This is a genomic window from Dietzia sp. JS16-p6b (genome assembly GCF_003052165.1).
GTDB lineage: Bacteria > Actinomycetota > Actinomycetes > Mycobacteriales > Mycobacteriaceae > Dietzia.
Genome location: NZ_CP024869.1, coordinates 840,001 through 897,181, shown reverse-complemented (window position 1 = coordinate 897,181; position 57,181 = coordinate 840,001). Strand labels below are relative to the sequence as shown.

At 70.3% G+C, this 57,181-nt stretch carries 50 protein-coding genes, 1 tRNA gene, 2 rRNA genes and 1 riboswitch (2 of these 54 running past the window's edge); of the genes, 24 read left to right on the top strand and 29 right to left on the bottom strand.

All coding sequences use genetic code 11. From position 1 onward, the window contains the following. Positions 1–264: the 5' portion of a 30S ribosomal protein S9 gene (gene rpsI / locus CT688_RS04065; protein WP_370446350.1), read on the bottom strand. Its footprint begins 210 nt before the window's first position; only the first 264 of its 474 coding nucleotides appear in the window; its start codon is at positions 262–264; its stop codon lies beyond the left edge, outside the window. Between the two features lie 65 nt (positions 265–329). Further along, a complete protein-coding gene (gene rplM / locus CT688_RS04060) occupies positions 330–773 on the bottom strand; it encodes a 50S ribosomal protein L13 (protein ID WP_017837232.1) in 444 nt (147 codons plus the stop codon). Positions 774–985: 212 nt separating this feature from the next. Between rplM and CT688_RS04055 the strand changes: the two genes are divergently transcribed. Together CT688_RS04055 and CT688_RS04050 are read left to right on the top strand one after the other, a co-directional pair. Further along, positions 986–1,061: transfer RNA gene (locus tag CT688_RS04055), tRNA-Arg, on the top strand. 274 nt (positions 1,062–1,335) lie between these two features. Next, the gene (locus tag CT688_RS04050) at positions 1,336–1,662 is read left to right on the top strand and encodes a hypothetical protein (protein ID WP_107755856.1); all 327 of its coding nucleotides are present in this window, start codon (positions 1,336–1,338) and stop codon (positions 1,660–1,662) included. A 117-nt stretch (positions 1,663–1,779) separates the two neighbouring features. Here CT688_RS04050 and CT688_RS04045 read toward each other — a convergent pair whose 3' ends face one another. From CT688_RS04045 to CT688_RS04030, 4 genes are all read right to left on the bottom strand, one after another. Then, complete coding sequence (locus tag CT688_RS04045) at positions 1,780–2,319, bottom strand: hypothetical protein (protein WP_107755855.1); 540 nt, start codon at positions 2,317–2,319, stop codon at positions 1,780–1,782. Positions 2,320–2,490: 171 nt separating this feature from the next. Then, a complete protein-coding gene (locus CT688_RS04040) occupies positions 2,491–4,113 on the bottom strand; it encodes a cation acetate symporter (protein ID WP_107755854.1) in 1,623 nt (540 codons plus the stop codon). Further along, positions 4,113–4,403: a DUF485 domain-containing protein gene (locus tag CT688_RS04035; RefSeq protein ID WP_042329896.1), complete on the bottom strand. Its 291-nt coding sequence runs from the start codon at positions 4,401–4,403 to the stop codon at positions 4,113–4,115. Before CT688_RS04035 ends, CT688_RS04040 begins: the two co-directional genes overlap by 1 nt. Positions 4,404–4,755: 352 nt before the next feature. Beyond that, positions 4,756–5,502: an enoyl-CoA hydratase gene (locus CT688_RS04030; protein ID WP_107755853.1), complete on the bottom strand. Its 747-nt coding sequence runs from the start codon at positions 5,500–5,502 to the stop codon at positions 4,756–4,758. A 148-nt stretch (positions 5,503–5,650) separates the two neighbouring features. Between CT688_RS04030 and CT688_RS04025 the strand changes: the two genes are divergently transcribed. Continuing rightward, complete coding sequence (locus CT688_RS04025) at positions 5,651–7,177, top strand: carboxyl transferase domain-containing protein (RefSeq protein ID WP_107755852.1); 1,527 nt, start codon at positions 5,651–5,653, stop codon at positions 7,175–7,177. Positions 7,178–7,239: 62 nt separating this feature from the next. Further along, positions 7,240–9,159: a propionyl-CoA synthetase gene (locus CT688_RS04020; protein ID WP_107755851.1), complete on the top strand. Its 1,920-nt coding sequence runs from the start codon at positions 7,240–7,242 to the stop codon at positions 9,157–9,159. A 104-nt stretch (positions 9,160–9,263) separates the two neighbouring features. Here CT688_RS04020 and CT688_RS04015 read toward each other — a convergent pair whose 3' ends face one another. The 3 genes from CT688_RS04015 to pdxH all read right to left on the bottom strand — a co-directional run bounded on the left by CT688_RS04015 (position 9,264) and on the right by pdxH (position 11,772). After that, positions 9,264–9,620: an FKBP-type peptidyl-prolyl cis-trans isomerase gene (locus CT688_RS04015; protein ID WP_107755850.1), complete on the bottom strand. Its 357-nt coding sequence runs from the start codon at positions 9,618–9,620 to the stop codon at positions 9,264–9,266. A 31-nt stretch (positions 9,621–9,651) separates the two neighbouring features. Further along, positions 9,652–10,941, bottom strand: a complete 1,290-nt coding sequence (locus CT688_RS04010; RefSeq protein ID WP_107755849.1) for a citrate synthase — start codon at positions 10,939–10,941, stop codon at positions 9,652–9,654. 165 nt (positions 10,942–11,106) lie between these two features. After that, positions 11,107–11,772 (bottom strand): pyridoxamine 5'-phosphate oxidase, encoded by a 666-nt coding sequence (gene pdxH / locus CT688_RS04005; protein WP_107755848.1) that lies wholly within the window; start codon positions 11,770–11,772, stop codon positions 11,107–11,109. Positions 11,773–11,860: 88 nt separating this feature from the next. Here pdxH and serC point away from each other — a divergent pair, with 88 nt between their 5' ends. From serC to CT688_RS03990, 3 genes are all read left to right on the top strand, one after another. Continuing rightward, positions 11,861–12,985, top strand: a complete 1,125-nt coding sequence (gene serC / locus CT688_RS04000; protein WP_107755847.1) for a phosphoserine transaminase — start codon at positions 11,861–11,863, stop codon at positions 12,983–12,985. Between the two features lie 142 nt (positions 12,986–13,127). Continuing rightward, positions 13,128–14,012 (top strand): septation protein SepH, encoded by an 885-nt coding sequence (sepH, locus tag CT688_RS03995; protein WP_107755846.1) that lies wholly within the window; start codon positions 13,128–13,130, stop codon positions 14,010–14,012. A gap of 8 nt (positions 14,013–14,020) precedes the next feature. Continuing rightward, positions 14,021–14,917 (top strand): hypothetical protein, encoded by an 897-nt coding sequence (locus tag CT688_RS03990; protein ID WP_107755845.1) that lies wholly within the window; start codon positions 14,021–14,023, stop codon positions 14,915–14,917. Positions 14,918–14,932: 15 nt separating this feature from the next. Here CT688_RS03990 and CT688_RS03985 read toward each other — a convergent pair whose 3' ends face one another. Further along, positions 14,933–15,766 (bottom strand): RNA methyltransferase, encoded by an 834-nt coding sequence (locus CT688_RS03985; protein WP_107755844.1) that lies wholly within the window; start codon positions 15,764–15,766, stop codon positions 14,933–14,935. 12 nt (positions 15,767–15,778) lie between these two features. Further along, positions 15,779–17,245, bottom strand: a complete 1,467-nt coding sequence (locus tag CT688_RS03980; RefSeq protein WP_107755843.1) for an NCS2 family permease — start codon at positions 17,243–17,245, stop codon at positions 15,779–15,781. A 74-nt stretch (positions 17,246–17,319) separates the two neighbouring features. On the opposite strand from CT688_RS03980, the gene CT688_RS03975 reads away from it, so the two are divergent. After that, a complete protein-coding gene (locus CT688_RS03975; RefSeq protein ID WP_031264944.1) occupies positions 17,320–17,589 on the top strand; it encodes a DUF2530 domain-containing protein in 270 nt (89 codons plus the stop codon). A gap of 46 nt (positions 17,590–17,635) precedes the next feature. Here CT688_RS03975 and CT688_RS03970 read toward each other — a convergent pair whose 3' ends face one another. Beyond that, positions 17,636–18,529, bottom strand: a complete 894-nt coding sequence (locus CT688_RS03970) for a DUF3027 domain-containing protein (RefSeq protein WP_197431501.1) — start codon at positions 18,527–18,529, stop codon at positions 17,636–17,638. A gap of 57 nt (positions 18,530–18,586) precedes the next feature. On the opposite strand from CT688_RS03970, the gene CT688_RS03965 reads away from it, so the two are divergent. From CT688_RS03965 to CT688_RS03955, 3 genes are read left to right on the top strand one after another with little or no spacing between them, the layout of a single operon-like run. After that, positions 18,587–19,489 carry a glutaminyl-peptide cyclotransferase gene (locus CT688_RS03965; protein ID WP_107755841.1) on the top strand — a complete coding sequence of 301 codons (903 nt, stop codon included), beginning with the start codon at positions 18,587–18,589 and terminating at the stop codon, positions 19,487–19,489. Continuing rightward, a complete protein-coding gene (locus CT688_RS03960) occupies positions 19,482–20,873 on the top strand; it encodes an MFS transporter (RefSeq protein ID WP_107755840.1) in 1,392 nt (463 codons plus the stop codon). Before CT688_RS03965 ends, CT688_RS03960 begins: the two co-directional genes overlap by 8 nt. Further along, positions 20,870–21,379 carry a DUF2771 family protein gene (locus CT688_RS03955; RefSeq protein ID WP_107755839.1) on the top strand — a complete coding sequence of 170 codons (510 nt, stop codon included), beginning with the start codon at positions 20,870–20,872 and terminating at the stop codon, positions 21,377–21,379. The genes CT688_RS03960 and CT688_RS03955 overlap by 4 nt, the downstream gene beginning before the upstream one ends. Before the next feature lie 9 nt (positions 21,380–21,388). Here the strand turns inward: CT688_RS03955 and CT688_RS17995 are convergent, their stop codons facing one another. Next, positions 21,389–21,790 carry a cold-shock protein gene (locus CT688_RS17995; RefSeq protein ID WP_107757986.1) on the bottom strand — a complete coding sequence of 134 codons (402 nt, stop codon included), beginning with the start codon at positions 21,788–21,790 and terminating at the stop codon, positions 21,389–21,391. A 121-nt stretch (positions 21,791–21,911) separates the two neighbouring features. Here CT688_RS17995 and CT688_RS03945 point away from each other — a divergent pair, with 121 nt between their 5' ends. Together CT688_RS03945 and CT688_RS03940 are read left to right on the top strand one after the other, a co-directional pair. After that, on the top strand, positions 21,912–22,193 hold the full coding sequence (locus CT688_RS03945) for a hypothetical protein (RefSeq protein ID WP_107755838.1): 282 nt from the start codon (positions 21,912–21,914) through the stop codon (positions 22,191–22,193). Between the two features lie 178 nt (positions 22,194–22,371). Then, positions 22,372–22,530: riboswitch (cyclic di-AMP (ydaO/yuaA leader) on the top strand. Between the two features lie 9 nt (positions 22,531–22,539). Then, positions 22,540–23,160: a transglycosylase family protein gene (locus CT688_RS03940; protein ID WP_107755837.1), complete on the top strand. Its 621-nt coding sequence runs from the start codon at positions 22,540–22,542 to the stop codon at positions 23,158–23,160. Between the two features lie 124 nt (positions 23,161–23,284). Here CT688_RS03940 and CT688_RS03935 read toward each other — a convergent pair whose 3' ends face one another. After that, entirely contained in the window at positions 23,285–23,482 is a 198-nt protein-coding gene (locus tag CT688_RS03935; protein WP_107755836.1) for a hypothetical protein, read from the bottom strand. Between the two features lie 102 nt (positions 23,483–23,584). Here CT688_RS03935 and CT688_RS03930 point away from each other — a divergent pair, with 102 nt between their 5' ends. The 6 genes from CT688_RS03930 to nirD all read left to right on the top strand — a co-directional run bounded on the left by CT688_RS03930 (position 23,585) and on the right by nirD (position 31,529). Then, the gene (locus CT688_RS03930; protein ID WP_234414845.1) at positions 23,585–25,786 is read left to right on the top strand and encodes a helicase-associated domain-containing protein; all 2,202 of its coding nucleotides are present in this window, start codon (positions 23,585–23,587) and stop codon (positions 25,784–25,786) included. Next, a complete protein-coding gene (locus CT688_RS17645; RefSeq protein WP_234414844.1) occupies positions 25,783–25,950 on the top strand; it encodes a hypothetical protein in 168 nt (55 codons plus the stop codon). The genes CT688_RS03930 and CT688_RS17645 overlap by 4 nt, the downstream gene beginning before the upstream one ends. Positions 25,951–26,014: 64 nt before the next feature. After that, positions 26,015–27,682: a DNA repair helicase XPB gene (locus CT688_RS03925; protein WP_107755835.1), complete on the top strand. Its 1,668-nt coding sequence runs from the start codon at positions 26,015–26,017 to the stop codon at positions 27,680–27,682. A 59-nt stretch (positions 27,683–27,741) separates the two neighbouring features. Then, the gene (locus CT688_RS03920; protein WP_107755834.1) at positions 27,742–28,428 is read left to right on the top strand and encodes a DUF3239 domain-containing protein; all 687 of its coding nucleotides are present in this window, start codon (positions 27,742–27,744) and stop codon (positions 28,426–28,428) included. 161 nt (positions 28,429–28,589) lie between these two features. Further along, positions 28,590–31,115, top strand: a complete 2,526-nt coding sequence (nirB, locus tag CT688_RS03915; protein ID WP_107755833.1) for a nitrite reductase large subunit NirB — start codon at positions 28,590–28,592, stop codon at positions 31,113–31,115. Positions 31,116–31,148: 33 nt separating this feature from the next. After that, positions 31,149–31,529, top strand: coding sequence for a nitrite reductase small subunit NirD (gene nirD, locus CT688_RS03910; RefSeq protein WP_107755832.1), 381 nt, complete (start codon positions 31,149–31,151; stop codon positions 31,527–31,529). 131 nt (positions 31,530–31,660) lie between these two features. On the opposite strand, the gene CT688_RS03905 is transcribed toward nirD, so the two are convergent. The 4 genes from CT688_RS03905 to CT688_RS03890 form a co-directional block, all read right to left on the bottom strand. Beyond that, complete coding sequence (locus CT688_RS03905) at positions 31,661–32,791, bottom strand: uroporphyrinogen-III synthase (protein ID WP_107755831.1); 1,131 nt, start codon at positions 32,789–32,791, stop codon at positions 31,661–31,663. Between the two features lie 76 nt (positions 32,792–32,867). Next, complete coding sequence (locus CT688_RS03900; protein WP_107755830.1) at positions 32,868–34,301, bottom strand: FAD-dependent oxidoreductase; 1,434 nt, start codon at positions 34,299–34,301, stop codon at positions 32,868–32,870. Next, positions 34,298–36,412, bottom strand: coding sequence for a molybdopterin oxidoreductase family protein (locus CT688_RS03895; protein WP_107755829.1), 2,115 nt, complete (start codon positions 36,410–36,412; stop codon positions 34,298–34,300). Before CT688_RS03895 ends, CT688_RS03900 begins: the two co-directional genes overlap by 4 nt. Before the next feature lie 76 nt (positions 36,413–36,488). Further along, positions 36,489–37,901, bottom strand: coding sequence for an MFS transporter (locus tag CT688_RS03890; RefSeq protein ID WP_107755828.1), 1,413 nt, complete (start codon positions 37,899–37,901; stop codon positions 36,489–36,491). Positions 37,902–38,070: 169 nt separating this feature from the next. On the opposite strand from CT688_RS03890, the gene CT688_RS17925 reads away from it, so the two are divergent. The 4 genes from CT688_RS17925 to CT688_RS03875 all read left to right on the top strand — a co-directional run bounded on the left by CT688_RS17925 (position 38,071) and on the right by CT688_RS03875 (position 40,720). After that, positions 38,071–38,193, top strand: a complete 123-nt coding sequence (locus CT688_RS17925; protein ID WP_255412664.1) for a hypothetical protein — start codon at positions 38,071–38,073, stop codon at positions 38,191–38,193. A 120-nt stretch (positions 38,194–38,313) separates the two neighbouring features. Further along, positions 38,314–38,679, top strand: a complete 366-nt coding sequence (locus CT688_RS03885; RefSeq protein ID WP_156607102.1) for a hypothetical protein — start codon at positions 38,314–38,316, stop codon at positions 38,677–38,679. Positions 38,680–38,723: 44 nt separating this feature from the next. After that, positions 38,724–39,875 (top strand): MalY/PatB family protein, encoded by a 1,152-nt coding sequence (locus tag CT688_RS03880; protein WP_107755826.1) that lies wholly within the window; start codon positions 38,724–38,726, stop codon positions 39,873–39,875. Between the two features lie 206 nt (positions 39,876–40,081). After that, entirely contained in the window at positions 40,082–40,720 is a 639-nt protein-coding gene (locus tag CT688_RS03875) for a heme oxygenase (biliverdin-producing) (protein WP_107755825.1), read from the top strand. A 75-nt stretch (positions 40,721–40,795) separates the two neighbouring features. Here CT688_RS03875 and CT688_RS03870 read toward each other — a convergent pair whose 3' ends face one another. The 8 genes from CT688_RS03870 to CT688_RS03835 all read right to left on the bottom strand — a co-directional run bounded on the left by CT688_RS03870 (position 40,796) and on the right by CT688_RS03835 (position 51,719). After that, on the bottom strand, positions 40,796–42,181 hold the full coding sequence (locus tag CT688_RS03870) for a hypothetical protein (RefSeq protein ID WP_107755824.1): 1,386 nt from the start codon (positions 42,179–42,181) through the stop codon (positions 40,796–40,798). Between the two features lies 1 nt (position 42,182). Next, a complete protein-coding gene (locus CT688_RS03865; protein ID WP_107755823.1) occupies positions 42,183–43,655 on the bottom strand; it encodes an HtaA domain-containing protein in 1,473 nt (490 codons plus the stop codon). After that, a complete protein-coding gene (locus tag CT688_RS03860; RefSeq protein WP_107755822.1) occupies positions 43,645–44,955 on the bottom strand; it encodes a hypothetical protein in 1,311 nt (436 codons plus the stop codon). The genes CT688_RS03865 and CT688_RS03860 overlap by 11 nt, the downstream gene beginning before the upstream one ends. Beyond that, on the bottom strand, positions 44,952–45,821 hold the full coding sequence (locus tag CT688_RS03855) for a heme ABC transporter ATP-binding protein (RefSeq protein ID WP_107755821.1): 870 nt from the start codon (positions 45,819–45,821) through the stop codon (positions 44,952–44,954). The genes CT688_RS03860 and CT688_RS03855 overlap by 4 nt, the downstream gene beginning before the upstream one ends. Continuing rightward, positions 45,818–46,849 (bottom strand): iron ABC transporter permease, encoded by a 1,032-nt coding sequence (locus tag CT688_RS03850; protein ID WP_231750485.1) that lies wholly within the window; start codon positions 46,847–46,849, stop codon positions 45,818–45,820. Before CT688_RS03850 ends, CT688_RS03855 begins: the two co-directional genes overlap by 4 nt. An 83-nt stretch (positions 46,850–46,932) precedes the next feature. Then, positions 46,933–48,030 carry a hemin ABC transporter substrate-binding protein gene (locus CT688_RS03845; protein WP_107755819.1) on the bottom strand — a complete coding sequence of 366 codons (1,098 nt, stop codon included), beginning with the start codon at positions 48,028–48,030 and terminating at the stop codon, positions 46,933–46,935. A gap of 246 nt (positions 48,031–48,276) precedes the next feature. Then, entirely contained in the window at positions 48,277–50,466 is a 2,190-nt protein-coding gene (locus CT688_RS03840) for a 3-hydroxyacyl-CoA dehydrogenase NAD-binding domain-containing protein (RefSeq protein ID WP_107755818.1), read from the bottom strand. Positions 50,467–50,507: 41 nt separating this feature from the next. Further along, entirely contained in the window at positions 50,508–51,719 is a 1,212-nt protein-coding gene (locus CT688_RS03835) for an acetyl-CoA C-acetyltransferase (RefSeq protein ID WP_107755817.1), read from the bottom strand. A gap of 189 nt (positions 51,720–51,908) precedes the next feature. On the opposite strand from CT688_RS03835, the gene malQ reads away from it, so the two are divergent. Beyond that, the gene (gene malQ, locus CT688_RS03830) at positions 51,909–54,176 is read left to right on the top strand and encodes a 4-alpha-glucanotransferase (RefSeq protein WP_231750484.1); all 2,268 of its coding nucleotides are present in this window, start codon (positions 51,909–51,911) and stop codon (positions 54,174–54,176) included. On the opposite strand, the gene CT688_RS03825 is transcribed toward malQ, so the two are convergent. The 3 genes from CT688_RS03825 to CT688_RS03815 form a co-directional block, all read right to left on the bottom strand. Then, entirely contained in the window at positions 54,124–55,338 is a 1,215-nt protein-coding gene (locus CT688_RS03825) for an IS30 family transposase (RefSeq protein ID WP_107757906.1), read from the bottom strand. The genes malQ and CT688_RS03825 overlap by 53 nt on opposite strands. A 501-nt stretch (positions 55,339–55,839) precedes the next feature. Further along, positions 55,840–55,956: ribosomal RNA gene (gene rrf / locus CT688_RS03820) — 5S ribosomal RNA — on the bottom strand. Positions 55,957–56,055: 99 nt separating this feature from the next. Continuing rightward, positions 56,056–57,181 (bottom strand): 23S ribosomal RNA (locus tag CT688_RS03815) (it continues 1,973 nt past the right edge of the window).

The window sequence follows — 57,181 nt, the reverse complement described above, 5'->3', positions numbered from 1 at the left end:
GAACTGCTCCTCGCGCTCGACGAGGACCAGCGGCGACTTGACGAGCTGCTGGTGAACCTTGTTCGGGAAGTAGTCCTCGAGGCTACGACCGTTGAGGGTGAACTGACCGGAACCGGGCATGAGGCGGACGCGGGCGACGGCCTCCTTGCGACGTCCGACCGCCTGTGCCGGACCGGAGGAGACGACCGGGGCCAGCTGGGACTCGGCGTCGGCCACGTAGTCGGTGCCGCCGGCGTAGTCGGCCTCGCTGTAGTCCTCGGCCACCTCGGCGGCGAGCTCCGCCACCGTGTCGTCGGCGAGCTCGGCCTCGGGGGTGATGTTCTCGTCGGTCACTGGGCCACCTGCTTGATCTCGTAGGGCACGGGCTGCTGGGCGGCGTGCGGGTGATCGGGCCCCGCGTACACCTTCAACTTGGAGGCGACGGCACGACCGAGCTTGTTGCTCGGCAGCATGCCCTTGACGGCCTTCTCGACGACGCGATCCGGGCGCGTGTCCATGGCCTTACCGAGGGACTGCGACTTGAGTCCGCCGGGGAACCCGGAGTGGCGGTGATGCATCACGCGCTCGCGCTTGTTGGACGAGATCGCGACCTTGTCGGCGTTGATGATGATGACGAAGTCGCCGGTGTCGGCGTTCGGGGCGAACTGCGGCTTGTGCTTGCCACGGAGGATGTTGGCGACCTGGACGGCGAGTCGACCGAGAACCACATCAGTGGCGTCGATGACGTACCAGGCGCGCGTCACGTCCCCGGGCTTGGGGGTGTACGTGGACACAGGCGATACCTCTGTCTGTCTAGTGGGGCTGCCGGCCGACCGGACGCCCTCCCCCTCGCGCGGCGGCCGGTGGTGACCCGCGGAGGCGGTCCGCCGATCCCCGGACACGGAGACGACACGGACGCCGACGGTCAACCATACCGTCCGGGTGCGGACACTCCAACTCGCCGATCACGGACGGGCGGACATCGGTTAGACTCTCCCCGGTTCCCGCCCTCGTAGCTCAGTGGATAGAGCACGGCTCTCCTAAAGCCGGTGTCGGAGGTTCGATTCCTCTCGAGGGCACCACGGCGCGGGTCGGGTGGCCCCCGGCCCCTCAGCCCCTCAGCCCCTCAGCCCCTTCGGCCCCGTCAGCCCCTTCGGCCCCGTCAGCCCCTTCGGCCCCGTCAGCCCCTTCGGCCCCGCTCAGGCCCGCGACACCCGATGTCGAACCCGGACAGGCGCCCCGTTGACATCGATACATGCACGTATGATGATGTATGCATGCCGAGGCGGCGGACGCCGCCCATGACGGGCGGACACCGCCCCGGACGACCGGCGACGAGGAACAGGAGCCCCACCCATGACCGTGACCGACCACCCCACCGCCGAACCGCACTCCCACACCCACGGACCCGGCTGCGGACACGAGGCGATCGTCCACGAGGATCACGTGGACTACCTGCATGACGGCCACCTGCACCGCGAGCACGACGGCCACTACGACGAGTGCACCACCTGCTCGTGTGACAACTGCGACGACAGCTGCGCGATGTGCACCTGCACGAACTGCACCTGCGAGACCTGCAACCACAACATCTGCTCGTGCGACAACTGCGGCGAGCGGCACGAGTGCGCGAACTGCGTCTGCGACGACTGCAGCTGCGCGACCTGCCGGCACGCGGCCTGACGGTCCCGGACGACACCCGCCCGTCACGGGCCCGTCACGGGCCGGCCCGCAACATATCTGACCGATACGGTCGAGCCCGCTGATGACACATCAGCGGGCTCGACGCTTCTCGGCCTGTCAGCGTCGCAGAGTCGCGGCGAACGCCCCGGTCAACGCCAGGATCGGCAACCCGATGAACAGGTGGACTATCGCGGCGGCCACCCCGTCGAGGAACGGGACCGTCACCAGGAGCGGCAGCGCCACGGCCGCGATGATCAGCAGCCCCACGGTCCACGAGAAAAACTGCTGCGGGTTGGCGGTGCCGACGAGCAGCAGGTACCAGAGGAGCCCGGCCAGGATCGCGGCCACCGCCCCGTAGACGGCGTACATGGTGGGGGTGTTGCCGCCGTTGGCCCACTGGTGGCCGAACCGGCCGAACGCCGCGTCCACCACCCAGGCGATCAGCCACCCGGCGATCGCCGCCACGAGAGCCGTGGCCGCGACGCTGCCCAGGAATTTGCCCACGTCGATAGCCGGACCGCGGGGCGCCCGGCGCTCCTGGTAGCCGGCGTCGTTCGAGTAGGGCTCGTCGTACCCAGCGTCCCCGCCCATCTGCGAGTACGCGCGCGAGTCGGGCTGGCCCATGCGCCGCGTCTGGTCGTCCTGTCCGGGATACATTCTTCTACCGCCTCCGAATCGGTGTGGTGGTCACCGAGGGTAGCCCCTTTGTCCACCGACTTCCCGCCTGCCGGGGTGCGGCCCCGCCCCGAGGCCGGTCGACGAGACCGGCCCGCCCGACCGTGAAGACGGTAGGGCGGGCCGGCGTCGGGTCCGGATGGACGAGTGGGATCAGTGGTTGATCGTCTTCTCCACACCGACACCCGTGAGGGAACGGACCTCCATCTCGACCCGCTTCTCCGGGAACTCGTCCTTCTTGCCGAGGAAGGTGCCGATGATCCCGAGGAGGAACGCCAGCGGGATCGACACGATGCCCGGGTTGGACAGCGGGAACAACGAGAAGTCGACACTGGTGATCATCGACTTCGGGCCGCCCGACACCGCGGGCGAGAGCGCGATCAGCACGAGTGTGCTGATCAGGCCGCCGTACATCGAGAACAGCGCGCCGGTGGTGTTGAACCGCTTCCAGAACAGCGAGTAGAGGATGGTCGGCAGGTTCGCCGAGGCCGCGATGGCGAACGCCAGGGCCACGAGGAAGGCGATGTTCTGCCCCATGGCGCCGATCCCCATGATGATGGACGCGATACCGATCACCACGACGGTGATCCGCGACACCCGCAACTGGGCCTTCTCGGTCGCCTTCCCGTGCTTGATGACGCCGTTGTAGATGTCGTGTGCGAACGACGCGGAGGCCGTGATGGCGAGACCCGCGACCACCGCGAGAATCGTCGCGAAGGCGACCGCCGAGATGATCCCGAGGAAGATCTCCCCGCCGAGCGCGAAGGCCAGCAGCGGGGCCGCCGAGTTCACGCCACCGGGCGCCGCCTCGATCACCTCCGACCCCACCATCGCCGCGGCACCGAAACCGAGGACCAGGGTGAACAGGTAGAACGACCCGATGAGCGCGATCGCCCAGGTGACCGAGCGGCGGGCCTCCTTGGCGGTGGGGACCGTGTAGAAGCGCATCAACACGTGGGGCAGGCCCGCGGTACCGAAGACCAGGGCGATCGACAGGGAGATGAAGTCGAGTTTGCTCGTCTCGGTGGCGCCGTACTGCAGGCCGGGCTGCAGGAGGTCCCTGCCGGAGTTGGCCACGGCCTCACCGAGGAGCGCCGAGAAGTTGCCCCGCACCGCCACCAGGACGAACAGGCACATGATCAACACGCCGCCGACCAGGAGGACGGCCTTGACCATCTGCACGTACGTGGTGCCCTTCATGCCACCGACGAGCACGTAGACGATCATCAGGAGCCCGACGACCGCCACGACGATCGCCTGCCCGGTGGAGTCGTTGATGTTGAGCAGGAGCGCCACCAGACCGCCGGCGCCCGCCATCTGTGCGATGAGATAGAACAGGCACACCGAGAGGGTCGCCAGGGCCGCGGCCATGCGGACGGGCCGCTGCTTGAGACGGAAGCTGAGCACGTCCGCCATCGTGAACCGGCCCGTGTTGCGCATCAGTTCGGCGACCAGCATCAGCGCGACCAGCCACGCCACCAGGAACCCGATGGAGTAGAGGAAACCGTCGTAACCGTTGATGGCGATGGCGCCGGCGATGCCCAGGAACGAGGCGGCCGAGAGGTAGTCACCGGCGATCGCGAACCCGTTCTGCGGCCCCGTGAAGGTGGAGCCACCGGTGTAGAAGTCCTTGGTCGACTTGGTCGACTTGGACGCCCGGAGGACGAGGGTCATGGTCACGACGATGAAGATCCCGAACACGACCATGTTGAGAAGCGTGCTGCCGACCTGCTCACCGGGGGCGAGCTCGCGGATGTTGTACAGCCAGTCGCCCATCAGGCCACCTCACCTTCCAGCTCGTGGCGGATCGCTTCCGCGCGGGGATCGACCACCCGGTTGGCGAACCGGATGTAGAGGAACGTGATGAGGAACGTGGTGACGAACTGCGCCAACCCGATGATCAGCCCCCAGGTGATGTTCCCGAAGACCTTGGTCGCCATGAAGTCGGTCGCATAGACCGCCAGGAGCACGTACAGGAAGTACCAGACGAGGAAGGCGATCGTCATGGGGAAGACGAACGCCCTGAACTTGCTGCGCAACTCCTGGAATTCCGGGCTGGAGTGCATCGCCTCGAAGTCAGCCGGCTCCGGGCTGCGTCGTGACGATCCTCCCACCGGTGGATCAGCTGGCTGGGACACGGAGGTCCTCCGTTTCAATTGTCTCGAGCCGCACCGCTGTAGTGATGGGCCTCACAGATTTGGACGGAAGAAGTGTGACACGGGACACAAGCCTTTGCCGAGTGCGGTGTGTCCCCCGGAGGCTGATTCGCCAAAAGTCCTGGTGGACCCACCCCCGTCGGAGGGGTAGACCACCTAATCCGGGGGGTCGAGGGGTGAGGTCGCTCACCGATGACCCCGGCGCCCTCCGGAAACAGCGGACGTGCGGGCCGGTCGCCGCTCGGGCCCGCTGACACTCAGGTCATCGACCGCGGAACACCGGTGGCCTCTTCTCCGCGCGGGCGGCCCGCGCCTCGGCCATGTCCTCGCTACGCCAGGCGAGTTGTTGCAGCTCGGTGTGTTCGTCGCGGGGCAGGAGCCGGGCGTCGTCGTCATTGATCACGGACTTGATGTGCCGGAGGCTCAGGGGGGCGAACCGCGCGATCTCCGCGGCGAGTTCCATCGCCGTGTCGAGGTCACCGATCTCGTTGGCCAGGCCGATCCGGGCCGCCTCCTCCGCGCCCACCGGACGCGCGGTCATGAGGACCGACCGCGCGTGTCCTCCCCCGACCACGTTGGCGAGCCGCTTGATGGTCCAGTTGTCCAGGGCCAACCCCACCTTCACGACGGGTACCGCGAACACCGCGCCGGGGGCCACGACGCGGAGATCGGCGGCCAGGGCGAGCTGGACCCCGGCGCCGACTGCGGGCCCGTTGACGGCCGCGATGACGGGGACCGGCACCGACTCCACCGCCTCGAGCATCGCGGCGTGGGCGTCGTAGAAGTTCAGGTTGTACACGCCGCCGGACAGGTCGGCGCCGGCGCAGAAGGCCGACCCCGCCCCGGTGATGACGATCGCCCGGACCGGGTCCTCACCCTCCGCCGCGGCTCCCGCGACTTCGATCGCCTCCCGCAGGGCCGTGCAGACCTCCGCGTCGAGGGCGTTGCGGGTGCGGTGACGGTCGATGGTGACGACGGCGACGGGTCCGTCACTGCGTGTGTCGATCATGGCGGCGGGGCCTTCCGGTGCGTCGCGGTCTTCTGTGTCGCGGTCTGGTCGTCGCGGTCTGGTCGTGGCGGACTCGAGGCGGGGGTACTCTCCTGCACCCGTGACCGAGGATACCTGCTGGTGAACGCGCCCACCGTACGATGCGTCCATGGCCAGAACCGGAGCTCTGCAGATCCTCGACATGGTCCTCGACGACGGGTCGTTCCGGTCCTGGGACGGCCCGCCGCTGCGCTCGCCCCAGGTCGACTCGGTCCCGGGGTACGAGGACTCCCTCGAGCGCGCGGCGCGGGTGTCCGGGGTGGACGAGGCCGTCATCTCCGGTGAGGGGACCCTCCTGGGTCGGCGCGTGGTGTTCATCGCCTGCGAGTTCGACTTCCTCGCGGGCTCGATCGGAATCGCGGCGGCGGAGCGGATCGTGTCCGCGATCGAGCGAGCCACCGCCGAGCGCCTGCCGATCCTGGCGTCCCCGACGTCCGGTGGGACCCGCATGCAGGAGGGCACGATCGCCTTCCTGCAGATGGTCAAGATCTCCGCCGCCGTGGCCGGGCACAAGTCGGCGGGGCTCCCCTACCTCGTCTACCTGCGCCACCCGACCACCGGAGGGGTGTTCGCCTCGTGGGGGTCGTTGGGCCACGTCTCCGTGGCCGAACCCGGCGCGTTGATCGGGTTCCTGGGACCCCGGGTGTACGAGGCGCTCTACGAGGCCCCCTTCCCGGAGGGCGTGCAGGTGTCGGAGAACCTCGCCCGCCGCGGCATGATCGACGGCGTACTCCCCCCGGAGGGGGTGCGGGACCTCACGGCGCGGGCCCTGCGCGTCCTCTGCCAGGACCCCCCGTGTCAGGACGAACCGGCGCCACCGCACGGGCCCGTCCCCGAGCCGGAGTCCGACCGCGCCGAGCCGCCCGACGCATGGGACGCCATCGTCCGCTCCCGCCGCCGCGACCGCCCCGGTGCCCGGTCGTTCCTGGAGCGTGTTGCCCCGGACCGGGTCCCGCTCTCGGGCACCGGTCAGGGCGAGGACAGCGGGTCGCTGTTGCTCTCCCTGGCGCGGTTCCGAGGGCAGTCCGCGGTGGTGCTGGCCCAGGACCGTGACGCGGAGAACGAGACGAGCCCGCTCGGCCCGTCCGCACTTCGCTCCGCGCGGCGCGGCATGCGCATCGCCGCCGAGATCGGGGTCCCGTTGGTCCTGCTCATCGACACCCGCGGGGCCGCGTTGTCCCGAGAGGCCGAGGAGGGCGGTCTCGCGGGAGAGATCGCCCGCAGCTTGGCCGACCTGGTCACCCTGCCCACCCCGACGGTCTCGGTGATCCTCGGCCAGGGCACGGGGGGCGCCGCGTTGGCGATGCTCCCCGCGGACCGCGTGCTGTGCGCCCGTCACGGGTGGCTCGCCCCGCTCCCCCCCGAGGGCGCGAGCGCGATCCTCTACCACGAGACCACCCGGGCACCCGAGGTGGCGCGATCCCAGGGGATCACCTCGTCCGACCTCCTCCGGGCGGGGATCGTCGACGTGGTCGTCCCCGAGCGACCCGATGCGGCGGACGAACCGGACGCCTTCTGCGACCGGCTGGCGGACGCCGTCGCCTCGGCTCTCGTCGAGGTCAGGCGACGTCCCCCCGAGCGGAGGTATGCGGAGCGGATGTCGCGGTATCGGGACCTCGGTCTGAGACTAGAGTGAAACGCGTCACAGGCCGTCGGCACTGATTCGGGGGCCGCATCGCCGCACGAGAGGCTCAACCGATGTCGGACTCCACGACCTCGTCGACCTACGCCGAGGCCCACCGGCTCTCGATCACCGATCCCGATGCCTTCTGGCTGGAGGCCGCCGGCGCCATCGACTGGACCACGCCCCCCACGACCGCGGTCGACGGGTCCAGGCCGCCGTTCTACCGCTGGTTCCCCGACGGCCGACTCAACACGTCGTACAACTGCCTCGACCGCCATGTCGAGGAGGGACGAGGGGACCAGGCCGCGTTCATCTACGACTCGGCGGTGACCGGGGCCACCGAGACCATCACGTACTCCCAGTTGCTCGAGCAGGTCCAGGCCTTCGCGGGTGCGCTCGTCGCCGAGGGAGTGGGCCACGGCGACCGGGTCGTGATCTACATGCCCATGGTTCCCCGCGCGGCCGTGGCGATGCTCGCGTGCGCCCGGATCGGCGCCGTGCACTCCGTCGTGTTCGGGGGTTTCGCCGCGCCGGAGCTGGCCATACGCATCGACGACGCCCGGCCGAAGGTGGTGGTGACCTCGCCCGGCGGAATCGAGCCCACCCGCAAGGTCCCCTACTTCCCGATGGTCGCCAAAGCCCTGGGTCTCGCCCGCCACACACCGGGTGCGGTGATCGTCGCCGACCGACCGGACCAGTTCCCGGACGAGTCCTTTCCCGAGACCCCCGGCACCACCTGGAGCGACTGGGATGAGGCGGTCGCGGGGTCGGAGCCGACCGGGCCCGTCCCCGTCGCCGCGACGGACCCGCTGTACATCCTGTACACGTCCGGGACCACGGGCCTGCCCAAGGGCGTCGTGCGGGACAACGGTGGCCACGCCGTCGCGCTGGCGTGGTCGATGTGGAACGTCTACGGGGTCCGCCCCGGCGAGGTCTGGTGGACGGCCTCGGACGTCGGCTGGGTCGTGGGACACTCGTACATCGTCTACGGCCCGCTGCTGGTGGGCGCGACGTCCATCATCTACGAGGGCAAACCGGTCGGCACCCCGGACGCCGGCGCGTTCTGGAGGGTGATCGCCGAGCACGGGGCCACCGCGCTGTTCACCGCGCCCACGGCCGTCCGGGCCATCCGTAAGGAGGACCCGGAGGGCCGGGAGATCGCCCGGTACGACCTGTCCGGTATGCGCACCCTGTTCTGTGCGGGCGAACGGCTGGATCCCGACACCTATCGATGGGCCACGGAGAAGCTGGGCAAGCCCGTGGTGGACAACTGGTGGCAGACCGAGACGGGCTGGCCCATCGCCTCCAACCTGCGCGGTCTCGAGCCTATGCCGATCAAGGCAGGGTCCCCCACCGTGCCCGTACCCGGATACGACCTGCGCGTCCTGGATGCCGGGGGGACTGAACTGCCCGCGGGGGAGGAGGGCAACCTGGCGATCCGGCTGCCGATGGCGCCGGGCACCCTGTCGGGCCTGTGGGAGGACGACGAGAGGTTCATCTCCTCGTACATGTCCGTCTTCGACGGGTACTACTCCACCGGAGACGGCGGCTACATCGACTCCGACGGTTACGTCTACGTCATGGGCCGGACCGACGACGTCATCAACGTCGCCGGCCACCGGTTGTCGACGGGCTCCATGGAGGCCGTGATCGCCACCCACCCCGCGGTGGCCGAGGCCGCCGTCATCGGTGTGAAGGACGAACTCAAGGGCCAACGGCCGGTCGGGTACGTGGTCCTCAAGTCCGGTCAGGTCCGCGATCCCGAGGAGTTGCGGGCGGAGTTGGTGGCGATGGTCCGCGAGGAGATCGGCGCGGTGGCCACCTTCCGCGACTGCACGGTCGTGCAGGGCCTGCCCAAGACCCGGTCGGGCAAGATCCTGCGCAAGACGATGCGACAGATCGCGGACGGACACGAGGACGTCACAGTCCCGTCGACGATCGAGGACCCGGCCGTGCTCGATGCACTCACACCGTTCCTCCGACCGGCGGAATAGGGCGCGCCGGCCGTCACCCGTGGTCGCCGCGGCGGACCCCGCACACGACGACGCCCCGCCCCCCGGAACGGGGGGCGGGGCGTCGGGTTGAGACGGGGGCGGTCTCAGGCGTCGAGCAGATCGATGACGAACACCAGGGTCTTGCCGCCGAGCGGGTGCAGGGCCGCGGAGGTCCCGTAGGCCTTGTCCGGCGGGATGACCAGCTGACGGCGACCCCCGACCTTCATGCCCGGGATCCCTTCCTGCCAGCCCTGGATGAGGCCGTTGAGCGGGAACGTGATGGACTCGCCCCGGTCCCACGAGGAGTCGAACTGCTCGCCGGTCTCGTAGTCGACACCGACGTAGTGGACGGTGACGTTACCGCCGGCCACCGCCTCGGCGCCCTCCCCGACAGTGAGGTCCGCGCTGACGAGGTCAGTGGGGGCGGGGCCGGTCGGCATGTCGATCTCGGGCTTGTCCATGGTGTCTCCTCCTGGAGTCCGTTTCCCGGGCTCAGCGCTGGCTGATCGGGGTGAAGCTCCGCTCGGCCGGGCCGGTGTAGACCTGGCGCGGGCGGTTGATCTTGGTGGACGGATCCTCGCGCATCTCGCGCCAGTGCGCGATCCACCCCGGCATCCGGCCGAGCGCGAACAGCACGGTGAACATCTCGGTGGGGAAGCCCATCGCGCGATAGATGAGGCCGGTGTAGAAGTCCACGTTCGGGTAGAGCTTGCGCTCGACGAAGTAGTCGTCGGCCAACGCGGTCTCCTCGAGCTTGAGCGCGATCTCGAGAAGAGGGTCGTTGCTCTGCGACAGCAGGGCGTGCGCGTGCTTCTTCGCGATCTGGGCGCGCGGGTCATAGCTCTTGTAGACGCGGTGGCCGAAGCCCATCAGCTTGACGCCGTCCACCTTGTTCTTGACACGATCCATGTAGTCGGTGGCGTCGCCGCCCTCCGACTCGATGCGCTCGAGCATCTCGAGCACGGCCTGGTTGGCCCCACCGTGCAGCGGCCCGTACAGGGCGTTGATGCCGCCGGTGATGGAGGCGTACAACGGCGCCTCGGAGGACCCGACCATGCGGACGGTCGAGGTGGAGCAGTTCTGTTCGTGGTCCGCGTGGAGGACGAGCAGCATGTCGAGGGCGTCGGCGATCTCGTCGGTGACCTCGTAGTCCGGCCCGAACGTCATACGGAGGAAGTTTCGGACGTATCCGAGCGAGGGGTCCGGATCGACGGCGTCATGGCCACGTCGGATGCGCTCGATGGCGGCGGCGAGAGTCGGGCCGCGGCCCAACAGCCGGGCGGTGGCCAGGTCCACGGCCTTGGGGTCGTCGATGTCGAGGTCGTCCCCGTGGGTCCCGAAGAGGCTCACACCGGCGGAGAAGACGGGCATCGGGTGGGTGTCCAGCGGGAACGCCTGCAGCAGCGGCATCATCTGGCCAGGCAGCGCGGTCTCCCCGAGCACCTTCTCGGTGAACTCCGCGAGCTGGGCCTCCGTCGGGTCCTCACCGTAGATGAGCAGGTAGGAGACCTCGAGGAACGAGGCGTTGTCGGCGAGCTGGTCGATCGGATACCCGCGGTGACGCAGGATGCCCTCGTTGCCGTCGATGTAGGTGATCGAGGAGGTGCAGGCGGAGGTGTTGACGAACCCGACGTCCAGTGTGGTCATCCCGGTCTTGGCCAGCAGTGAACCCAACTGCACCGCGTCGCTTCCGCAGGTCGCGTCCACCACGTCGAGCGCGAGCTCACCGCCGGGATAGGACAGTGTTGCCTTGCGGTCCGAACCGTTCGAGCCTGCGGTCACGCGATTCCCTCTCCGACGACTGGTCCCGGCGGCATCTCCCGCCACGAATGTGCTGTGCCACACCCTACCGTGACGGTCGCCCGCGCTCCGAAGCGTGCACCGGTCCGCTCCCCCCGGGCCGTGCCCGCCCGGGGGGCCGATACGCGTGCGCGACCCGTCAGCGGGTCAGGGTTGCAGCCGCCGGACCGTCCACCCCCCCTGTTCCCGGAGACATTCCACCCGGTCATGGAACCGGTCCCGACCCCCCTGCCAGAACTCCACACGGTCCGGGCGAAGTCGGTATCCACCCCACCGGTCGGGCATCGGGATCTCCTCGACGTCCGCGAGCCGCTCCTCGGCGACCCGGTAGAGCGCGTTCAACTCCTCGACCCCGCCCACGGGCTGCGACTGCTCCGACGCCCACGCCGCCACCTGGGACCCCCTCGGACGCGTACGCCAGTACGCCAGGCTCTCCGCCCGCTCCAGTGGACTGCAGCGGCCCTCGACGTGGACCTGGCGTTCCACCGTCAACCACGGGAACGTCGCCGAGGCGTACCCGGACCGCGCCAACTGCACACCTTTGCGGGAGCTCATCGTCGTGAAGAACGTCAGGCCCCGGTCGTCCGCGCCCTTGCACAGCACCGTCCGGGTCGACGGCCTGCCGTCGACGCCGACGGTGCCGAGGACCATCGCGTTGGGCTCGCGCACACCCCGGTGGCCGGCCTCCTCGAGCCACGCGGCGAAGAGCGGCAGCCAGCCGTCGTGCAGATCGCCCACGTCCAGGCTGGTGTGCAGACCGTATCCGACGCGCATCGTGTCGAAGTCGGCCGGTTCGATTGCGGGATCGCCCATGTCCCAGACGCTACTCCGAGGCCGACGCGCCCCCGACTAGGATGGTGACGATCGAGAATCCCACCACAAGGAACGGCACCCCACGAGCATGAGCGATCAGTTGCCCACCATCCCCGCCGACCTCGCGCCCGCCGACGGCCGCTTCGGCTGCGGCCCGTCCAAGGTCCGCCCCGAGCAGATCGAGGCCGTCTCCGCCGCCGCCACCTCGGTGATGGGCACCAGCCACCGCCAGGCGCCGGTCAAGAACGTCGTGGGAAGGATCCGTGAGGGCCTGTCCTCCCTGTTCTCCCTCCCCGAGGGATACGAGGTCGTGTTGGGCAACGGCGGCACCACCGCGTTCTGGGACGCCGCGGCGTTCGGCCTGGTCCGCGAGAAGTCCCTCCACCTGACCTACGGTGAGTTCTCCTCGAAGTTCGCCAAGGTCACCGGCGCTGCGCCCTTCCTCGCCGACCCGATAGTGGTCTCGGCCGAGCCGGGGTCGGCGCCCGATCCCACCTCGGACCCGTCCGTGGACCTCATCGGCTGGGCGCACAACGAGACCTCCACGGGTGTGATGGTGCCGGTGACCCGCCCGGCGGGCTCGGAGGACGCCCTCGTCGCGATCGACGCCACCTCCGGGGCCGGCGGGCTTCCCGTCGACATCTCCGACGCCGACGTCTACTACTTCGCGCCGCAGAAGTGCTTCGCCTCCGACGGTGGCATCTGGGTGTCGATCATGAGCCCGGCCGCCCTCGAGCGCGTGTCCGAGATCGCGGCCACCGACCGCTGGTGCCCGGACTTCCTCTCGTTGCCCACCGCGGTGGACAACTCCTCCAAGAACCAGACGTACAACACCCCGGCCGTGGCCACCCTGTTGATGTTCGCCGACCAGATCGAGTGGATGAACACCCAGGGCGGTCTGGACTGGTGCGTGGCGCGCACCCGGGACTCGTCCTCCCGCCTGTACGACTGGGCCGAGGCCAGCGACTACGCCACGCCTTTCGTCACCGAGCCCGCCCACCGTTCGCAGGTCGTCGGCACCATCGACCTCGACGCGTCGATCGACGCCGCACTGGTCGCCAAGACCCTGCGGGCGAACGGCATCCTCGACACCGAGCCGTACCGCAAGCTCGGCCGCAACCAGCTCCGCATCGGCATGTTCCCGGCGATCGACCCCGAGGACGTCACGCGACTGACCCGGTGCATCGACCACGTGGTGGGGCAGCTCGGCTGACCCCCGGCCCACAATTCCGCAGCCCACCCGGCCCGTCACGACGCCGGGTGGGCTGTGCTGACCTACGATGGTGGGAACGCCCGGGGCCCGGGAGCGCGCCGTTCGAGCCGCCCAGGGGACCGCGAGGAGTCGAGGAGGCGGTATGCGGAAGCTGAGGATCATCGGGGTGGACGCCGACTCGGCCGTGGTCGAGTGTGAGCTCCCCGACTCGGGCGAGACCCTGGCCCTCCCCCTCGACGACAGGTTCCGCGCCGCCGCCCGCGGAGAAGCCGTGACCCCCGAGGCGTCCCGGAGCGTTCCCGTCACGGGCACGCTGCGCCCGCGAGAGATCCAGGACCGGATCCGGCACGGCGCCTCCCCCGAGGACGTCGCCGCCGACGCCGGGGTCCCGATGTCCCGGATCGAGGGATTCGCCGTCCCCGTGCTCCTCGAGCGCGCGACCGCGGCCGAACTCGCGCGGGCGTCGCACCCGGTCCTCCCGGACGGACCCGCGCTCGACACCCTCGCCGACAGGGTCGAATCCGCCCTCGATCACCGCGGCGTCGACCCGGACGTCGTCGCGTGGGACGCCTGGCGCGACCGTGCCGGTGGATGGATCGTCCGGGTCTCCTGGCCCGCCGGGCTCTCGGACGACGCCTCGGCGACCTGGTCATTCGTCCCCGATTCCCACGGGGGGTCCGCCCGGGCGTTGGACGACGAGGCCGAGCGCCTCCTCGATCCGTCCCGCGCCACGGCTCTGCGCACCGTCACCTCGCCTCCCCCGCTCCCGCCGGGACCTCCGCCGATCCGTTCCGTGCCGACGCCCGTCCGCCCCGCGCGCGGTGGGTCGGAGGCCGCCCCGGTCGAGAGGTCGACATCCCAGGCCGGACACTCCCCCGGGTCCGCGTCAGCAGACCCCGAAGACCCCGTCGAGGACCACTTCCTGCAGCACCCGCCTGCCGAACCCGAGCGCCGCACCGCCCGTCGGCACCCGACCATGCCCTCGTGGGAGGACGTCCTGCTCGGCGTCCGTGGCAAGGACGACTGAGACCCGCCATGGGCCACCACGTCGCGACCTTCTGGTATGTCGGAACGGACGACCCGTCCGCTCCCATCAGGTCCGGCCACCCCTCTGACCCCGGGTTCGCCCGGCGTCTGCTCTCCCGCCTCCACCCGACCGTCACACTCGCCTCGCTGGGGATGTTCCCCCTCAACCGGTCGGCATCCGCTGGTCCCGGTGAGGTGTACGTCGGGTCGTATCCCGGATTGACCGTTCTGCAGACCCAGCTCGAGCAGCCCGTACTGCCCTCCGCGACCGACGAGACGTGGTTACGCCTCGTGGAGGCTCCCACGGTTCTGTTGTTCTCGCACGACCCCGACCACGGGATCAGCGGGTTCGCCCGGTGGGAGTCGGGTCGGCTGGTGCGCTCGTTCGCCGGGGCGGACGACCGGATCGTCGAGGACGAGGGCATGCCGCTGCCGTTCGAGCGGCCCTACTGGGCGGGTGAGTTCCCGCCGGCCGGCGCCGACGACACGCCGCTCGCGCTCCCGTTCTCGCCGTCGTCGCTACTCCACGCCGCCCACCGTGACTGGCTGGGGTTCGATCTGTCGCCGGGCGGGCTCGACGTCCCCGTGCACGGCTTCGCCACCGACGGGCGCCGCGAGGTCCGCCAACGCAGCGCGCCCACCGGGGCCGCGGTGCACGTGGTGGGCTCTCCCGGCCGCGCCGAACTCCATGCCGCCACCCGTCGCGACTCCCACCCCGCCAGCAGAGATGCCGGTTCGTCCTCCCCGTACGCCGACGACGACTACGAACGGGCGCCGCTCGTCCCCGCGGTGGCGCGGGCCTCCTCTCCCGTCACCGGGGCCGTCCGCAGGATCGCCGGCGTCCTCGGTGACACCGTGCGGCGCGCCGGCGGGGCGATGAACCGTCGTCTGGCGAACCGGCGCTGACGACGCCGCCGGACCCTAGTCGCGCGACCGCTCGTAGAACGCCACGGCCGCAGCCGTGGCCACGTTGAGCGAGTCGGTTCCCGCTGTCATGGGTATCGCCGCCCGGACGTCGCACGCACGCATCGCGTGCTCGGTGAGCCCCGGCCCCTCGGCGCCGAGGACGAAGGCCACCTTGTCGGCGTCGACGGCGCGGGAGAGCGGAACCTCCCCGGAGGGGGTCAGCGCCACGGTGGTGAAACCCCGCGCTCGCAGATCCCCGAGGGAGCGGTGCCAGGTGGTCGGGGTCCCGTGCAGGTGCGCGAACGGCAACCGCAGGACGTGTCCCATGGACACGCGCACCACCCGCCGGTAGAGCGGGTCCCCGGTGGCGGCACCGAACAGCACCCCGTCGACACCGAGCGCCGCGCAGTTGCGGAAGATGGCCCCCAGGTTCTCGGGGTCGTTGACCCCTTCGAGCACCACGAGGGTCCGGGCGCCGTCCACGACCGCGTCGACGTCGAGCGGGGCCGGCCGGTGGGCGGCGGCGAGGATGTCGCGGCTGGACCGGAACCCGATCACCTCGCTGAGCACGTCCTTGGTGGTGCGCAGGTAGACGGCTCCGGCGGCCCGTTCGTCGGCATCCCAGCCCTCCGCGGTCGCCTCGCGGCGCAGTTGCCGCAGTCGGGCGTCGGTCCCCAGCAGGAGGTGCGGCCGGAACCGGGACAGGAGCATCCTCCCCACCACGTAGGTGCCCTCGGCGATCACCAGGCCCCGCCCTCCCGGCAGGTCGGGGCGGCGGTCGGAGTGGTTGAGATCGCGGAGGTCGTCCAGCCGGGGATCGGCGGGATCGGAGACGTCGGCGACGAGCACTGTCCGCGCCGCTCAGGCCAGAAGGTCGGTGATGGGCCCGATCGCGAAGAACACGAGGAACGCCGCCGCGACCACCCACAGCAGCGGGTGGACCGACCGGGCCTTGCCGGTGGCCGTGGCCATCACGACCCAGGCCACGAACCCGATCCCTATCCCGTTGGCGATGGAGTACGTGAACGGCATGGTGACGATGGTGAGGAACGCCGGCAGGGCGATGGAGAATCTCGTGAAGTCGATGTTGATGATCTGCGACATCATGAGCGCGCCGACCACCACGAGCGCGGGGGCGGCCGCCTCGACGGGGACGACCTCGTAGAGCGGTGTGAAGAACATCGCGACGAGGAAGAGGACACCCGTGACGATGTTCGCCAGTCCGGTTCGGGCGCCCTCGGCGATACCCGTCGCCGACTCGAGGAAGACGGTGTTGGAGGAGGACGAGGTGAATCCACCGGCGACGGCCCCGACTCCCTCGACCACGAGCGCGGTCTTCATGTTGGGCAGGTTGCCGTTCTCGTCCATGAGCCCGGCCTCTTTGCCCAGGCCGGTGAAGGTACCCATGGCGTCGAAGAAGTTCGCGAGCAGCAGGGTGAAGACGAACAGGCCGGCGGCAAGGGGGCCGATGCGGACGAATGCGCCGAAGAGGTCCACCTGCCCGATGAGGGAGAGGTTGGGCAGTCCGCCGAGCGTCTCTGGAATGCCCGGGACCGCGAGGTTCCACCCCGTGGGCGAGGGCTCGCCGTCGACGAACGACGGGCCGGCGTCCGCGATCGCCTCGACGATGATGGCCACGACGGTGGTGACCACGATGCCGATGAAGATGCCGCCGCGCACCTGACGGGCCACGAGGATCCCGCACAGCAGCAGCCCGAACGCGAACACGGCCGTGGGCCACGACGCGATCGATCCCTCGATCCCCAGCCCCACCGGCACCGTGGTGCCCGCGGCGTCGGGGAGTCGACGCACGAACCCGGAGTCGACGAACCCGACCATGGCGATGAACAGCCCGATGCCCACGGCGATGGCGGCCTTGAGGTCCGGGGGAATGGCGTCGAAGACCGCCTTGCGGAACCCGCTCACCGCGAGGATGACGATGATGACGCCCTCGATGACGATCAGCCCCATCGCCTCGGCCCAGGTGACCTGCCTGGCGATGGTGACCGCGACCAGGGAGTTGATGCCCAGGCCGGTGGCGAAGGCGAACGGATAGCGGGCGATCGCGCCGAAGGCCACCGTCATCACCCCGGCGGTGAACGCGGTGACCGCGGCGATCTCGATGATCGACAGCTGGTTGCCCTCGACGTCGACACCCGAACCGAGGATCAGCGGGTTGAGCACGATGATGTAGGCCATCGCGAAGAAGCTGACCACCCCGCCGCGCACCTCGCGGGACACGGTCGAACCGCGCTCGCTGATCTTGAAGTACCGGTCGAGGGGGCCCCGTGCTGGGGACCGCGACGGGGCCCCGGTGCTCTGCGACATCTGGAGACCTTCCTGGCGGTGGTGAGGAACCGTCATAGGGTAACCGGCCCTCCGCCTGCGGTAGCGTCGCGGTCATGACCGAGAGGCCGACAGAGCCGCAGGTGCCCCGAATCCCGGGCTACCTCCTGGACCCGCGGCCCGTCGTCCTCATCGGGACCCTCGCGTGGACGATCGCCCTCCTGGCGATGATGCTCATGGACGAGGTGGACATGCGCGCGGTCATCCTCTGCGCGGTCGGTGTGGGTGTGGGTGCGATCGGCACGCTCGTGTACGCGCTCCAGCGGCGTGCGGTCCTGCGCGGCAGCGCGGGGGCACAGGTCGGTCTCGACTTCGACCACACGTGAGCCGGCCCGCCCGAGGGGTCTGCGGGGTCAGGCCTGGTCGGCGGGGTCAGGCCTGGTCGGGAGCGCTCGCCTGACCGGTCTCCCCTACCTGGTCCTGGGCGTCCGCCGCCCCGCGCGCCCGGGCGGCCGAGGCCGCCAGCTGCTGGGGAAGGACCACCACGTCCACGGCTGCGTCGTCATACGCCTCGGCCACAGGGGCCGTGGACTCGGTGGCCACCTGCACCTCGCTGTGGGCGCCGCAGCCGTACTGGAGATGAACAACCTGCCCGTCGGCGGAGTACTCGTTGGCACACACCCCGAACATCGCCCCCAGCGAACCGGAGATCGGGAGCAGGAAACCACAGGACCCGCAGTGGTGCCTGGCCCCGCGGGCGATCTCGGAGTCCGGGCCGCGCGCGGCGGCCCAACGGGCGGCGGCGGCCGACCGGCCCTCCCGACTCAGGTGCCGGGGCCGTCCGAGGCCCACGGGGCCGGCGACCTCGTCGAGCTCGTCGTCTCCGGTGAGGAACTGCCCGGGCACCAGTCGCTCGTCATCCTCCGCAGGGGGCAGGAGATCGCCCGCACCCAGATCTCCCGGCCGGATCCTCTTCTCCCAGGGCACCCATTCCGGGGCCACGACCGACCCTGGCCCGGGGAGGAGGGAGATCTCGTCGACCGTCACCTCACCGCCGGGGACCAGCGCCAGGACACAGGCCCAGTACCACCCCCGGTAGCCGGCGAGGTCGGACGCGAAGCGGTGGGTCGTGGTGAACGGCGCCTCGACGACGCTCCCCAGGTGCTCACCCACCCCGTGGACCGCGAACTCCTCCACGGCCGCACGGGCCACGTCGACGCCCGAGGCCAGTCGCTCGCGCAGGGCCTCGTCGAAGCCCGAGGCCTGATCGGTGCTCACGGGGTCCGCCTCCTGATCCGTGTCTACCTCGGTGTTCACCCGACCCATTATGCGCGCCATCGCCACGACGTCGCGGTTCGGCCCGGAGTACGGCATTCTTGAGTCATGCGCAGCGTCCTCGGCACCCTCGGCCCTCTCGCCGTCACACTGTCCCTCGTCGGTGCCGTCGCGGCGTGCTCCTCGACGGGTTCCGACTTCGCCGGGAGCCCCACGCCCGCCGAGGCCTCACTGGCGTCGTCGAGCATGCCCACCGGGTCGGGTTCGGGCTCGGGCGCCACGGCCGGCGAACACGTGCCGGTGGGCCCGTCCGAGCCGCGTCCCACACGGGGCTCGGTCGAGGTCGTCCGGACCCTCGAGCACGACCCCGCGTTGTTCACGCAGGGCCTGCAGGTGGTGGGTGACGAGATCTACGAGTCGACCGGGCAGTACGGCCACTCCGAGGTGCAGCGCCGCCCTCTCGCCGGTGGCCCGCCCACCGTCTCCGTGAAGATGGCCGACCACGAGTTCGGCGAGGGCCTGGCCGTCACACCGGACACGCTCTGGACCCTGACCTGGACCAACGGGATCGCCCACAATCGTGATCCCCGGACCCTCGAGGTGCGCTCCGAGGCCCCGTACCAGGGTCAGGGCTGGGGTCTGTGTTTCGACGGCGGGCGGCTGATCATGAGCAACGGCTCCGACGAGCTCACGTTCCGCGACCCCGTCACCTTCGAGCCCACGGGCACGGTCGCGGTGACCTCGGGGGGCGCGCCTGTCCGCCAGATCAACGAACTCGAGTGCACGGACGGCTCCGTCCTGGCCAACGTCTGGATGACCGACGAGGTCATCCGCATCGACCCGGCCACCGGCGCGGTCACCGCCATCTACGACGCCTCGGCGCTCGAGCGGCCCCGGCCCGCCAGCCCGGAGGCGGTCCTCAACGGGATCGCCGCGCTCCCCGGTTCGGAGAACGTGCTGCTCACCGGGAAGCTGTGGCCCACGATGTACGAGGTGCGCCTCATTGGGTGACCGCTCCCCCGGTCCGGCCCGCCGTGCCGCGGCCAGAATCGGCCGAGGCGTCCGGCGGGTCTTCCACGCCGACGGGGCGAACAGATCGGGCCTGTCGCAGCTCAGCTACGTCACCGTCGCCAACTTCGCGTGCGACGCCATCCTCGCGGTCGCCCTGGCCAACACGTTGTTCTTCTCCGCCGCCACCGCCGAGTCGCGTAGCAACGTGGCCCTGTACCTGCTGGTGACGGTGGCACCGTTCGCGGTGATCGCCCCGGTGATCGGACCGGCGCTCGACCGGCTTCGCAGCGGGCGGCGCCTCACGGTGTCGCTCACCTTCACCCTGCGGGCGGTGCTCGCGGTGATCCTCGCGCTGAATTTCGACTCGTGGCTGCTGTACCCCCTCGCCCTGGGAATGCTCGTCCTGTCCAAGACCTTCGGCGTGGTCAAGGCTTCCATCACCCCCCACGTCCTGCCGCCGGCGCTCGACCTGGTCCGGACCAACTCCCGACTGACCGTGCTCGGCCACGTGTGTGGGTCACTGATCGCGGGCGCCCTGGCCGGGGCCGTGTCCTGGCTGTGGGGCTCGGACGCGGCGCTCTGGTTGCTCGCCGTGGTGGCGCTCGTGTCGGCATACGTCGCGATGACCATCCCCGCCCGCGCCGAGGCCTCGCTCGACGAGGAGTCCGCGACCCTGCGCATGGACCGCGGCCGTCCGCTCGTCAGCGGACTCAAGGCCGTCCTGACCCGGCCACTGGGTCGTCAGGTCCTGGCCAACCTCTGGGCCGTGTCGATGGTCCGTCTCATGACCGGCTTCCTCACCCTGTTCCTGGCGTTCGTGGCCAAGGCCCAGGAGAACGCCACGGCGGCGGAACAGGCCGGGATGCTCGCGATCGCCGGTGTGGCAGGAGGTCTGGGCACGTTCGCGGGCAACGCCGTGGGCGCCCGCCTCCCGCTGGGCCGCCCGGGCCGGATCACCACGACGGCGGCGGGGGCCGCGTTGTCGGCCGCGGTGGTGGCGGCGGTCCTCGGCTCCATCTGGGCGGCGGCCCCCCTCGCGCTCGTGGCCGCGGTGAGCAGCGCGCTCGGCAAGGTGGCGCTCGACGCCTCGATCCAGACGGACATCCCGGATTCCGCGCGGTCGTCGGCGTTCGGCCGGTCCGAGACGGCTCTGCAGCTGGCATGGGTCGCGGGCGGCGCGCTGGGGGTCCTCCTGCCGCCGGACTTCACCGTGGGCTTCGGCGTGATCGCGGTCGTCGGCGCCCTGCTGTTCGCGCAGTCCCTCCTGACCGCGCGCGGATCCACGCTCGTGCCCGGGCTCGGCGGCAACCGACCCCGGTTCCCCGGAGAACCACGTGACCCCCGTTCGTTCGGCGCACGCCTGCTGGGCAGAATGGAGGAGTGAGCTCCCGCAGCGATGCCCCCGCCTCCGGCCCCCGCGTTCGTCCAGTCACCTGGGCGATCCTGGCGTGGGTGGTCGTCATGATCGCCGCGATCGTGGGGGCGTGGCAGGGCTCGGCCTCACGCCACGGGTCGGTGCCGTCGATCACCGTCGCGACCGACCGCGATCACGTCGAGGTCCCTCCGTTCGCGGCCACGGACCTCGACGGCACCACCTATGCCAATCCGGTGGGCCGGTTCGTCATCTCGGGTGAGCACACGCTCACGGTTCGGCTCCCGGTCGAGCTGCGCCGCGCCACGCTCGACGTCTACGAGGTCCGCGCGGACGGGTTCCGCGAGTACACCGTCGAGCCCGACGGGCCCGGCGAACTGCTCGTCCCGGTCACCCTTCCCGACGAGGGACGGATCGAGGGGCTGGCGCTCCGGGCGGTCGCGCTGGTCTACGCCGCGGACGGCTCGGAGACGATCCTCAGCGGCGAGTGGTCGGTCGGGTTCGACTACGCGGACTGATCCTGCCGGTCACGCGTCCAGTTCGCGGGCGACCCCGCGGAGAACCGATGCCACCCGGCTCGACACCTTGTGGTCGGGACGGTGGCCGCGCCGCAACTCGGGCTGGACGGTCGACTCGAGCACCTTGATCATGTCCTCGACCATCCCGTGCAGCTCATCCGGGGAGTGCCGTGGGCCACCCCGGGGCGCACGGTCCTGCGCGACGGTGGGCTCCTCGTGGACGACCACCCGGAGCGCCTGGGGGCCGCGCCGACCGGAGACCATGTCGAACTCCACCCGCTGGCGGGGCCGGAGCGTGTCCACGCCGGCAGGAAGGGCGTCGGACCGGACGTAGACGTCCTCCCCGCCCTCATGGGACAGGAAACCGAATCCCTTCTCCGCGTCGTACCACTTGACCCTGCCACTGGGCACCGCGAACCACCTCTCCACACGATCGCGCACAGGTGCGACCGACCATCACCACGTCGCCGTCGAGCCTACCCTCGCCGAGGTGGCGGTTCGGTGCCCCCATCGGGCCGGTAGCCTGCCCGGTGTGACCTCAGATGCCCGACCCCCGGCCGACGACCCTGACCCCTGGACCCCTCACGCGGCCCAGCCCACCCCGTCCCGCCCCAGACGTCGCGGGCTGTTCGTCGCCGCCCTGGCCGTCTTCGCAGTCGGAGTCGTCTTCACGATCCTCGCCGCACTCACCCCGTTCGTGCTGGACCGGGACGCCCCCACGTTCCTCTACGTCGGCGCGATGGTGTTCACCCCGGTCGGGTTCCTCCTGGGGCTGCTGTACGCCATCCTCGGCTCCCGGCCGCCCAGGGCGTGACGGAACCCACACGTCCGCGAATCTCCAGGTAACGAGCGGATAACACTGATAGCCGCCCTTCTGCGTGACCTGGTTTTATCTCAGAATGGTGACGATCCGGCATCAACCCGCTACTGTTCGAGTCAGACTCGTCAGCGAGTTGGCATCGGACGCACCACCGAACCCCGCCCTGCGGCCGTTGCGACAGTGACCGTAACCGGGCGGGGACGGGGGACCCGATCAGGGCCCTTGCCGGGCCGGCGACCACAGGTCGCCTTGGGGTCAAGCCGCCATCCGCGGCCGGGCGCACTCGTCCGAACCCGACAGCTCACCCCGTAGGCACCGAGTGAAAAGGACTGACGCGTATATGACCTCGAACACCGGACGCCACCGCGCTGCCACCCCCGCCTCCGCACCCAGGACGGCGGTGAAGGTGGTCCTCGCGGGCACCGCGTTCTCCGCCGCCGGGCTCGCCCTCGCCCCGGCCGCCAACGCGGCCCCGGACTCCGACTGGGATCGTCTCGCCCAGTGTGAGGCCGGCGGCAACTGGGGGATCAACACCGGCAACGGCTACCACGGCGGACTGCAGTTCTCGCCGAGCACCTGGGCGGCCTATGGCGGCACCCAGTACGCTCCGACCGCCAACCAGGCGACCCGCGAGCAGCAGATCGCCGTCGCCGAGAGGACCCTCGCGGGTCAGGGTTGGGGAGCGTGGCCCGCCTGCTCGGCCAAGCTGGGCCTGAACTCCGCGCCGACCCCGCGTGACCTGTCCAACCCGGCGCCCGCCGCGGCCCCGGCTGCACCCGCCGCTCCGGTGGCGGTCACGGCCGCCGATCACGTCGCGACGCTCACCGCGTTCGCCGAGGGCCGCGGACTCGCCCTGCCGATCACGGACGGCTACCAGGCCAACAAGGACCTCATCGACGCCGCCTACGCCGAGAACCAGACCGCCGTGGACGACTTCTTCGCCACCTACCTGGCGAACTGATCCGGGTCGGACCGGCCACGAGAACGGCCCGCCACCCCCTCTCAGGGGGTGGCGGGCCGTTCTGTCGTCCACACCGACGCCGTCACGCCGACTGACGCGCCGACGCCGGGCACCGGTGGGTGGGTCAGCGGGACGGCAGGGACCTGTTGACCACCGTCTCCGGATGGACGTAGTTCAGGCGCTCCTGCGGCAACGGGAAGATCTCCTGCCCGAAGGGGGACAACCCCCCCGCCACGAGCGCAGCCAGTTCGGTCACCGGGTGCTCGCCGAACGAGGCGTCGGGCCATCCCGGGTTGTCGTAGGTCAGTTTCTTGGCAGCCACGTGGACATCATCTCACCTCGAGCCCGATCCGTCAGCACCTGGGTCGGACCCCACCGCCACCGGTTCCCGCCGACGGCCGCATCTCACTAGGCTGGTGCGGATATGTCGACCTCCCGCACCACGCCCCGGCACCCCACCAGTGGGGAACCCGATTTCCCCACCTGGCTGGCCGGACTGCCCGACGAGACGCTCGTGCGGCTGTGCGAGAGACGCGCGGACGTGGCCACCCCTCCCCCGGCGTCACTGGGAGTTCTCGCCTCACGGCTGCGGTTGCCCGCGTCGACCGCCCGCGCGCTCGGCACGCTCACCTGGCCGGAACTACTCGTACTGTCCACGGCCGCCGCGCTCGGTGCCGACTCCGGCCCGGTGCCGATCGGTGCGGTCTCGGAGCGTCTCGGTGTCGACCAGGGCGACGCGGCATTCCGCGCGGCCGTGGACACCCTCCGTGATCTCGCGCTGTTCTGGGGCGAGATCACCCACGCCCGGATCGTGCCCGTCACCGGCGCGGCGGTCGACGCCGCGCCGGTGACGGCCCCTCGTCCCGGGGAGCCTGTCGGGACCCGGCTCGACGCCGCGTGGAGTGGCCTGTCCGACCGGGCGCTGGGTGTCCTCACGGCGGTCGCCCGCGGCCGCTCGCCCGCGGGTTCCCTCGGGCCCGCCGCGTCGGAGACGGTCCGTGCAGCGGCGGCGGAGCTCGTCGAGGCCGGCCTCGCCTCGGTCACCGCCACCGGCGACGGCGAGGTGGTCGTGCCCCGCGCACACGCCCTGGACCGGGCCAGGCACGGAGCCCGGTCGAGCGGCTCGTCTCTCCTCGACCTCCCCTGGTGGTCGGCATCGGGCACGGGGAGCCGAAGGCCCGCGGGCACCGGGGCGACGGCCGGGACGTCGTCCGGCGACAGCATCGACGCGTCCGGGGGCGTGGCCGCCCTCGACCTCCTCCACCGCTGCGACGCGGTCATCGCGACGCTGTCCCTCCACCCCGCCGCCACCCTCAAGGCCGGCGGGGTGGGGGTCCGGGAACTGCGCCGGATCGCCCGGTCCGCCGGGGTGGGAGAAGCGGAACTCCCCCTGCTGCTCGAGGTCCTCGCCGCCGCGGGTCTGATCGCCGTCGGCGACACCGACGTCGGCGAGACCGGGTTCGACTCGGTGTGGGCACCGACCGAGGCCGCGGACGTGTGGGCCGCACGCGACCGGGCGCGGCGCTGGGCGGATCTCGTCCTGGCCTGGTGGTCGATGCCCCGCGCGCCGTGGCGGGTCGGTTCCGAGATCGAGGGCGGCGGCACGGTGCCCGCCCTCGGCGATCCGGTGGGCCCGCCCGCGGCCGGCGAGCGCGACCGGGTTCTGCGCGCACTGTCCGGGCTCGAGCCCGGGGCCGCGCCGGGCGACGAGCTGGTGCCGGAGGTGGTGCGCTGGTTCTCACCCATGTGGTTCTCACGGGCAGGGTCACGGCCGTGCTCAGAGATCGTCGCGGAGGCGAGGCGGCTCGGGCTCGTGGTGGGGACGACCGCCACCAGCGCGGCCAGGCTCCTGGTCTCCGGTCCCCCCGCCGCGACCCCCTCGGTCGACGACCTCGAGCCGGTCCTGAGCGCGGCGCTCCCCGAGCCCGTCTCGGAGGTGATCGTCCAGGCCGACCTCACCATCCTCGCCCCCGGGCCGCTCGTGCCGGAGCTCGCGGCGGACTTCGAGCTGCTCGCCGATGTCGAGTCCGCGGGGGCCGCCACCACCTACCGGGTCACCGAGACGTCGCTGCGTCGGGCTCTGGACTCGGGACGGACCGCCGCCGGGATCAGGGAACTGCTGGCGCGGACCTCCGTCACCCCGGTCCCACAGTCCCTGGACTACCTCATCGAGGACGTGGCGCGCAGACACGGCCGGCTCCGGGCGGGGGCCGCGTTGTCGTTCCTGCGCTGCGACGACCCGTCGCTGGTGGCGCAGGTCCTGGGCTCGCCGGTGGTGGAGAGGTGCGCGGTGCGATCGGTCGCCCCGACCGTCCTCATCTCCCAGGCCCGCCCGCTGGACCTCGTCGAGGCGCTCCGGGAACACGGATTCGCCCCCGTCGTCGAGGACACCTCCGGGGCGGTCGTCGCCCTCACCCGCCCGATGGCCCGCGTCCGTGCCGCCGCCCCCGGTCGGGCCCGCCGCGTCCCGACCCGTCTGGCCACCCCCTCGGAGCTCCGTACGGCGATCGCGGCGATGCGCTCGGCCGACCGAGTCCGCGCGGCCCGTGGCCCCTCGGGGGCGGGTACACCGGTGAGGCCGCCATCGCCCGCCTGCACGAGGCCGCGGGGTCGGGCACCGCGGTGACGGTCTCGGTGGTAGACGCGCAGGGCCGTTCGACGTCGCGGCTCGTCGTCCCCGTCTCCGTCGCAGGGGGACGGATCGAGGGAATCGAGCCCGACTCCGCCGAGGCCGTGAGCCTGCCGCTGCACCGCGTGATCTCCGTCGCGGACGTCGACCCGACACGCTGAGGCGAAATTCGGGACACTGGAGGGTCGGGCCCGACCGGACCCGCGACACGCGAGGAGAACCGAAGTGAGTGGTGGACCGCTGATCGTCCAGTCGGACAAGACCGTGCTGCTGGAGATCGACCACGACCAGGCAGGCGACGCCCGACAGGCCCTGGCACCGTTCGCCGAACTCGAGCGCGCGCCCGAGCACGTGCACACCTACCGGATCACGCCGCTCGCCCTGTGGAACGCGCGGGCCGCCGGGCACGACGCCGAGCAGGTCGTCGACGTACTGGTCACCTATTCCCGTTTCCCCGTCCCTCAGCCGTTGCTTGTCGACATCGCGGACACGATGGCCCGCTACGGCCGCCTCCAACTGGTCAAGAGCCCGGTCCACGGTCTGACGTTGATCTCGCTGGACGCCGCCGTGCTCGCCGAGGTCAGACGGCACAAGAAGATCGCCCCGATGCTCGGCGCCCAGATCGACGCGGACACCGTGATCGTCCACCCCTCCGAGCGCGGCCGCCTCAAGCAGGAGTTGCTCAAGGTGGGATGGCCGGCCGAGGACCTGGCCGGGTACGTCGACGGCGAGGCGCACGAGATCGCGCTGTCCACCGAGTCCGAGCCCTGGGAGCTGCGCGACTACCAGCAGATGGCGGCGGACTCCTTCTGGGCCGGCGGGTCCGGTGTCGTCGTGCTGCCCTGTGGCGCCGGCAAGACCATGGTCGGTGCCGCGGCGATGGCCCGCGCCAAGGCCACGACGCTCATCCTCGTGACCAACACCGTCGCCGGGCGGCAGTGGAAACGCGAACTGCTCGCCCGCACCACGCTCACGGAGGACGAGATCGGCGAGTACTCGGGTGAGCGCAAGGAGATCCGCCCGGTCACCATCGCCACCTACCAGGTCGTCACCCGCAAGACCAAGGGCGTGCACCGCGCACTCGAATTGTTCGATTCCCGTGACTGGGGGCTGATGATCTACGACGAGGTGCACCTGCTCCCAGCACCGGTCTTCCGGATGACCGCGGACCTGCAGTCGCGTCGCCGACTCGGGCTCACCGCCACCCTGGTGCGCGAGGACGGACGGGAAGGGGACGTGTTCTCCCTCATCGGCCCCAAGCGATACGACGCCCCCTGGAAGGACATCGAGGCACAGGGATGGATCGCCCCGGCCGACTGTGTGGAGGTGCGCGTGACGCTCACCGAGAACGAACGCATGATGTACGCCACCGCCGAGGCGGAGGACAAGTACAAGCTGTGCTCGACCGCGCGGACCAAGACCGCGGTGGTCAAGAGCATCCTCGCCCGGCACGCGGGCGCGCCGACCCTGGTGATCGGCGCCTACCTCGACCAGCTGGAGCAGCTCGGGGGCGAGCTCGACGCACCGGTCATCCAGGGCTCCACGCCCACCAAGGAGCGGGAGGCACTGTTCGACGCCTTCCGTTCCGGGGAGATCTCCACCCTCGTGGTGTCCAAGGTCGCGAACTTCTCCATCGACCTGCCCGAGGCGAGCGTGGCGGTCCAGGTCTCCGGGACCTTCGGCTCCCGTCAGGAGGAGGCGCAGCGGCTCGGACGACTCCTCCGTCCCAAGCAGGACGGCGGGCAGGCCCACTTCTACTCGGTGGTCTCCCGGGACACCCTCGACGCCGAGTACGCGGCCCACCGCCAGCGTTTCCTCGCCGAGCAGGGGTACGCGTACCGGATCGTCGACGCCGACGACCTGCTCGGACCGGACCTGCCCGAGGTCGGTTGAGGGCACGCGGACCACCCTGGTCGCCGCGCCCGCCCCGCGACGCCTGGGATACTGGACCCATGGCCTCAGACCGCACCTCCCGCACGCCGCACGAGCAGTACCGCCTCGCCGACTTCCCCGTCGACGACGCCTGGGTCCGCAGGAACAACGAGAGCCTGGCCGAGGTGCGTCGCCTCCAGTGGTCGGCGGGCGTCCTCGGCGTCGTCGTCCTCGCCGCGGGGGCCGGGATGCTCCTGTACTCCGAGCTGGCCGCATGGGGGTGGATCGTCGCCACCGTGGCCGGGGTCTTCGCGATCGGGTGCCTGGCGATGATCTGGTACATCCCCCGCAAGATGGGGTCGATGGCGCACACCTACGCCACCTCGGAACTGGTCCCGGCGATCGTCGCGGAGGTCCGACCGCGCGGAGTGACGCTGCTGGCCCTGGTCGACCGCGCCGTCGACCGATCCGCCGGCACGCTGCCCGCCCTGGCGGTCCGCAGTTGCGAGAAGATCCCCGGTCACGAGGCCCGTGTGGGCGAGCGGGTCCCCTGCGTCGCGGTGGTGGGTAACCGCAGCGCCCGCGGCGCCGACAACCTGTACCAGTTCATCTCCCCCATGCCCGTCGCGTGGGCCACCCCGGATACCGCCGTCCTCCGGCGACTGACGAGGGAGATCCCCGCCGGTGAGTGGGAGTCCCTGCGCCAGAAGCTCGATCGGGTCGACGAGGTGTCCCAGACCCCCACCAACCTCCTCCCGTTGGACTGACCCGGCCCCCTCTGCGGGGCCCTCCTCCCGCCACCCCACGGGGTCCTCACCCGGCGTCCCTCGACCTGTGAGCAAGTCGTCACGGCGCCGTGATCCGCCGCCATTGAACGGCAACACGCGGTTCCTAGCCTGGTCGGCACAGGCTAGAAGGAGGTCCCCCCATGACCGAGCACATCGTCGTCGTCGGGCACGGAATGGTCGCCCATCGGTTCGTCTCCACCCTCGCATCCCGGTGGGCCACCGCCGATCTCACCGTGACGGTGATCGGCGAGGAGTCGGACCCGGCGTACGACCGCGTGGGCCTGTCCTCCTACGTCGGTGAGTGGGACCGCGAGTCGCTGCACCTCGAGGACGCGCAGCACGCGGCCGACCCCCGGGTGACCGTGCGATCAGGCCAGCTGGTCACCTCGATCGACCGCGAGGTCCGCGAGGTCGAACTGACGTCGGGTGAGCGGATCGCCTACGACACACTGGTCCTCGCGACGGGGTCGCGGGCGTTCGTCCCGCCCGTACCCGGCCACGACCTGCCGGGGTGCCACGTCTACCGCACCCTCGACGATCTCGACGGGATCCGCGCGGCCGCCGAACGCGCCGGGGCCGGCTCCCACGGGGTGGTGATCGGCGGCGGTCTGCTCGGGCTCGAGGCCGCCAACGCGGTGAGCCTGCTCGGGCTCACGCCACACGTGGTGGAGCGCAACGACCGGCTCATGCCGCTGCAGGTCGACGCCGGGGGCGGGCATGTTCTGGCCTCGCTCATCCGTGACCTCGGGATCGAGATCCACCTCTCGATCACCGGAACGGAGATCACCGAGACGGCAGACGGCGTATCCGTCCGGCTGACCGACGACGAGGGCGTCACCACGGTCGTCGACGCGGCGTTCGTGGTGTTCTCGGCGGGTGTTCGACCGCGGGACGAGCTCGCGAGGCTGTCCGGACTGGACACCGCCGAGAGGGGCGGCATCCTCACCGACCTCGGGTGCCGGACCTCCGACCCGAACATCTACGCGATCGGCGAGTGCGCCGCCATCGACGGCACCTGCTACGGGCTCGTCGGCCCCGGGTACACCTCCGCCGAGGTCGCCGCGTCCACGATCCTCAGCGGAGAGGGCGAGTTCACCGGGGCCGACCTGTCCACCAAACTCAAGCTCCTCGGCGTGGACATGGCGAGTTTCGGCGATGCGCACGGCGTCACGCCCGGTTGCCTCGAGGTGGTGGTCAACGACCCCGTCGCGGGGACCTACTCCAAGCTGGTGATGAGTGACGACGCCACGACCCTCCTGGGAGGGGTGTTCGTCGGTGATTCCGGGCCGTATTCGCTGCTCAAGCCACTCGTCGGCCGCGCCCTGCCCTCCGACGACCCGATCTCACTCATCTCACGGACCACCGACGCCGGGCCCGGGGTCGGCGTGGAGGCGCTCCCCGACGAGGCACAGATCTGCTCGTGCAACGCCGTCACCAAGGGCGACGTGCGCGAGGCGATCTGCGGCGGCGCCTGCGACGTGGCCGACCTCAAGTCCTGCACCCGGGCCGGCACCTCGTGCGGATCGTGCATCCCCCTGCTCAAGCAGGTCCTCGAGGCGGAGGGGGTCGAGCAGTCGACGGCGCTGTGCGAACACTTCGAGCAGTCCCGCTCCGAACTCTTCGAGATCGTCACGGTCACCGGCATCCGGACCTTCTCCGGTCTCATCGAGCGCTTCGGCCACGGGACCGGCTGTGACATCTGCAAGCCCACAGTCGCCTCGATCCTCGCCTCCACGAGCTCCGACCACGTCCTCGACGGCGAGCAGGCCGCCCTGCAGGACACCAACGACCACTTCCTCGCCAACATCCAGAAGAACGGCACGTACTCGGTGGTTCCCCGTATGCCGGGAGGTGAGGTGTCCGCGGAGCAGCTCATCGTGATCGGGGAGATCGCCCGCGACCACGACCTGTACGTCAAGGTCACCGGAGGTCAGCGCATCGACATGTTCGGGGCGCGCGTCGAGGAACTGCCGGTGATCTGGAAGCGGCTCGTGGACGCCGGGATGGAGTCGGGGCACGCGTACGGCAAGTCGTTGCGCACCGTCAAGAGCTGCGTCGGCACCTCGTGGTGCCGGTACGGACAGCAGGACTCCGTCGGGATGGCGGTGACGATGGAGAACCGCTACCGCGGGCTGCGCGCCCCCCACAAGATCAAGATGGCGGTCTCGGGCTGCGCCCGCGAGTGCGCGGAGGCCCGCGGCAAGGACGTCGGAGTGATCGCCACGGAGACCGGCTGGAACCTCTACGTCGGCGGCAACGGGGGCGCGACGCCCCGGCACGCGCAACTCCTCGTGGGGGACCTGACCGACGAGGAGTTGATCCGCTACATCGACCGGACGGTGATGTTCTACGTCCGGACCGCCGAGCGCTTGCAGCGGATGGCGCCCTGGCTCGAGTCGATGGACGGTGGGATCGACCATCTCCGCGAGGTGGTGTGCAACGACTCGCTCGGCCTGGCGGCGGAACTCGAGGGCCGCATGGAAGCGCATGTGGCGGGCTACGTGGACGAGTGGTCCGCCGTCCTCGACGACCCGGACAAGCTCGCGCGCTTCGTGTCCTTCGTCAACGCCCCCGAGTCCCCGGACCCCACCGTCGAGTTCGAGGAGCAGGACGGCCGCAAGGTCCCCGTTCTTCTCGGCTCCCCCGCGATGCCCGCACGGGCCTGACCACCCAGCAGCACATTCAGAAAGGACACCATCATGACCGCCACCCTCTCCCCGACCGAGATCGTGGTCTGCTCCCTCGATCGGCTCATCCCGGGTCGGGGCGTCGCCGCCCTGCTGCCCGACGGCCGACAGATCGCCGTCTACCTCCTGGACGACGGGAGCGTCCACGCCCTGTGCAACATCGACCCGATCGCCCGGGCCGCCGTGATGAGCCGCGGTCTCGTCGGCGACCGTGGGGGCGTTCCGGTGGCCATCTCCCCCATCGGCAAGCAGGCGTACGCCCTGGACGACGGACGGGGGATCGACGACGAGGCGTACGGGCTGTCCGTCTTCCCCGCCAGGGTCGTCGACGGCACGGTTCTGGTCTCGACGCAGCCCGCGATCCGGCACCAGACCAGTCGGACCGCCGCCTAGCCGAGTACACCTGGTGCGCCCCTGATCGGGCCGTACCGCCACTCAGGCGCCACCGCGTGGTTCACGTGGTGGCGCCTGTTCGCGCGTGTGGCCCGTCCTGTCCCCCGGTGGTTCTGGACCGAGCGCCGACTCTAGACCGAGAGCCGGTATCCGCGTTTGACCACGGTGGTCACGAGGCCGGGGACCCCGAGCGCTCTGCGCAGGCGTCCCATCGCCGTCTCCACGGCGTGGGGGTCGGCGCCGTCGCCGGGGAGTACGGCGAGGAGGTCCTCCCGGCTCAGGCACTTGCCCGGCCGGTCCGCCATCGCCTGCAACAGCGCCAGCGGCGCCGGCGAGAGCTCGATGGGGCGACCGTCCATGAGGACCCCGGCCGCACACACGGTGAGCTCGTGCCCTGCCGCCGTCACGGTCCGCGACCGCGCGACCAACTCGTCGGTGACGTGCCGCATGAGCGCGCCGAGGCGCATCCGGTCCGGCATCGACACGGGCACACCCAGCTCGACGAGAGGTTCGGCGGTCACCGGCCCCACGCAGAGGGCGGCGACCGGGCCGGACAGGGCATCCAGCACGTCATCGTGGATCCCCATCAGGTCCGCCCGCTCGAGCATCGAGACCACGGCCGGGGCGGCGGTGAACGTGACCCCGTCGACTCCCGCCCGGGCGACGGTCCGGACGAGGTCGTCGAAGGCCTCCAGGTCCTCGGGGAGCTCCCACCGGTAGATGGGCACCACGATCACCTCGGCTCCCGCCTCGCGGAGTCCCTCCACCAGCGGTGCCATGGGGTTCCAGTCCGAGCTCGCCCCCTGCAGCTGCACGGCCACGGTGAGGCCGTCGACCCCGCGCTCCAGCAGCATCTCCAGTAGTTCGGGGGTCGCCTCGCTCGCCGCCGACGCGTGCTCGCGCAGGCCGGCCGCACGGAGTGCTCCGGTGACCTTGGGTCCGCGGGAGTACAGCGGCACCCGGTCCATCAGGGCGTGCAGGTCCGTTGAGTACCCCCACTCCTCACACACCTGTGTCCACCACCGGACGCCGGTCGCCGTGGTGAGGACCATGAGGTCGGCGGGGGCGGCGAGCACCCGGGCGGTGGCGGAGCGGACCAGCTCGTCCTCGGCCACGGGGATCATCCGGATCGCCGGCGCGTGCAGGACCGTCGCTCCCCGGCGTTCGAGGAGGACCTTCTGTTCCGACGCCCGACGCGCGGCCGTCACCGCGACCGTACGGCCCAGCAGTGGTAAGTCGTCGTTGGTCGTCACGGTGTCCATCCTGCCTCAGTCCTGTGTCGTCCGTGTGTCGCCGGCCCCGGCGCCCGGGGTCCCGGGTGCCCGGGGAGGTGGTCCGTCACGCGCAGTCCCGCAGCCATCCGCAGATGCCGTCCACGGCGGCGGAACACCCCCCGCACCCGGTCCCCGCGCGGGTCCGGGAGGCCATCGCCGCCACGTCCCGGTGTCCCTCGGACCACGCGTGGACGAGGTCGGCCTTGCTCACCCCGTTGCACCGGCAGACCACGGCCGCGGCCGGCATCGTGGACGGGGTGTCGGTGGTCGCGGCGCCGGCCCGACCGAGCACGACGGACAGCACGTCGTCGGGGACGGGCAGCGCGTGTTCGTAGAGCTGGGTGAGGAATCCGACGGGCTCGGGGTGACCCACGAGCACCGCCCCGGTCACGCGGGAGTCCACCACGTCCACCCGCGCGTACCGGCCACGTGAGGGCTCGCAGACCGCGGTCACCTCCACCCCGGTGGCGTGGATGTCGTCAGCGAGTTCCCCGAGGGAGACCACGTCGACCCCGAACGCCTTCAGCCTGGTCACCGCGACGCCGCCGGTGTACCTCGCGGCCGGGGTCGCACCCGCGAGTCGGGCGGAGACCACGCCTGCCTGATCCCAGGCGGGACCGACCAGGCCGGTCACGCACCCGCGGTGCTCGGCGCAGTCACCGATCGCACTGATGTCCGGGTCGCTGGTCCGGAGGGTGTCGTCGACGACGATCCCCCGGCCCACCTCGAGTCCGGATGCCGCGGCAAGCCGGGTGCGCGGCCTGGTCCCGGCCGAGAGGACGACGGTCCGGCACTCGATCTCGGTCCCGTCGTCGAGCCCCAGCGCCGCGCCGTCCCACCGCGCGGCCCGCGCACCGGTCACCATGCGGACGCCGAGTTCGTCCAGCGCGCGGATGAGCACGCGGCCACCGTCGGCGTCCAGGTGCGAGTCCATCGGCCAGGCCCGTGGGTGGACGACGACGACGTCCCGTCCCGACCGCGCCAACGCGCACGCCACCTCCAGGCCGATGAAGCCGCCGCCCACCAGGGCGACCCGTCCGGGGTGCTCCTCGAGATGGGCGGTGAGTCCGCGGCAGTCCGAGGCGTCGCGGAGCGGAAACACCCCCGCGGCGAGGGAACCGTCCGGGCCGCGGACCCCCTCGATCGGCGGGATCGTGGCCTCGGATCCGGTCGCGAGCACCAGGTGGTCGTACGGGACGCGCTCACCGTCGGCGAGCTCCACCTCCCGTGCCACCCTGTCCACACCCTGCACCGAGGCCGCCGTGCGCATCCCGATGTGGTTGCGCTCCCACCATCCGGAGGGCTTGAGCCGGGTGGCTCCCGGGTCACCCATACCGCCGGCCACCACGTGCGAGAGCATGATCCGGTTGTACGGCGCCTCGGGTTCGTCGCCGAGGACGGTCACCGCCATCGTCTCGGGATCCGGTTCGGTGCGGCGGAGCTCCTCGGCGAGCCGCGCACCGGACATCCCGGCTCCCACCACCACCACCCGCGTCATGCGGCCTCCAGCCGTACGGCACACGCCTTGAACTGGGGCATGCGGCTGTAGGGGTCGAGCTCCGGCAGGGTCACGAGGTTCGCTCGGGCGGCCCCGGCGTAATGGAACGGCAGGAACAGGGTGTCGGTCCGCATGTCCTCGTCGCACCGCACGAGCGCCTCGACGGCGCCGCGACGGGACACCACGCGGGCGCGTCCGCCGTCGTCGAGCCCCGCGGCCCGTGCCACCACCGGATGGACCTGGACCCACATGTCGGGGGCAGCGGAGGCCAGCTCCGGAACCCGCCGCGTCTGGGCGCCGGACTGGTAGTGGGAGAGCACCCGCCCCGTGGTGCCCAGCAGCGGGTAGTCCGCGCAGGTGTCCTCCGCGGGCCGGTCCACGGCGGCGACGGCGAAGCGGGCGCGGCCGTCCTCGGTGGCGAAGCGGTCGAGGAACATGCGCGGCGTACCGGCCGGGGAGTCGGCACCGCACGGCCAGAACAGCGCCTCCCCCGCGTCGAGCCGGTCCCAGTCCATCGCCGAGTAGTCCGCCTTACCCCCGGCGGAGGCGCGCGCCAGCTCGTCGAACACCACCCGAGGGTCGGTCGGGAACCGATCCGGCCGCCGCCCGAGGCGGCGTGCGAGCTCGTTCCAGATCCAGAGTTCGTCGCGGGCACCGTCCGGCGGGGTGACCGAGCGGCGTCGACGCAACACCCGGCCCTCGAGGTTGGTCAGCGTGCCCTCCTCCTCCGCCCACTGCGGGACCGGCAGGACGACGTCGGCGAGCTCCGCGGTCTCGGAGAGGACGAAGTCGGCCACCACGAGGGTGTCCAACGCACGGAGCCGCGCGGTGATCCGCTCGGCGTCGGGGGCGGAGACCACGGGGTTCGATGCGTGGAGCAGCATCGCCGTGGGACCGCCGGGCTGCCCGAGGGCGTCCAGGAGCTCGAAGGCCGAGAGCCCGGGGCCGGGGATCTCCTCGGGCTCCACGCCCCAGACCGCGGCGACGTGCGCGCGAGCGGCCGGGTCCGTGATCATCCGGTATCCGGGGAGTTGATCGGCCTTCTGCCCGTGCTCCCGGCCCCCCTGCCCGTTCCCCTGGCCGGTGAGGGTTCCGTAGCCCGTACCGGGCCGGCCCGGTAGTCCCAGTGCCAGCGCGAGGGCGATCACGGCGCCGACCGTGTCGGTCCCCCGTGAGTGCTGTTCGGCCCCCCGGGCGGTGAGCACGTACGCACCGGTGCCCGCGTCCCTGGAGTCCGCCAGTAGCTGCACCGTGCGTTCGAGCTGACCGGCCGAGACCCCGGTGACGCGTTCGGTGCGATCGGGCATCCAGTCCGCAGCGATCGCCCACGCGTCGTCGAAACCCGACGTACGGGCGGCGACGTACCCGGTGTCCAGGTACCCACCCACCACGGCGACGTGCAGGAGCCCGAGGGCCAGCGCGGAGTCCGTGCCCGGCCGCAGCCTCAGATGGATCCCGCCGCCGTCGATGGCGCGGTGGGCTGTCGCGCTGAGCCGGGGATCCGCCACCACCATGCCGCCGGCCGAGGCGGCGGTGTCCAGGTGCTGGACGAACGGGGGCATGGTGTCGGCGGGGTTCGCCCCGATGAGGAGCACCGCCCGGGCCTCGTCGAGGTCGGTCACGGGGAATGGCAACCCCCGGTCCAGCCCGAAACTGCGGTTGGCCCCGGCCGCCGCGCTCGACATGCACCACCGCCCGTTGTAATCCACGAGTCTGCTCCCCAGCGCGAGCCGGGTGAACTTGCCCAGTGTGTAGGCCTTCTCGTTGGTGAGGCCTCCCCCACCGAACACGGCCACCGCGTCGGGCCCCCCTGAGGCCTGCGCCCGCCGGATGCCGTCGGTGACCCGGGTCAACGCGGTGTCCCAGTCGGTCGGACGCAGCTGCCCGTCCACCCGGATCAGCGGCGTGGTGATCCGCTCCGGGTGGTCGAGCAACGCTGCCGACGTCCAGCCCTTCCGGCACAACCCGCCCCGGTTGGTGGGGAACTGCTCCGGGGTGATCGTCACCTGCCCGCCGTCCGAGGGCGGGGTCACCGACATCGCGCACTGGAGGGCGCAGTACGGGCAGTGGGTGTGTGTCGGGCGGCCGGTCGTCGTCAACGCGTGCACCATGTGTCCTCTTCGTCTCGCTCAGCCGTGCTCTGTCAGCCGTGGACCTGTCAGCCGTGCTCTGTCAGCCGTGGACCTGTCAGGCCTCGGCGCCCACGGGGACCCGTGCGCGGGTGGGTGCCGCGGCGACCGAATCGACGCCGGCCGAGGCACGCATGTACACCACGCGGGTGATGATCGCGGCCACCACGTAGAAGACCATGAACACGACGAACGCCGAGGTGGCCGCCCCCGAGGACTGGTAGGACGTGCGCAGGGTCATGTTGATGAGGAACCCACCGAACGCCCCGACCGCGCCGGCGACCCCGATGAGTGCTCCCGCATGAGCCCGCGACCACGAGGTCCGTGCGGCCTCGTCGAGTCCGAGCGTGTGACTGCGGGCCTCGAAGACGGACGGGATCATCTTGTACACCGAGGCGTTCCCCACCCCGGTGAGCCCGAAGAGTGTCAGGAAGGCCGCGAAGAACAACACGAGCGCGCCCCCCGAGAGGCGGCCGTCATTCGAGGCCTGGATGTTCGAGGTCACCACGAGTGCCACCGTGGTGACCGCCATTCCGCAGAACACCGCGAAGGTCACCCGTGCGCCGCCGAACCGGTCGGAGAGCCGGCCGCCGACCATGCGGGTCAGCGAGCCCAGCAGCGGTCCGAGGAAGGTGATCTGCGCCGCGTGGAGCGCCGCCTGGGCGGGATCCTGGCCGTTGCCGGTGAAGGTCATGGTGAGCATCTGTCCGAACGCGAAGGCGAAGCCGATGAACGAACCGAACGTGCCGATGTACAGCAGCGACAGCACCCAGCCGTCCTTGTCGCGGGTCATGTCTTTCATGCTCTGTACGTCGACGGTCTGGTGCGCGAGGTTGTCCATCTTCAGGGCCGCGCCGATCCCCGCGACCACGAGGAGGACGATGTAGACCCCGATCACCCAGTGGGGTGACCGGTTACCCGCGAGGGCGATCACGATGAGCCCCACGATCTGGATCGTCGCCACGCCCAGATTGCCCCCGCCCGCGTTGAGGCCGAGCGCCCAGCCCTTCTCCCGTTGGGGGAAGAAGGCGTTGATGTTGGTCATGGACGACGCGAAGTTGGCGCCGCCCAGCCCGGCGATCGCGCCGACGACGAGGTACAGCCACAGCGGTTGACCCGGGTTCGCCATGATCCACAACATCCCGACCGCGGGGATGAGCAGGACGAAGGCCGAGAACATGGTCCAGTTGCGGCCTCCGAAGGTCGCCGTGGCGAGCGTGTACGGGATGCGCAGGAAGGCCCCGGTCAACGTGACCACCGCGGAGACCAGGAATTTGTCGGGGGCGTCCAGCCCGTAGACGTCCTGGGGCATGAACAGCACCATGACGGCGAACAGGGTCCACACCGAGAACCCGACGTGCTCGGCGAACACCGACCAATAGAGGTTGCGCATGGCGGTCTTCCTGCCGCCCGCCTCCCATTGCGCGTCGTCCTCCGGATCCCAGTTCTCTATGACGTGTGAGCGCGACATGAGGTCGACCCCCTCTCCAGTTAGGTGGACACCCCCTCGGTGCCCCTGCGCACAGACGTTATGCACGCCCTGTTTCCCCGGCGCTACCCGGTATGACGTCATGGTCACGGTGTCCTCACGTCCGTGCGATCCCGCCGTGAGGGCTCGGAGAGCGTGGTGTGATGGCGGCATGTCACACCCGTTCTCATTCCGCCGAGCCGTGCTCACCGTGGTCCTCGTGGCCGCACCGCTCCTCGGGTCGGCGGCGGTCGCGCCCACGGCTCTCGCCCAGTCGCTGGAGGATCCCGCCTAGCCGGCCGACCTCCCCTTCCCACCCGCCACCGGGGGCCCGTTCGGGTGGGCCGAACTCTCGTACTGTCCGTACGCCGTGGTGCCGTCGGACCCCCGGTTCTGGGCCCCGAACAGTGCACCCATGCGCGTAGTGTCCCCGCTCGGTAGGGACACGGAGATCTGGTGCTCGAACTATGTCCTGCAGGGATCGGACTGCTGGCAACTCGACCCCTCGGGAACGCCCCACCGGCTCCACCGCGTCACCGGGCTCTCGGATGCGATCACCGGATCGACCGGCTCCGCGGCAGACGGGAGCGTCCGGGCCGCCTACGAGCTCGCCCATCAGCGAGGGTGGCCGGCCACGTCGGGCGGCGTCGGCATCCCCGCCGGCACCGTCCCCGGTTCGGCCACCGACACCTGGGGCTCGCTCATGCCACTCTCCCCGTTCGGTGCCGACTCCCGCGGTTTCGACGTGTGGGTGCATCCCGGGTACGTGCCCGGGAGCTGAGTAACCTGGGGATCCTGTGAACCCGGTCGAAAGGATCCCCCGCCGTGCCGTTCCCCCTGGATGTTCCCGAGTCGGTCCTGCGCAGGCGCCGAAGCCAGAAGTGGGTGGCGTACCCGGAGGACGTCCTGCCGCTGTTCGTGGCGGAGACCGACGTCCTGCTGGCCCCGGCCATCCGGGAGCGCCTCGCCACAGCGGTCGCCGACGGTGACACCGGATACTTCGCCGAGATCGAGCGCCTCGCCGGGGTGTGCGCCCGGTACTACTCCGGGTTCGGGTTCGAGGTACCGGAGGAGTCGGTCGTCCCCGTCAACGATGTGGGCGTGGGCGTCCGCGAGTCGCTCGCGCGGACCCTGCCGGCGGGGAGCGCGGTGGTCTACACGCCACCGGTGTACATGCCGTTCGGACCGTGGATCCGGCGTGTGGGGATGTCACCCGTCGCGGTGCCCCTGGTCGACCACGACGGCGAGGACCCGCGGCTGGACCTCGTGGGCATCGAGCGCGCCCTGGCCGGCGGGGCCAGGGCCGTGCTCCTGAGCCACCCGCACAACCCCACGGGTGTCCTGCACTCCTCCGCGGAGTTGGCCGAGCTCGCCGAGCTGGCCGCACGCCACGACGCCGTGGTGGTCTCCGACGAGATCTGGGCGCCCCTGACGATGCCCGGGGTCCGGTTCTCCTCGTTCCTGGCCGCCTCCGGCACCGCCCCCGAGGTGGGCTTGGCCATCTCCTCCGCGTCCAAGGCGTTCAACCTCGCCGGGCTCAAGTGCGCCTTCGTGGTCAACGGCAATCCCGAGCGGTTCGAGGTGCGGCGCTCGGCGTTGTCCGGCGCAGTGGGGCACTTCGGGGCGCTCGCCGCGGAAGCCGCGCTGACCGGGTCACTGGACTGGCTGGAGCAGATGAACGCCGCGCTGGCCTCGAACCTCGATCTGATGGACCGGCTCATGGCCAAGCACCTCCCCCGCGCCCGGTGGCGCCGACCCGACGCCGGATTCGTGGCGTGGCTGGACCTTCGCGCCTACCCCGGGCTCGGTGACGACCCCGCCGCGGCGTTCCTCGACGACGGAAAGGTGGCGCTGAGCAACGGTCCAGCCTTCGGGCCCCAGGGCAAGGGGTTCGCGCGTGTGAACTTCGCGTGCTCCGAGGACATCCTCACCGAGGCCTTCACCCGGATGGGCCGCGTCGCCGCGGAGCGTGGCTGAGGGCGGCCCGCGCTCACCGACATTTCCTTTTTCTCGGAACCGCCCCGGGGAAATTGCGCCCCGGCCCGCCACACCCGTTATTCGGTGAGCGAATCAGGGTCACCACTCGCGGAATTGTTCACGGCACTCAAATTCACTACCGGCATAGCCTTTCCCTTATCGTTGCCGTACCCTCATTAGGCATACCTAACAAGCCCGGAGGACTCATGGAGACGATCATTTCCGCACCCTTGTCGAGAGCACTACATGACTCGACGATGGCCGCGCATGAACAGGCGGAGAACGCCTTGTTCATCACCCGCCTGATGAACGGTGAGGGCACGCCTGCAGGCCTGGTCGCGCTCCTCCGGCAGTCGCTCCCCGTCTACGCGACGCTCGAGGACGCCTGCCGCGGGGTCGGCGCGGACCCGAGACTGTCCGCCATTCTCGACCCGCGCCTCGAGCGGACCGGGGCGTTGCGAGCCGATCTGGAGTCGCACCGCGCCCAGGGCCGCTCCTTCGACACGGTGGTGCCCGCCACCGAGGCCTACGTGGCCGAGTTGCGCGCGTGCGCGACCGACCCGGCCGCCTTGATCGGGCACCACTACGTCCGGTACCTCGGCGACCTCTCGGGCGGGCAGATCATCAGGACGATGGTGCGCCGCCACTACGGCATCGAGACCGGTCTGAGCTTCTACGACTTCGACATCGCCAAGCCCAAGGTCTACAAGGACGACTACCGGGCCGCACTGGACGCCCTCCCGCTGGGCGAGACAGACCGCGCGTCCGCTCTGGCCGCCGCCACCCGGGCCTTCGACCTCAACCACCGGATCTTCCTCGACCTGGAGGCCCTGGGCGTCCGCTGACCGACTGCCACATGCCGACACGCGACGCGGCCCCGACACCGGATCGGTGTCGGGGCCGCATCCGGTGTGTGCGCCCTACATCAGGCTGCCGAACAGGTTCGTCATGCCCGCGAGCGAGCCGCCGCCCCCGGTACCGGTGTCGTCGTCATCATCTCCGCCGGTGGTGAAGGTGATCGGCGTGCTGAGTTCCCACGCGGCGTGGACGGCGCCGGAGGCCGCGTAGGTGTAGATCCCGTAGCTCCCGGTCTCCGACTTCGCGTCGGCCGCGTCCTTGGACACGGTGACGGTCGTGGTGAAGGTGCCGTCGGGCCGCAGCTCGACGGCCCCCGCGGCGGCTCCGCCGATGGTGGCGTGGTTCTCCGCCGCCAGGACCCACTTCTGCTCGACGACCGTGCGAGCGGCGGAGGTACCGCCCGCCGAGGGCTTCCATGCATCCCCGAACTTGCCGTAGACCAGGTAGAACCCGGCGGGCTTGCCCGCGAGCGGCGGACGTGTGCCCAGAACCGACGGGTCGGTGAACCCGGAACCCGTGATGGTCACCTCGTGGCTTCCGTCAGCGGCCAGAGTGGTGTCCGAGACGGTGATCTCGGGGGTGCCGACGGGCACCTGGGTCTCGTCCTCGGTCAGCTCGTAGGTCACCTGGAGCGGCAGCGGCCCCTTGAGGTTCTGGTCTCCTCCACACCCGGTGTTGTAGTAGTGCGGGTGCACCGAGCTCGGCACGGCCGCCAACCACTCGGGGGTCCACGCGCCCCAGATGTTCGGCGCGGTGCAGGAACGGTCCTGGTTCCCGCCGTTGTGCTGCACTCCCGCGTACTGGGGCGACAGGGTGATGGTGCCGTCCTGGGCCACCTGGGCGGCGCCCGGACCGAACGACAGGACGGTCGTGCGACCGGCGTTGACCTCGGGAGTCGGGGTGCCGTTCATGTCAGTCGCCGCGCCGATGGTCACATCGGCGTCGAGCGTTCCGGACCCGTCGGCGTTGACGGTCAGCTTCGGATCGGCCAAGGTCTCATCCGGCGCGTTGAGGTTGGCGGGGTAGGCGTTGAAGGTGATCTCGCCGTCCCAGTCGATGGTGACGGTCCCGTCCGCGCCGCGCGCACCCTCACCGTCGGAGAACTTGATGGCGTTGGGCGTCGCCTGCTGTCCCGAGACGATGTTCACGGGCATCGAGGTGGCCGGGAACGCAGCGGGGGTGTACTCGGTCTGCGCGCCACCCGAGACCGACCCGACGAGCGCCGAGGCGTCGCCGGAGGCGTCGACGATGCGCCACGGTCCGAAGATGCCCTTCTGGGCGTATCCGCTGATGCCCCAGACGAACGAGGCGTCCGTGACGGTCCCCGGGGTCGCCTCCTGGGCCTGGGCCGCCGGGGCTGCGACGACTCCGGCCAGCAACGCGAGCGTCGCCCCCAGCATCGTGCCCCGTCGGCCGGCGAGCGCGAGCCGGGATCGAGATGTGTTCACATCAGTCCTTTCGTCGAACTGTCTGGTAGAACAGCACTGCCGCGAGCGCGAGCAGTGCGGTCCCCACCCACCACTGCCATTGGTGGGTGGGGTTTCCGGCCTTCTGGGAGCCGGAAGTCTGGGCGTAGACCACGTCGGAGCCGTTGAGGGGTGTGTTGGCCGCCACGGGGATCGTCGACTGGTCAACGAGGGGTGGGGTCGCCGCGGGTGAGGACCCGCCTGACGACGGGCCGCTCGGGGATGCGGGGATCGTGGCGACGGTGCCGCCCACGGTCCCGGCGGTGAGAGGGGCTCCGGCGGTGTAGTAGTCCGCGAAATACTCTTCGAAGACCTCGTCCACACCGCCCCCCTCGGCGGCCGACGCGTCCGGTGCCGCCGCGGCCGGGCCCGCGCTGTCCCGCGCGGCGTTCACCGCATCGGGTTGGAGCGGTTTCCACGCCTCGTCCATCCACGCGGCAGCGGTGTCGGCGACGTCGGTCCCCGCGGCCCGGAGGATCTGTTCGACCGTGTCGTCGAGGACCCTACCGACGATTCCGCCGGACCCGCCGGACCCACCGGAATTCGGCATTTCCTCGGGTTCATCCGAATTCCAACTCACCGCTATCGGCAGCGCGGGTTTCGTACTGTCAGAGGTTCCGGTCGAATACCAGAATCCCCCGGATCCCGCTTCCGCGGCGAAGTCCACGAATTCCCGCGGGAAAGCTCCCCAATACGCGCCGTCTCTCGTCTGAGGGTTTTCTCCGGCACCGGCGGAATAGGGCACACCGAGGTATTCGGGAGTCACGGAGAACCCTTTTTTCCCTCCCAGTTCCACGCGACTGCGGGGGAGATTCGCGAGGACGACGGTGCGGGACGGCACCGGGGTCGACACCTCGGGGTTGTCCTGGGCGCTCCGTCTCCCACCCAGGGTCGCGGTCACGGTGGCCTTCGTGGGCGTGACCGTGAGGACCGGGTCGGTGACGCTGAGGAACACCAGGCCCGAGTAGTACAGGACCGACGCGGTGCCCTTCCACTGGATCTCCGCCGTGCCCGAGGCGGCGTCGACGGTTCCGGTCCCCTTGCCGAAGACCATCTCGAGGCCGCTGTATCTGCTCGAGGCGGCGTCACGGAGGGCGGTGCCCGCCTGGTCGGTCTGCGTCCCGGCCCAGGTCGCGGTCGATGTCCCACCGTTCGCGGACCGCTTCTCGATCGTCACCTGTCCCGACGTGGCCCTCCATGTCTGTTCGGTGATCGTCGCCCCGGGCCCGGCGAGCGCCGCCGAGCTGTCCCCGGCGGAGAGGAAGTTGAGTCCGGGTCCGTGGCTGGGCCCGGCGCTCTGCCTGCTCAACCCCCATCGGAACTCGGCATCGGTCAGCTCGACCGCCGAGTCCTGTGCTCGGGCCGCCGGCGAGTACATCAGCGAGCCGAGGGCGAGGGCCAGGGCCAGGACCAGGGCGGCGCCCCGGCGGTGGCCCGATAACTGGTCACTGGTCATCGGGATCTCCTTCGGTGTGAGCTCTCGTGTGGGGGGCCGGGTGCCCGTCGGCACCGCCGGCGTCGGCGAGGCGTCTCCGGTTGACCGCGACCGCCGCCGCGACCGACAACGCCAGCGCGGCGAGGGTGAGGAAGACCCACCCCGCCGGGCCACCGAGGCCGGCGGCCGATGCCGCGGGGGAGATGTCGGTGCGCACCGGGAACCGCTCCGCTGCCTCGAGACCCGAGCCGGCACCCGCCGCCCGGATCTCGTGGGTGCCGGAGGCGATGTCCTCCGGGAGCACGATCACTCCCGCGACCTCGCCGTCGACCCCCGCGGCGACGGGGCCGACGGCGGCGTCCCCCTCGCCGAGGACCACGTAGACCTGCTCGCCGGGCCAGAATCCAGCGGCGGCGAATCCCATGGCCCCGCCGGGCCGGGCGGCTTTGCGGTCGACCTCGATCACCGCGGTCACGGTCGTCGTGGTCCCGCCGGTCGCCGCCGTCGGCGCGCCGTCGGCGGGAGCGCTTCCTCCCGCTCCGGTGTCCACGCCACCCGGACCGTCCGCGCTCGCGGACCGCCCGGCGGGGCCGGCCACCCCTGCGGCCGCCCCCTGCGCGGCCCCGTTGGTGCGCGCGCGGGTCGCGGCCCGACCGGGCGCGGCGGGTCGTCCGGTCTGCGCGCCCACGGCGGGCGCTCCCGCCGCCGGCGACTGCTCGACCGCGGGTGCGGGGTCCCCGGCCCGGAAGGTCACCGGGGTGAAGGTCTCGTTGGCGCCGTTGCGCACCCCGTGCGCGCCCCAGGTGAGGAAACCGCAGGTGACCTCGGTGCAGTCGATGCTCTTGCCCCCGGCTCCGGTGAACGTGGGACCCGGGACCGTGAGGTTCACCCGGAACGATCCATCGGAACCCATCGTCGCCTGGGCTTCTCCGGCCGTCGACGACCCGGGGAAGGCGACGAATGCCTGGTATCCCTGGTTGCTGCGCGACTGCTCGTCCGGGATGTAGTCGTAGGTCCGGCCCGTCGCGCCACCGTTGGACGGCCCCCACCCGGACCCGCTGACCCAGCCGAACCCGACGTACACGCCGCCGAAACCGCCCTCGACCGCCTGGAAACCCGAACCCGACAGGGTGAACCCGGTCTGGCCCGACGTCGACGCCACCGCCCCGCCCAGCGAACTCGATGCCGTCAGTCGCGCGGCGGCGTGCGCCGGGGCCTGGGTCAGCACGGCCAGCACCGAGGTGCCGAGCAGCGCCAGTGTCAGAACGGCGACGATCCGGGCCACGGTCGCCCGTGCCGTTGATGACAGTGTGTGTCTCACGAGAACTCCTTGACGAGGGCCGACGCGTGTGTGGTGTCGACCGCGGGCTCCACCGGCGTCCGGGCGGTCCGGAATCGTCGTCGATCCGGGGTGACCAACAGATCACCGGTGACGGGATGCCGGTCGACGACGACCGTCTGCTGGTAGACCTCTTCCACCAGTTCGGAGGTGAGGACCTGCTCCGGGGACCCCTCGGCCCGTATGCGGCCGTCCGAGATCATCACGAGACGGTCGGACCACGCGGCCGCCAGCTCGAGGTCGTGCAGCACCACGACCACCGCCCCACCGGCGTCGGCCACGGTCCGGGCCAGTTCCAGGACGACCTCCTGATGGCGCAGGTCGACCGCCGCGGTGGGTTCGTCCAGCAACAACACACCGGCGCGTTGCGCGAGCGCCCTCGACAGGGAGACGCGCGCCTTCTCACCACCGGACAGGGTCGGGAAGGTCCGGGACCGCAGGTGGGCGGTGTCGGTGGCGGCCAGCGATTCCTCGATGACCTCCTCGTCGTGGTCGCCCTCCGGCCGCGCCGCCCAGGGTGCGCGACCCATCGCGACGATCTCCCGCACGGTGAAGGGGAAGGCGACGGAGTTGGCCTGGGTGAGCAACGCTCGGCGCCGGGCGAGATCCCCGAGGCGCCACCGCCGTAGATCGCGGCCGTCGAGGACGGTGCGGCCGGCGTCGGGGTGGGTGTCCCCCGCCACCACGCCGAGCAGCGTCGACTTCCCCGCCCCGTTGGGACCCACCAGAGCGAGCACCTCACCGGCATAGATCTCCAGGTCCACCGAATCGAGCAGGGTCCGACCGCCGAGGCGTACCGTGACCCCCTCGGCGGACACCACCGGCACGCGTGTTTCGCCGCCGCTCATCCCCAGCCCCCCGCGGTACGACGTGTGCGGTGCAGCAGCCAGAAGAAGAACGGGCCGCCGACGGCGGCCGTCACCATGCCGAGCGGCAACTCCGCGTAGTCCACCGCGGTCCGGGCCAGCAGATCCGCGGCCAGCAGGCACACCGCGCCGCCCAGCGCGGACGCCGGCAGCAGCAGTCGGTGTCCCGGACCGGCGATCATGCGGATGAGGTGCGGCACCACCAGTCCCACGAAGGCGACGATTCCGCAGAAGCTCACCGCAGCGGCCGTGAGCAGTCCGACCAGCAGGATGGAGTGGATTCGCAGTCGCTCGACGTCAACGCCCAGGTGACGGGCCGGACGCTCCCCCAACGCGAGCAGGTCGAGCGGCCGCGCCAGGCGGGTCGCCAGGGCCAGTCCGAGCAGCGCCAGGGGCGCCACCACCAGGACGTGGTCCCACCGGCTGCCGTTCAGACTCCCCAGCTGCCAGAAGACGATCTCCTCGCGGGCCTGGGTGTCTCCGAGGAACATGAGCAGGGCGAGCGCGGCTCCCGCCACGGCGTTCACGGCGATGCCGGTCAACACCAGGGTGACCACCTCGGTCCGGCCGTTACTCCGACTGAACAGGTACACCACCGTCGTGGTGAGGATGCCGGCGACGAAGGCGCAGACGACGCTGGTCCAGGCACCGAAGGCGGTCAACCCGAACACGATCGCCGCTGCCGCGCCCACGGCCGCACCGGCGGACACCCCCACCACACTGGGCTCGGCGAGCGGGTTGCCGAACGCTCCCTGCATGAGCGCACCGGCCACCGCGAGGGCGGCGCCCACGACCATCGCCATCGCCACTCTGGGGAAGCGGACGCTCCATAACGTGGCATCGGCGCGGGGGTGGCTCGCGGCGGGGCCGAGGTCGACACCGAGACCGCGGAGGAACCCGGAGGCGACCTCTGTCGCGGGGATGGGCAGCTGTCCCGACGCCGCGGCCACCACGCCCAGAACCCCGAGGGCCACCGCCAGCCCGACGATCAGCAGGCCCCCGGTCACCATGCGGTGGGCGCCGCCGGATGTACGCGCAGGGACGGGGTGTGACGTCGGCCGGCCGACCCGCGCCCGTGACTCCTCGGTGAGCGTCACAGCGCGTCGGGGGCGTAGAGGGCCACGGCGAGGGCGTTGAGCACCGCGGGGGTCCTGGTGCCGAAGGACAGGACGAGGTCGTCGTTCATCGCGACGATCCGCCGGTTCGCCCCGGCGGGCGTCTGGGCCATGGCCGGGAACCTCTCGAGCAGCCCGTCGACGCCGCCGACGGACTCGAGCCCCTTGTTCATCATGATGATGACGTCCGGCTGGGCGGCGATGAGCCCCTCGTCGTTGGCCGGTTTGGCGCCCTTCCACCCGACCTCGGAGGACACGTCGTACCCGCCGGCGGCGGTGATCAACTCGTCCGCGCCGCTGTCCTGGCCGAACATGTAGTAGACCCCGGCGTTACCACGTGCGTAGAGGAACACGGTGCGCAGCCGCGCGGTCTCCGATTCCGGCACGACAGACGAGATCGATCGTTCGGTCTCGACGATCTTCGCGCGGGTTCGCTCCCCCAGTTCACGGCCCAACTCGGGCACCCCGAGGCCGTCCGCGACGGCCCGGGTGAGCGCCTCGACGTTGTCCGGGGACCGGTGCGAGTCCACCACGATGACAGGGATCCCCGCGTCGCGCAGCTGCAAAATCACGTCCCACGGACCGAGCGAGGTGTCCGTGATGATCACACTGGGATCGAGAGCGAGGATCGCCTCGGCGTTGAGCTGGTGACCGTCCTGCGTGACCAGTGGGCGATCAGCGATCTCGGCGAAGGCCGAGGAGACGTCCCGGCCGATCACGTTGTCACCCAACCCGAGTTCGAACACGATGCGCGAGAGCGTTCCGTAGATGTCCAGGGGCAGGATCCGGGAGACGTCGGCGACCTCGACGACCGTGCCCTGGTTGTCGGTGACCACGGCGGGCAGCTGCGGGGCGGGGTCGGTCGCGACGGGCTCGACCGGGTCGTCGACCAACTCCAGGGCGAGTTCGCCGGAGAAGGATCGTGGGTCCTCGATCGCCGAGACCTCCGACGCGAGCGGTATCCCCGAGATGGTGGCGGGGTCTCCGCCGAGCCCGGTCGCCACGCCGCACGAGGTCAGGGAGAGAGCCAGGAGGGCGACGGCCAGCCGTAGCGAGCCTGAGCGCTGTCTGAACATGCGGCTACAGTAGCACCCAAACAAAGGACAGCCTAACCTTCACATGGGAAGCCTTACCTAATTTACAAAATCGCAGGCAGAGGCCGGTTCTCGCGTGCCGAACTCGATCGCCCTCGCCCACACGGGGTCGACTGAGAACGGTGAATTACCCCCAACACGGCGACGACACGCGGCCGCCCCCGGGGCGATCCCCGGGGGCGGCCGCTTCTGTCTCGTCCGGCTCGGGCCTTCGAGCCCGTGGCCGTTTCACTCCTGTTCGGCGGCAGCCTTCCTCAGCGACTCGGTGGGCAGGAAGTGATCACCGTACTTCGCGGCGAGCTCCTCGGCGCGGGCGACGAAGCCCTTGTAACCCGACGGTTCCGTGGCGCCCGGTGCCGCGTAGTTCCTGGCGTACTGGCGGGTACCGCCGGTCCACGCCGGGAATCCGATCCCGATGATCGAGCCGATGTTGGCGTCGGCGTCGTCCACGATCACGCCCTCGTCGACGCACTTCTGGGTCTCGAGAACCTCGGCGAAGATCATGCGGTCGACCAGGTCCTGCAACGGCGGTGCGTTGTCCGGCGAGGTGTTGAACGCCTCCCGCAGGCCCGGCCAGAGTCCCGCTCGCGTGCCGTCGGTGTAGTCGTAGAACCCGGCCCCGGCCAGACGGCCGCTGCGGCCGAGCTCGTTGACCATCGTGGCGGTGACGCGGTCGGACGGCACCTCCACGAACTCCTCGCCCGCGGCCGCGGCGGCCTCGCGCGCGGTGTCGCGGATCTTGAGCATGAGGTTGAGGTTCAACTCGTCGGACAGCTGCAGCGGCGCCGCCGGGTACCCCGCGATGCGGCCGGCCTGCTCGATGGTCGAGGGCTCGATCCCCTCGTCCAGCATGCCGATCGCCTCGTTGACGAACGTGCCGATGACGCGGGAGGTGTAGAAGCCACGCGAGTCGTTGACCACGATCGGGATCTTCCGGATCGCCAGCGTGAGGTCGATCGCCTTGGCCAGGGTCTCGGGGGTGGTCTTCTCACCCTTGATGATCTCGACCAGCTGCATCTTGTCGACGGGCGAGAAGAAGTGCAGTCCGATGAAGTCCTCGGGACGCTTGACGCCGGTCGCGAGGTCGGTGATCGGGAGGGTCGACGTGTTGGAGCCGAGCAACGCGTCGGGGGCGACGATGTCCTCGATCTCCTGGAAGACCTTCTTCTTCAGATCCGGCGACTCGAAGACGGCCTCGATCACGAGGTCGCATCCGGCCAGCGCCTGCGGGTCCGTGGTGGGCGTGATGCGGGCCAGGAGGGCGTCGGACTTCTCCTGCGTGGTGCGGCCACGCTCGAGCGCCTTGGCCTCGATCTTCTCCGCGTACGCCTTGCCCTTGTCCGCGGACGCCTGCTCGACGTCCTTGAGCACGACCTCGATCCCCGCCTTCGCGCACACGTACGCGATGCCGGCGCCCATCATGCCGGCGCCCAGGACGCCGACCTTGGTGAACTCGGTCCGAGGGATCTCGGAGCCGTCGGCGGCCTTGGGGCGTGCGCCGCCGGACGAGCAGTGCTGCATGTCGAAGAAGAACGCCTGGATCATGTTCTTCGCGATGGGACCGGTGACGAGCGAGACGAAGTATCGCGCCTCGATCTTCTCGGCGGTGGCGAAGTCGACCTGCGACCCCTCGACCGCGGCGGCCATGATGGCCCGGGGCGCCGGGGAGGGCGCGCCCTTGGTCTGCTTGCGCATGTTGGCGGGGAAGGACGGCAGGACCCCGGCCAGGGCCGGGTCGCTGATCGTGCCGCCGGGCAGCGTCCACCCCTTGCGGTCCCAGGGCTGACTGGGCTCGGGATCGGTCTTGATCCACGCCTTCGCGGCGTCGACGAGCTGCTCGGGGGCCACGACCTCGTCGACCAGGCCCGCCTTGAGGGCCTTGTCCGGGGCGAACGAACGGCCCGACATCAGGATGTTGGGCACGGCCTGCGCCAGACCGAACATGCGGACGGTCCGGACGATGCCGCCGCCGCCGGGCAGCAGACCGAGTGTGACCTCGGGCAGGCCGACCTTGGCGCCGCGGGCGTCGGCCATCACGCGGTGGTGGCAGGCGAGGGCGAGCTCGAGACCTCCGCCCAGGGCCGCGCCGTTGATCGCGGCCACGACCGGGACCCCGAGGGTCTCCAGGGCGCGCATCCGGCCCTTGATCTGCATGGACCGCTCGAAGAGCTCCTCGGCGTCGCCGGGGCCCGCCGTGATCATGGACTTGAGGTCGCCGCCGCCGAAAAAGCTCTTCTTGGCGGAGGTCAGGACGATGCCCTTGATGGACTCCTTCTCGGCCTCGATACGGCCGACGGTCTCCGAGAAGTCGTCGATGAAACGCGCGTTCATGGTGTTCGCGCCGTGGTCGGGGTCATCCATGGTGAGGGTGACGATGCCGTCGCCGTCCTGCTCCCACCGGAACATGTTGTCGCTCACTGGTTCTCTACTCCTAAAGGCTGTGGTGTCGGTGGGGCGGATCAGACGCGCTCGATGATGGTGGCGACGCCCATTCCACCGCCGACGCAGAGGGTGATCAGGGCGCGCCTGCCGCCGGTGCGCTCGAGCTCATCGAGCACGGTGCCGGTGATCATGGCGCCGGTGGCTCCGAGGGGGTGACCCATCGCGATGGCCCCGCCGTTGACGTTGAGCTTCTCGTCGGGGATGTCCATGTCTTTCTGGAAACGCAGCACGACGGAGGCGAACGCCTCGTTGAGCTCCCACAGGTCGATGTCGTCCGGGGTGAGCCCCGCGATCTCGAGAGCCTTCTTCGCGGCCGGGGTAGGGCCGGTGAGCATGATGGTGGTGTCGGCGCCGGAGGTGGCCGCGGCCACGACGCGGGCGCGCGGCGTCATGTTCATCTCCTTGCCGGCCTTCTCCGACCCGACCACCACGAGTGCGGCGCCGTCGACGATGCCGGAGGAGTTGCCACCGTGGTGGACGTGGTTGATCTTCTCGACCCAGTGGTACTTCTGCAGCGCGACGGCGTCGAAACCGCCCATGTCGCCGACCATGGCGAACGAGGGCTTGAGGCCGGCGAGCGCCTCGACCGTGGTGCCCGGTCGCATGTGCTCGTCGTGGTCGAGGATGGTGACGCCGTTGATGTCCTTGACCGGGACGACCGACTTGGCGAACCGGCCCTCCTCCCACGCGCGGGCGGCGAGTCGCTGCGAGCGCTCGGCGTAGCGGTCCACGTCCTCACGGGTGAACCCCTCGAGCGTGGCGATGAGGTCGGCCCCGATCCCCTGCGGGGAGAAGTACGTGTCGTAGTTCGTCGCCGGATCCAGGGCCCAGGCGCCGCCGTCGGTGCCCATCGGCACGCGCGACATGGATTCGACGCCGCCGGCGAGGACGACCTCGTCCCAACCGGAGCGGATCTTCTGGGCGGCCATGTTGATGGTGGTCAGGCCGGAGGCGCAGAACCGGTTGATCTGCACACCGGCGACGGTGTCGGGCATCTTGGCGGCCAGCGCGGCGATCCGCGGCAGATCCATGCCCTGGTCCCCCAGCGGGGTGACGATCCCGTAGATGATGTCCGAGATCCGGTTCTCGTCGAGGTCGGGGAACCGACGCCGCATCTCTTCGATGAGACCGACGACCAGGTCGATCGGCTTGACCCCGTGCAGAGCGCCGCCGGGCTTGCCCTTGCCTCGCGGAGTCCGGATGGCGTCGTAGATGAATGCCTCGGTCATGGGTTGTCCACGGCCTTTCTCTGGGCGGAACTGATACGTGTTCGAGGTCAGCGTACGTGGTCCCTCGCCCCCGCTCGGAGTGTGGTCCGTTTTTCGCGATCCGCGCCCGGGGCGCTCCGGTGGCACAGTGGACCCTGACCGTCCGCGGCGCCCGGTAGACGGCGCCTCCCGACCCGACGCGAGGACCCCGTGACCGTGACCGACGCCGTTCCCCCCGCCCTGGTAGAGCTCGCCGAGAGGTGCGGCGTGGCCACGAGCTACGAGGACGCCCGCGGTATCCGCCGCGAGATCCCCGCCCGGACGCTGCGTGCGGTTCTCGCCGCGATGGGCATCCCGGTCGGTGAGGACGACGACGAGGGCGGTGGCTCGGTCAGCGCGGCGCTCGAGGAGGTTCGTCTGCGGCCGTGGCGCCGGGTGCTCCCCCCGACGATCGTGACGAGGCAGGGCTCGGGGGCCCTGTGCGCCGTCCATGTACCCCGTGGAACCTCTGTGGGGCTGTCCGTCCACCTCGAGGACTCGTCCGACCCGCTCGACCTGGTGCTCCCCGCCGCCGCGGAGGAGTCGAGGAGTGTCGATGGGAAGCCAGTCGACCGATTCGATCTGGAGCTGCCCGACGCGCTCCCCCTCGGGTGGCACCTCCTGGTCGCCGTCGTCACGGACTCGTTCGACGGCACCGGCCCGTCGGCGGGGGAGCCGCGGGTCGTCGAAGCCGCCCTGGTGGTGTCCCCGCGGTCCATACCGGTCCCCCCGGATCTCGGACGGCGCCGGGGGGTCGGGCTGGCCGCGCAGCTCTACCAGGTCCGGTCCGACACGTCGTGGGGGGTCGGTGACCTGTCGGACCTCGCCGACCTCGCCGACTGGGCCGGGCGGGACCTCGGCGCCGACTTCGTCCTGGTCAATCCGATGCACGCCGGGGAACCGCTCCCGCCGGTGGAGCCGTCCCCGTACCTCCCGACCACACGTCGGTTCGCCTCACCGCTGTACCTCCGGCCCGAGCTGATCCCGGAATACGCCTCGCTCCCACCCGAGGAGATGCAGGTGGTCGATGACCTCGCGGCCGGGCAGCGGCAGAGGAACACCGAGGACACCATCGACCGCGACTCCTCGTGGGGAAGCAAACTCGAGGCGCTCCGGGTGGTGTTCGCCGCGCCTCTCACGGAGGACCGGGCCCGGGCGTTCGACGACTTCGCCGACGAGCAGGAGCCCGGACTGTTCCGTTTCGCCACGTGGTGTGCTCTGGCGTCCGAGTGGGGCCCGGACTGGTCGCGGTGGCCCGCAGCGCTGAAGGACCCGGATTCCGACGACGTGGCGCGTTTCGCCACCGACCACGCGCGGGAGGTCCGATTCCACCAGTGGCTGCAGTGGCAGGTCGCGCAGCAACGCGCTGGTGCGCAGCGCGCCGCGTTGTCGGCGGGAATGCGGCTGGGGATCCTCCACGATCTGGCCGTCGGGGTGCATCCCACCGGCGCCGACGCCTGGGCGCTCCGCCGGTCACTCGCCCGCGGGGTCACCGTGGGCGCGCCACCGGACGTCTATAACCAGCTGGGCCAGGACTGGTCCCAGCCCCCGCTGCGGCCCGATGCTCTCGCCGAGGAGGGGTACCGGCCCTTCCGGGACATCGTCCGCGCCGCGCTGCGCGACTCGGGCGGGATACGGATCGACCACATCCTGGGTCTGTTCCGGCTCTGGTGGATCCCGTCGGGGCTCCCGCCCACCGAGGGGACGTACGTGAACTATGACCACGAGGCGATGATCGGCGTTCTCGCGCTGGAGGCGTCGCGTGCCGGCGCGGTCATCGTGGGAGAGGACCTGGGGACCGTCGCACCCGGGGTCCGGGAGGAACTGTCCGAGCGCGGGGTGTTGGGCACCTCGGTGATGTGGTTCGAGCAGCAGGACTCCCAGCCGGTGCCCCCCGAGGACTATCGCCGGCTCTGCATGGCGTCGGTGACCACTCACGACCTCCCGCCGACTGCGGGGTATGTCGACCTCGTGCATGTGGATGTCCGCGAGGAACTGGGCCAGCTGACGGGCGATGTCGAACAGGAGCGCGCCGACGCGGCCTCCGAGATCGGGTCGTACACCGAGGCGGTCAGACGGCGCGACTTACTCGAGGGCGCCAGCACGGAGGATCTGGTGGTGGCGCTCCACGCATTCCTGGCCGCGGCACCATCTCTTCTCTACGCGGTGTCGGTGGCCGACCTCGTCGGTGATCGCCGCCCGGTCAACATGCCCGGGACGTCAGAGGAGTATCCGAACTGGCGTGTGCCGCTCTCCGACGCTCGAGGCGACGTGGTCGACCTCGAAGGGCTTCGTGGATCGGACCTGGCGAAGCGGGTATTCGGCGCGGCGTCGGTTGGGGTGGTGGGTGCTCGGGTTCTAGGGATCGTTGCAACACGATGGATTCCTAGGTTGAGGCTAGTAGGTCTCGCATCCGTTCGGCGGGGGTCTCGAAGTTGAGGGTCTTGCGGGGGCGGGCGTTGAGCTCCTGGGCGACGTGCTCGAGATCCTCGGGGCCGAAGACGCTCAGGTCGGTTCCCTTGGGGAAGTACTGGCGCAGCAGCCCGTTGGTGTTCTCGTTCGATCCCCGCTGCCAGGGGCTGGCCGGGTCGCAGAAGTACACCGGGCAGCCGGTGGCGATCGAGAACGACTTGTGACCGGCCATCTCGCAGCCCTGGTCCCAGGTCAGCGATCCGCGCAGGTGCTCGGGCAGGGTCGAGATGACCTTGACGAGCTGGTCTCGGACGGCCTCGGCGGTGTGGCCATCTGGCAGGTGCACGAGCATGACGTAGCGGGTGCTGCGCTCGACCAGGGTGCCGATCGCCGAGGCGTTCCCGGCGCCCAGGATTAGATCTCCCTCCCAGTGGCCGGGCACCGCCCGGTCCTCGACCTCGGCGGGCCGGTCGGAGATCATCACCATCTCATCGACGAACCTGCTGCGCCGCTGATCAGGGCGCTTGCGAGGGATCCGCCTGGCACGACCGGTCCGGAGAGCTGCCTGGACCTGCCGCTTGAGGCCACCGCGGGATTGCAGGTACAGGGCTTGGTAGATCGTCTCGACGCACACCCATATAGCCTGATCGTCGGGGAACTGCCGGCGCAACGCTCCGGCAATCTGCTCGGGCGAGTGCCGTAGCGACAACCGCTCCTGGATGAACGCCGCCAGAGCCGGGTTGGCGGCGATCTTGGCGACCTTGGGCCGGAACCGTCGCAGCACGCTGCGCCGGTGGGCCTGATGTGGCTCGTAGCGGCCCTCATTGCTGCTGTTACGTGCGATCTCGCGAGAGACCGTACCGGGACTGCGGCCTACCTGGCGGGCGATCTCGCGGATGCCCTTGCCCGCCCGGCGCAGGTCGGCGATCTTCTCCCGCTCGAGTACTGACAGGTAACGGCTCGAGATGACCTTCTCGACCCGCTCGACAGGCACGATTTCCACCGGCACCGCCTGGCGGCCCGGGACGCACTCCAAGACACTCATCAGACGGTTATAGAGGCCGACGTCCGGGCCGGCGGGGACAAACGCCGATCGTGGCTGACCATTGCGTTTGGTCACGCCCTTATCCCAGTCCAGCGCCGTTTCGACGCTGATCCCCACCGCCTTGGCCGCCCCACGACGATCCATCGACCGGGCCCGCAAGAGCAGGTACTCGCACCGCCTGGTCGTCGACTTGCGGGTAACGCCATCGCAGTGGCGAACCCACAACCCGGCGGCCATCCCGACCCGGTACACCACCGACGAGCCGACCCCGACGGCACGAGCGACGTCCATCGGCTCCATCCCCGACGCCAACGCCGCCCTGATCGTCGCTCGCTCGTCACCAGTTGAATGCCGCTTCGTCGACACCGGCCACTTGCGCGAGTGCGCCAACGCAAGCGCCCGCCCGTAATGCACCCCGACCCGGCCGGCCGCCGCACGAACCGAAAGCCCGCCACAAACCAGCGACTCCAGCTCCGACTCCTGCACCGGCGAGATCTCCCACACAGAGCCCTCAGCAGCCACAACGCAACACCTCGATCACACTCAGGTGTTGCAACGACTCCTAGAATTCGCCGTGTGGGGTGAAATGACGAGGGCCCCCGGGGGCCGCGGTGGGCGGTCTCGGGGGCTCTCGTGTGAAGTTGTGTTCGGCGGTGACCTACTCTCCCACACCCTCTCGAGTGCAGTACCATCGGCGCTGGCAGGCTTAGCTTCCGGGTTCGGAATGGGACCGGGCGTTTCCCTGCCGCTATGGCCGCCGTAACTCTGTGAAACAAGGCCCGACCCGCGATCGAGACCGCGGATGGGTGTGTTGTTTCAGATACTGCACAGTGGACGCGGTGCGATTCTTTTGGCTTGAGTGTGTGTAAGCCCTCGGCCGATTAGTACCGGTCACCTCCACGCATTGCTGCGCTTCCAGTTCCGGCCTATCAACCCCATGGTCTGTGGGGGGCCTTAACCACGCAAGGTGGTGAGAAACCTCATCTTGGAACAGGCTTCCCGCTTAGATGCTTTCAGCGGTTATCCCTTCCGAACGTAGCTAACCAGCGATGCTCCTGGTGGAACAACTGGCACACCAGAGGTTCGTCCGTCCCGGTCCTCTCGTACTAGGGACAGCCTTCCTCAAGTTTCTTACGCGCGCGGCGGATAGAGACCGAACTGTCTCACGACGTTCTAAACCCAGCTCGCGTGCCGCTTTAATGGGCGAACAGCCCAACCCTTGGGACCTACTCCAGCCCCAGGATGCGACGAGCCGACATCGAGGTGCCAAACCATCCCGTCGATATGGACTCTTGGGGAAGATCAGCCTGTTATCCCCGGGGTACCTTTTATCCGTTGAGCGACACCGCTTCCACTTGCCGGTGCCGGATCACTAGTCCCGACTTTCGTCCCTGCTCGACGTGTCAGTCTCACAGTCAAGCTCCCTTGTGCACTTGCACTCAACACCTGATTGCCATCCAGGCTGAGGGAACCTTTGGGCGCCTCCGTTACTCTTTGGGAGGCAACCGCCCCAGTTAAACTACCCACCAGGCACTGTCCCTAACCCAGATCATGGGCCGAGGTTAGACGTCCAATACGATCAGAGTGGTATTTCAACAACGACTCCACACACACTGGCGTGCATGCTTCACAGTCTCCCACCTATCCTACACAAACCGAATCGAACGCCAATACCAAGCTATAGTAAAGGTCCCGGGGTCTTTTCGTCCTGCCGCGCGTAACGAGCATCTTTACTCGTAATGCAATTTCGCCGAGTCTGTGGTCGAGACAGCAGAGAAGTCGTTACGCCATTCGTGCAGGTCGGAACTTACCCGACAAGGAATTTCGCTACCTTAGGATGGTTATAGTTACCACCGCCGTTTACTGGGGCTTAAATTCTCAGCTTCGCCTTGCGGCTAACCGGTCCTCTTAACCTTCCAGCACCGGGCAGGCGTCAGTCCGTATACATCGACTTACGTCTTCGCACGGACCTGTGTTTTTAGTAAAC

Bases quoted from the DNA above. Each gene is read 5' to 3' on its own strand.
- CT688_RS04050 (WP_107755856.1), top strand. From the start codon at position 1,336: ATGACCGTGACCGACCACCCCACCGCCGAACCGCACTCCCACACCCAC.
- CT688_RS04045 (WP_107755855.1), bottom strand. From the start codon at position 2,319: ATGTATCCCGGACAGGACGACCAGACGCGGCGCATGGGCCAGCCCGAC.
- CT688_RS04040 (WP_107755854.1), bottom strand. From the start codon at position 4,113: ATGGGCGACTGGCTGTACAACATCCGCGAGCTCGCCCCCGGTGAGCAG.
- CT688_RS04035 (WP_042329896.1), bottom strand. From the start codon at position 4,403: ATGCACTCCAGCCCGGAATTCCAGGAGTTGCGCAGCAAGTTCAGGGCG.
- CT688_RS04030 (WP_107755853.1), bottom strand. From the start codon at position 5,502: ATGATCGACACACGCAGTGACGGACCCGTCGCCGTCGTCACCATCGAC.
- CT688_RS04025 (WP_107755852.1), top strand. From the start codon at position 5,651: ATGGCCAGAACCGGAGCTCTGCAGATCCTCGACATGGTCCTCGACGAC.
- CT688_RS04020 (WP_107755851.1), top strand. From the start codon at position 7,240: ATGTCGGACTCCACGACCTCGTCGACCTACGCCGAGGCCCACCGGCTC.
- CT688_RS04015 (WP_107755850.1), bottom strand. From the start codon at position 9,620: ATGGACAAGCCCGAGATCGACATGCCGACCGGCCCCGCCCCCACTGAC.
- pdxH (WP_107755848.1), bottom strand. From the start codon at position 11,772: ATGGGCGATCCCGCAATCGAACCGGCCGACTTCGACACGATGCGCGTC.
- serC (WP_107755847.1), top strand. From the start codon at position 11,861: ATGAGCGATCAGTTGCCCACCATCCCCGCCGACCTCGCGCCCGCCGAC.
- sepH (WP_107755846.1), top strand. From the start codon at position 13,128: ATGCGGAAGCTGAGGATCATCGGGGTGGACGCCGACTCGGCCGTGGTC.
- CT688_RS03990 (WP_107755845.1), top strand. From the start codon at position 14,021: ATGGGCCACCACGTCGCGACCTTCTGGTATGTCGGAACGGACGACCCG.
- CT688_RS03980 (WP_107755843.1), bottom strand. From the start codon at position 17,245: ATGTCGCAGAGCACCGGGGCCCCGTCGCGGTCCCCAGCACGGGGCCCC.
- CT688_RS03975 (WP_031264944.1), top strand. From the start codon at position 17,320: ATGACCGAGAGGCCGACAGAGCCGCAGGTGCCCCGAATCCCGGGCTAC.
- CT688_RS03970 (WP_197431501.1), bottom strand. From the start codon at position 18,529: ATGGGTCGGGTGAACACCGAGGTAGACACGGATCAGGAGGCGGACCCC.
- CT688_RS03965 (WP_107755841.1), top strand. From the start codon at position 18,587: ATGCGCAGCGTCCTCGGCACCCTCGGCCCTCTCGCCGTCACACTGTCC.
- CT688_RS03940 (WP_107755837.1), top strand. From the start codon at position 22,540: ATGACCTCGAACACCGGACGCCACCGCGCTGCCACCCCCGCCTCCGCA.
- CT688_RS03930 (WP_234414845.1), top strand. From the start codon at position 23,585: ATGTCGACCTCCCGCACCACGCCCCGGCACCCCACCAGTGGGGAACCC.
- CT688_RS03920 (WP_107755834.1), top strand. From the start codon at position 27,742: ATGGCCTCAGACCGCACCTCCCGCACGCCGCACGAGCAGTACCGCCTC.
- nirB (WP_107755833.1), top strand. From the start codon at position 28,590: ATGACCGAGCACATCGTCGTCGTCGGGCACGGAATGGTCGCCCATCGG.
- nirD (WP_107755832.1), top strand. From the start codon at position 31,149: ATGACCGCCACCCTCTCCCCGACCGAGATCGTGGTCTGCTCCCTCGAT.
- CT688_RS03905 (WP_107755831.1), bottom strand. From the start codon at position 32,791: ATGGACACCGTGACGACCAACGACGACTTACCACTGCTGGGCCGTACG.
- CT688_RS03900 (WP_107755830.1), bottom strand. From the start codon at position 34,301: ATGACGCGGGTGGTGGTGGTGGGAGCCGGGATGTCCGGTGCGCGGCTC.
- CT688_RS03895 (WP_107755829.1), bottom strand. From the start codon at position 36,412: ATGGTGCACGCGTTGACGACGACCGGCCGCCCGACACACACCCACTGC.
- CT688_RS03890 (WP_107755828.1), bottom strand. From the start codon at position 37,901: ATGTCGCGCTCACACGTCATAGAGAACTGGGATCCGGAGGACGACGCG.
- CT688_RS17925 (WP_255412664.1), top strand. From the start codon at position 38,071: ATGTCACACCCGTTCTCATTCCGCCGAGCCGTGCTCACCGTGGTCCTC.
- CT688_RS03885 (WP_156607102.1), top strand. From the start codon at position 38,314: ATGCGCGTAGTGTCCCCGCTCGGTAGGGACACGGAGATCTGGTGCTCG.
- CT688_RS03875 (WP_107755825.1), top strand. From the start codon at position 40,082: ATGGAGACGATCATTTCCGCACCCTTGTCGAGAGCACTACATGACTCG.
- CT688_RS03865 (WP_107755823.1), bottom strand. From the start codon at position 43,655: ATGACCAGTGACCAGTTATCGGGCCACCGCCGGGGCGCCGCCCTGGTC.
- CT688_RS03855 (WP_107755821.1), bottom strand. From the start codon at position 45,821: ATGAGCGGCGGCGAAACACGCGTGCCGGTGGTGTCCGCCGAGGGGGTC.
- CT688_RS03850 (WP_231750485.1), bottom strand. From the start codon at position 46,849: ATGGTGACCGGGGGCCTGCTGATCGTCGGGCTGGCGGTGGCCCTCGGG.
- CT688_RS03845 (WP_107755819.1), bottom strand. From the start codon at position 48,030: ATGTTCAGACAGCGCTCAGGCTCGCTACGGCTGGCCGTCGCCCTCCTG.
- CT688_RS03835 (WP_107755817.1), bottom strand. From the start codon at position 51,719: ATGACCGAGGCATTCATCTACGACGCCATCCGGACTCCGCGAGGCAAG.
- CT688_RS03825 (WP_107757906.1), bottom strand. From the start codon at position 55,338: ATGGATCGTCGTGGGGCGGCCAAGGCGGTGGGGATCAGCGTCGAAACG.